The organism is Kitasatospora sp. NPDC018058, from assembly GCF_044327205.1.
Lineage (GTDB): Bacteria > Actinomycetota > Actinomycetes > Streptomycetales > Streptomycetaceae > Kitasatospora.
This window is the reverse complement of record NZ_JBIRFA010000057.1, coordinates 1-40,981: the sequence shown is the minus strand read 5'-3', so window position 1 is coordinate 40,981 and position 40,981 is coordinate 1. Positions and strand designations below refer to the sequence as shown.

General features: G+C 73.1%; 38 protein-coding genes. 15 read left to right on the top strand and 23 right to left on the bottom strand.

The window, feature by feature from the left end:
* Positions 1-275, top strand: a 275-nt coding sequence (locus ACH4E7_RS40645) for a hypothetical protein (RefSeq protein ID WP_396254244.1), incomplete at its 5' end; no start/stop codon positions are given.
* A gap of 167 nt (positions 276-442) precedes the next feature.
* Here the strand turns inward: ACH4E7_RS40645 and ACH4E7_RS40640 are convergent.
* Positions 443-1,447 carry a stage II sporulation protein M gene (locus tag ACH4E7_RS40640; RefSeq protein WP_396254243.1) on the bottom strand — a complete coding sequence of 335 codons (1,005 nt, stop codon included), beginning with the start codon at positions 1,445-1,447 and terminating at the stop codon, positions 443-445.
* A gap of 243 nt (positions 1,448-1,690) precedes the next feature.
* On the opposite strand from ACH4E7_RS40640, the gene ACH4E7_RS40635 reads away from it, so the two are divergent.
* Entirely contained in the window at positions 1,691-2,668 is a 978-nt protein-coding gene (locus tag ACH4E7_RS40635; protein ID WP_396254242.1) for an RDD family protein, read from the top strand.
* Between the two features lie 14 nt (positions 2,669-2,682).
* Here ACH4E7_RS40635 and ACH4E7_RS40630 read toward each other — a convergent pair whose 3' ends face one another.
* Positions 2,683-3,321, bottom strand: coding sequence for a hypothetical protein (locus ACH4E7_RS40630; protein ID WP_396254241.1), 639 nt, complete (start codon positions 3,319-3,321; stop codon positions 2,683-2,685).
* A 106-nt stretch (positions 3,322-3,427) separates the two neighbouring features.
* Between ACH4E7_RS40630 and ACH4E7_RS40625 the strand changes: the two genes are divergently transcribed.
* Together ACH4E7_RS40625 and ACH4E7_RS40620 are read left to right on the top strand one after the other, a co-directional pair.
* Entirely contained in the window at positions 3,428-3,940 is a 513-nt protein-coding gene (locus ACH4E7_RS40625) for a SigE family RNA polymerase sigma factor (protein WP_396254240.1), read from the top strand.
* Complete coding sequence (locus tag ACH4E7_RS40620) at positions 3,937-4,974, top strand: hypothetical protein (RefSeq protein WP_396254239.1); 1,038 nt, start codon at positions 3,937-3,939, stop codon at positions 4,972-4,974. Before ACH4E7_RS40625 ends, ACH4E7_RS40620 begins: the two co-directional genes overlap by 4 nt.
* Positions 4,975-5,061: 87 nt before the next feature.
* Here the strand turns inward: ACH4E7_RS40620 and ahcY are convergent, their stop codons facing one another.
* The 6 genes from ahcY to ACH4E7_RS40590 form a co-directional block, all read right to left on the bottom strand.
* Entirely contained in the window at positions 5,062-6,510 is a 1,449-nt protein-coding gene (gene ahcY / locus ACH4E7_RS40615) for an adenosylhomocysteinase (RefSeq protein ID WP_355675866.1), read from the bottom strand.
* Between the two features lie 335 nt (positions 6,511-6,845).
* On the bottom strand, positions 6,846-7,823 hold the full coding sequence (locus ACH4E7_RS40610) for a cation diffusion facilitator family transporter (RefSeq protein WP_396254238.1): 978 nt from the start codon (positions 7,821-7,823) through the stop codon (positions 6,846-6,848).
* Positions 7,824-7,924: 101 nt separating this feature from the next.
* On the bottom strand, positions 7,925-9,169 hold the full coding sequence (locus tag ACH4E7_RS40605) for an SIS domain-containing protein (protein ID WP_396254237.1): 1,245 nt from the start codon (positions 9,167-9,169) through the stop codon (positions 7,925-7,927).
* A gap of 59 nt (positions 9,170-9,228) precedes the next feature.
* On the bottom strand, positions 9,229-9,411 hold the full coding sequence (locus tag ACH4E7_RS40600) for a Trm112 family protein (protein ID WP_097237660.1): 183 nt from the start codon (positions 9,409-9,411) through the stop codon (positions 9,229-9,231).
* Positions 9,412-9,522: 111 nt separating this feature from the next.
* A complete protein-coding gene (locus ACH4E7_RS40595) occupies positions 9,523-10,908 on the bottom strand; it encodes a phosphomannomutase/phosphoglucomutase (RefSeq protein WP_396254236.1) in 1,386 nt (461 codons plus the stop codon).
* A 128-nt stretch (positions 10,909-11,036) separates the two neighbouring features.
* Entirely contained in the window at positions 11,037-11,489 is a 453-nt protein-coding gene (locus ACH4E7_RS40590; RefSeq protein WP_396254245.1) for a DUF3499 domain-containing protein, read from the bottom strand.
* A 75-nt stretch (positions 11,490-11,564) separates the two neighbouring features.
* On the opposite strand from ACH4E7_RS40590, the gene ACH4E7_RS40585 reads away from it, so the two are divergent.
* Entirely contained in the window at positions 11,565-12,017 is a 453-nt protein-coding gene (locus ACH4E7_RS40585; RefSeq protein WP_396254235.1) for a metallopeptidase family protein, read from the top strand.
* 87 nt (positions 12,018-12,104) lie between these two features.
* On the opposite strand, the gene ACH4E7_RS40580 is transcribed toward ACH4E7_RS40585, so the two are convergent.
* From ACH4E7_RS40580 to ACH4E7_RS40570, 3 genes are all read right to left on the bottom strand, one after another.
* The gene (locus ACH4E7_RS40580) at positions 12,105-13,838 is read right to left on the bottom strand and encodes a DUF5719 family protein (protein WP_396254234.1); all 1,734 of its coding nucleotides are present in this window, start codon (positions 13,836-13,838) and stop codon (positions 12,105-12,107) included.
* Between the two features lie 6 nt (positions 13,839-13,844).
* Complete coding sequence (locus tag ACH4E7_RS40575) at positions 13,845-17,693, bottom strand: glycosyltransferase (protein WP_396254233.1); 3,849 nt, start codon at positions 17,691-17,693, stop codon at positions 13,845-13,847.
* Positions 17,694-17,933: 240 nt separating this feature from the next.
* Positions 17,934-18,206: a WhiB family transcriptional regulator gene (locus tag ACH4E7_RS40570; protein WP_030062195.1), complete on the bottom strand. Its 273-nt coding sequence runs from the start codon at positions 18,204-18,206 to the stop codon at positions 17,934-17,936.
* A 623-nt stretch (positions 18,207-18,829) separates the two neighbouring features.
* Here ACH4E7_RS40570 and ACH4E7_RS40565 point away from each other — a divergent pair.
* Genes ACH4E7_RS40565 through ACH4E7_RS40555 form a run of 3 tightly spaced genes read left to right on the top strand, consistent with a single transcriptional unit; the run spans position 18,830 to position 21,872 of the window.
* Complete coding sequence (locus tag ACH4E7_RS40565; protein WP_396254232.1) at positions 18,830-19,525, top strand: cysteine dioxygenase; 696 nt, start codon at positions 18,830-18,832, stop codon at positions 19,523-19,525.
* Between the two features lie 41 nt (positions 19,526-19,566).
* A complete protein-coding gene (gene cofD / locus ACH4E7_RS40560; RefSeq protein WP_396254231.1) occupies positions 19,567-20,577 on the top strand; it encodes a 2-phospho-L-lactate transferase in 1,011 nt (336 codons plus the stop codon).
* The gene (locus ACH4E7_RS40555) at positions 20,574-21,872 is read left to right on the top strand and encodes a coenzyme F420-0:L-glutamate ligase (protein WP_396254230.1); all 1,299 of its coding nucleotides are present in this window, start codon (positions 20,574-20,576) and stop codon (positions 21,870-21,872) included. The genes cofD and ACH4E7_RS40555 overlap by 4 nt, the downstream gene beginning before the upstream one ends.
* A 15-nt stretch (positions 21,873-21,887) precedes the next feature.
* Here ACH4E7_RS40555 and ACH4E7_RS40550 read toward each other — a convergent pair whose 3' ends face one another.
* Together ACH4E7_RS40550 and ACH4E7_RS40545 are read right to left on the bottom strand one after the other, a co-directional pair.
* Positions 21,888-22,808, bottom strand: coding sequence for a DNA-3-methyladenine glycosylase family protein (locus ACH4E7_RS40550; protein WP_396254229.1), 921 nt, complete (start codon positions 22,806-22,808; stop codon positions 21,888-21,890).
* Between the two features lie 165 nt (positions 22,809-22,973).
* Complete coding sequence (locus ACH4E7_RS40545; protein ID WP_396254228.1) at positions 22,974-24,170, bottom strand: peptidoglycan recognition protein; 1,197 nt, start codon at positions 24,168-24,170, stop codon at positions 22,974-22,976.
* Between the two features lie 104 nt (positions 24,171-24,274).
* Here ACH4E7_RS40545 and ACH4E7_RS40540 point away from each other — a divergent pair, with 104 nt between their 5' ends.
* From ACH4E7_RS40540 to ACH4E7_RS40530, 3 genes are all read left to right on the top strand, one after another.
* Complete coding sequence (locus ACH4E7_RS40540) at positions 24,275-25,066, top strand: TIGR03089 family protein (RefSeq protein WP_396254227.1); 792 nt, start codon at positions 24,275-24,277, stop codon at positions 25,064-25,066.
* Positions 25,067-25,102: 36 nt separating this feature from the next.
* Positions 25,103-26,353 carry an LCP family protein gene (locus ACH4E7_RS40535; protein ID WP_396254226.1) on the top strand — a complete coding sequence of 417 codons (1,251 nt, stop codon included), beginning with the start codon at positions 25,103-25,105 and terminating at the stop codon, positions 26,351-26,353.
* A gap of 208 nt (positions 26,354-26,561) precedes the next feature.
* The gene (locus ACH4E7_RS40530) at positions 26,562-28,130 is read left to right on the top strand and encodes an LCP family protein (protein WP_396254225.1); all 1,569 of its coding nucleotides are present in this window, start codon (positions 26,562-26,564) and stop codon (positions 28,128-28,130) included.
* A gap of 110 nt (positions 28,131-28,240) precedes the next feature.
* Here ACH4E7_RS40530 and ACH4E7_RS40525 read toward each other — a convergent pair whose 3' ends face one another.
* From ACH4E7_RS40525 to ssuE, 4 genes are all read right to left on the bottom strand, one after another.
* Entirely contained in the window at positions 28,241-29,281 is a 1,041-nt protein-coding gene (locus ACH4E7_RS40525; protein WP_396254224.1) for a glycosyltransferase family 2 protein, read from the bottom strand.
* A gap of 420 nt (positions 29,282-29,701) precedes the next feature.
* The gene (locus tag ACH4E7_RS40520; RefSeq protein WP_396254223.1) at positions 29,702-32,269 is read right to left on the bottom strand and encodes an ABC transporter permease; all 2,568 of its coding nucleotides are present in this window, start codon (positions 32,267-32,269) and stop codon (positions 29,702-29,704) included.
* 19 nt (positions 32,270-32,288) lie between these two features.
* Positions 32,289-33,074 carry an ABC transporter ATP-binding protein gene (locus ACH4E7_RS40515; RefSeq protein ID WP_396254222.1) on the bottom strand — a complete coding sequence of 262 codons (786 nt, stop codon included), beginning with the start codon at positions 33,072-33,074 and terminating at the stop codon, positions 32,289-32,291.
* A 256-nt stretch (positions 33,075-33,330) separates the two neighbouring features.
* The gene (ssuE, locus tag ACH4E7_RS40510) at positions 33,331-33,885 is read right to left on the bottom strand and encodes an NADPH-dependent FMN reductase (RefSeq protein ID WP_396254221.1); all 555 of its coding nucleotides are present in this window, start codon (positions 33,883-33,885) and stop codon (positions 33,331-33,333) included.
* A 370-nt stretch (positions 33,886-34,255) separates the two neighbouring features.
* Between ssuE and ACH4E7_RS40505 the strand changes: the two genes are divergently transcribed.
* Entirely contained in the window at positions 34,256-35,542 is a 1,287-nt protein-coding gene (locus ACH4E7_RS40505; protein ID WP_396254220.1) for an LCP family protein, read from the top strand.
* 38 nt (positions 35,543-35,580) lie between these two features.
* On the top strand, positions 35,581-36,045 hold the full coding sequence (locus ACH4E7_RS40500; protein ID WP_396254219.1) for a hypothetical protein: 465 nt from the start codon (positions 35,581-35,583) through the stop codon (positions 36,043-36,045).
* A 50-nt stretch (positions 36,046-36,095) separates the two neighbouring features.
* Here ACH4E7_RS40500 and ACH4E7_RS40495 read toward each other — a convergent pair whose 3' ends face one another.
* Positions 36,096-36,899 carry an arylamine N-acetyltransferase gene (locus ACH4E7_RS40495; RefSeq protein WP_396254218.1) on the bottom strand — a complete coding sequence of 268 codons (804 nt, stop codon included), beginning with the start codon at positions 36,897-36,899 and terminating at the stop codon, positions 36,096-36,098.
* Positions 36,900-37,052: 153 nt separating this feature from the next.
* A complete protein-coding gene (locus ACH4E7_RS40490) occupies positions 37,053-37,547 on the bottom strand; it encodes a peptidylprolyl isomerase (protein WP_355675841.1) in 495 nt (164 codons plus the stop codon).
* Between the two features lie 116 nt (positions 37,548-37,663).
* On the opposite strand from ACH4E7_RS40490, the gene ACH4E7_RS40485 reads away from it, so the two are divergent.
* Positions 37,664-38,047 carry a MerR family transcriptional regulator gene (locus ACH4E7_RS40485; RefSeq protein ID WP_396254217.1) on the top strand — a complete coding sequence of 128 codons (384 nt, stop codon included), beginning with the start codon at positions 37,664-37,666 and terminating at the stop codon, positions 38,045-38,047.
* 49 nt (positions 38,048-38,096) lie between these two features.
* Here the strand turns inward: ACH4E7_RS40485 and ACH4E7_RS40480 are convergent, their stop codons facing one another.
* The gene (locus tag ACH4E7_RS40480; RefSeq protein WP_396254216.1) at positions 38,097-38,546 is read right to left on the bottom strand and encodes a MarR family winged helix-turn-helix transcriptional regulator; all 450 of its coding nucleotides are present in this window, start codon (positions 38,544-38,546) and stop codon (positions 38,097-38,099) included.
* Positions 38,547-38,727: 181 nt separating this feature from the next.
* On the opposite strand from ACH4E7_RS40480, the gene ACH4E7_RS40475 reads away from it, so the two are divergent.
* Positions 38,728-39,324, top strand: coding sequence for an NAD(P)H-dependent oxidoreductase (locus ACH4E7_RS40475; protein ID WP_396254215.1), 597 nt, complete (start codon positions 38,728-38,730; stop codon positions 39,322-39,324).
* A 15-nt stretch (positions 39,325-39,339) separates the two neighbouring features.
* Here ACH4E7_RS40475 and ACH4E7_RS40470 read toward each other — a convergent pair whose 3' ends face one another.
* From ACH4E7_RS40470 to ACH4E7_RS40460, 3 genes are all read right to left on the bottom strand, one after another.
* A complete protein-coding gene (locus ACH4E7_RS40470) occupies positions 39,340-39,807 on the bottom strand; it encodes a GNAT family N-acetyltransferase (protein ID WP_396254214.1) in 468 nt (155 codons plus the stop codon).
* A gap of 69 nt (positions 39,808-39,876) precedes the next feature.
* On the bottom strand, positions 39,877-40,734 hold the full coding sequence (locus tag ACH4E7_RS40465) for an oxidoreductase (protein ID WP_396254213.1): 858 nt from the start codon (positions 40,732-40,734) through the stop codon (positions 39,877-39,879).
* Between the two features lie 154 nt (positions 40,735-40,888).
* Positions 40,889-40,981, bottom strand: a 93-nt coding sequence (locus tag ACH4E7_RS40460; RefSeq protein ID WP_132919430.1) for an acyl-CoA dehydrogenase family protein, incomplete at its 5' end; no start/stop codon positions are given.

Genomic DNA, 40,981 nt, shown 5'->3' with positions numbered 1-40,981 from the left:
CCGGGGATGTCAACATATCTGGCGTTGACTTTTGGCACGCTGTTGAGTTCTCAAGGAACGGACGCTTCCTTCGGACCGCCTTCCAGCGGGCCCTCTGGGCGCTTCGTTCTTTCGTGTTTCCAGCTTATCAGATCTTCTCGGCCGTTCTTACCGGCTTCGTTTTCTCTGAATTCCCGCTGGCGGGATTTCCTTCAAACTTCGCTCCGAAGCTTATCAAAGCTTTCAGTGTGCTCAGTCCGCAGGATTTGCTTCGTCGGAGGGCGCGCATTTCGTGAAACGCGCTCGCCTCGATTTCGGCGGTGTCGTGGACACTAACGCCCGAGCCTGACCGTTGTCCAGCCAGTCCCAACCGTTCAAATCTACTAGCCCATCCTCACCACGTCAATGGTTTGGCCGGGATGCGAGAAGAGTAGCAGGTCAGGAGCCTGTCGATCACATCGGCTCAGGCCGCGACAGGCTGAAGGTCCGCCCGGTCGGCCTCGTCCACGTCACCGGACTCTCCGCCCTCGGCGGCCCTGCGGCCCAACACCAGGGCGTACAGGAGGAAGGCCACCTCGGCCAGCACGCCGATCGAAATCCGCGCCCAGGTCGGCAGGCCGGACGGGGTCACGAAGGCTTCGAGGACACCGGAGACCGCCAACACGGTCGCCAGGCCCATCGACATCCCGATGATCGAGCGGCCCTGTTCCGCCAGCGCGACGCCCCGGGTGCGCGGGCCGGGGTCGATGACGGTCCAGCCGAGGCGCAGACCGAGGCCGCCGGCCACGAAGACTGCGGTCAGCTCCAGCAGGCCGTGCGGAATGAGCAGACCGAGGAAGACGTCGAGCCGGCCCGCCGAGGCCATCAGTCCGACACCGATGCCGAGGTTGACCACATTGGTCCACATCACCCACAGGACCGGAATGCCCAGCGCGATTCCGTACAACAGGCACTGCACCGCGATCCAGGCGTTGTTCGTCCAGACCTGCGCCGCGAAGGAACTGGCCGGCCGATCCGAGTAGTACGCCTCGTACTGACCTCCGGGGCGGGTCATCTCCCGCAGCTCGTCGGGGGTGATGAGGCTGTTGCGGACCTCCGGGTGGGTCGCCATCCACCAGGCGAGCAGCGCGGTGGCGATCATCGACACGACCGCCACCGGCACCCACCAGCGGCGGGCGCGGTACAGCGCGGCCGGGAAGCTCACCGTGTAGTAGCGGGCGACGTCCTGCCAACCGTTGGTGCGGGCGCCGGTCACCGCGCTGCGGGCCCGCGAGACCAGGCCGGTCAGTCGGCTGACCAGGGCCGGGTCCGGCGCGGCCGCCTGGACTTTGGCCAGGTGGCCGGTGGCGCGCTGGTAGAGGGTGACGAGTTCGTCGGCCTCCTCACCGTTGAGGCGGCGCCTGCGGGCGAGGGCGTCCAGCCGGGCCCACTCCCCCTGGTGGGTGGCGACGAAGACGTCCAGGTCCATTCGGCGGCTCCATGGTCGGCGGTGGGCGCGTGGCGCGCGTGCGCGGTCGGGCAGGTACGTACGGACACGTTCGGCCCAGCATGCCAGGAACCCTTGCCGCCGCAGCCGTCGGGATCTCACTTCCCGTGCGCCCACCGGGCGCCGTATGTTTGCGGCTGCGGATCGGACTGCGGAGAGCGGGTCGTGGGGGGCCGATCCATGCGAACTCCCCCCTCCCCGCGTGAGCGTGAACGGACAGGTGTCTTGAGCGACCTGGTGACGGGTGAGGCAGTCGTCCTCGACCTGCAGACGGCGAAGCTTCCGAGCAGGGCGCTGGCGATCGTGCTCGACCTGCTCGTCGAGTTCGCCGCCCTGTTCATCGTCTCGCTGGTGCTGAGCGTCGCCCTGATCGACCTCGACGGCGCGGCGGCGGCGGCGACGCTGCTCGGCCTGATGGTGTTCTTCCTGGTCGCCGTGCCGGTGATGGTCGAGACCCTCAGCCACGGCCGCTCGCTCGGCAAGGCCGCGCTCGGCCTGCGGGTGGTCCGCACCGACGGCGGCCCGGTCCGGTTCCGGCACTCGTTGGTGCGCGGGCTGGTCGGCTTCATCGAGCTGATCGCGGTGACCGGTTCCGCGGCCGTGATCACCTCGGCGGTGAACTCGGACGGCAAGCGGCTCGGCGACATCTTCGCCGGGACGGTGGTCGTCCGCGAACGCACCCCGGGCGCGGGCGGATCGATCACCCCGCTGCCGCCGGTGCACCCTCAGCTGCTCCACGACATGGGCCGCGAGCTGGTCGCGATGGATCTGTCCGCGGTGCCCGAGCCGCTCTGGCTCGCGGTCCGCCGACTGCTCAGCCGGATAAGTCAGTTGGAGCCGTCGGTGGCGTTCCGGATGGCCGTCGGCCTGGCCGAGGACCTGTCCGCCCGGATCGGTCACCCGACACCGCCGGGGCTGCACCCGGCCGCCTACCTGGGCGCGGTGCTCACGGAACGCCAGCGCCGGGAGTGGATGCGCGCCCAGCAGCGGTTCGCGGCGCAGGCGGCCGTCCAGATGACCGCCCCGACGGCCCCCGCGGCTCCGGTGGGACCGGTCGACGGGCGGCCCCACCGTGTCCTCGGGATGCCCGCGCCCGCGGCGCCCCTCGCGCCCGCGCCGGTCCCCGCGGCCCCGATGCCCCCGGCGGCCCCCTCGCTCGACAAGCCCGCCGTCACCGAAACCGGCTTCGCCCCGCCCGCCTGAGCCCGTTCGCCCGGCTACTCCCCCACGTCCCCCACCGGCCAGGCGTTCGGCGGCGACTCCAGCTCCTCCAGCTCGATCCCCTCCGCCGCCAGCACCACGTCCCCCGCCAGGTGCACGACCTGCTGCTCCCCCGTCTCCAGGTCCGCCACCTGGTACCGCTCGACCAGCAGCGGCCCCGAGTCCGTCTCGTGGGTGTCGACGCCCTCCAGCAGCCACCCCTGGTCGAAGGTGCGCGGCGCCAGCACCGGCTCGGTGAACGCCACCAGCCGCACCCGCGCGCTCGCCCCCTCCCGCAACCGCAGCATCCGGGCGGTGGCGACCAGGAAGCCCGGCGAGCGCCCGGTGAAGCCGTGCGCCCGGTCGTGCCCCTCCACCGCCGACGCGCCGCCCGGGTCCGCCGCGTCGGTACGGACCCAGGCCACCCCGTCCACCGCGCCGCCGCGCACCTGCCAGCCGCCGGCCCGCAGCTCCATCCGCAGCGGCCGGGCCCGCGAGTCCAGCGTGAGGTCGACGCTGCCGATCACCCGGCCGTCCGGCGCGTAGGTCTTGGAGACGTACCGCCACCCGGCCGCCCCGGGCGCGCAGCTGAAGCGCTCCTCGCCGAGCAGCACGTGGTCATGGGTGTCGTGGAGCGAGTACCGGCCATTGGGCATGCCCGAAGCCTACGTGCGCGCCCGCATGCAACGTTCCGGGCCGGTGCCCGCATTAGAGGGGCGGACGGCGCGGGAGGCGCTGTCGAGACGACGAGAGGGGGTGCGGATGGCGAAGCAGACGCGCGACGCGGAGTTCACGGAGTACGTGGCCTCCAGGAGCGGCTGGCTGCGGAAGGTCGCCTATCTGCTCTGCGGGGACTGGCACCGGGCCGACGACCTGGTGCAGGAGACCATCACCAAGCTGTACGTGCACTGGGCGAAGGCGAGCCGCGCGAAGAACGTGGACGGCTACGCCCGCCGGACGCTGGTCAACACGTTCCTCGCCGAACAGCGCACCTCCTGGTGGCGCCGGACGGTACGGGCCGGCGCCGAGCCGGACATCGCGGCCGAGAGCATCGACCTGGACGTCTCGCTCGACCTGCGCCAGGCCCTGGCTGCGCTCCCGCCGCGCCAGCGCGCGACGGTCGTGCTCCGGTACTACTGCGATCTGTCGATCGATCAGGCGGCCGAGGCTCTGAACTGCTCCTCCGGCAACGTGAAGAGCCAGAGCGCGCGCGCTCTGGACACCCTCCGTCGCAGTCTCGTTCTCGTCCCGGATGTCGCAGAGAGGACGTCATGACCACCACCGACCACCACGAGCTGACCGCCGCCCTGTCGGCCCTGGCCGACGAGCCGGCCCCGCCCGCCGCCTTCGACGTCACCACCTCCATCACCTGCGGCCGGGCCCGCCTGCACCGCCGGTACCGGGCCACCATCGGCACGGTGGCCCTCCTGACGGTGGCGACGGTCACGGGCGGGCTGCTGCTGGAGTCCCGTGGCGGCGGTGCGCCCGCCGGACCCGCCGCGCCCCCGGCCACGTCGGCCACAACCGGAGCCCCGACCGCCACGGGCCACACCCCCCTGACCACGGAGGTCAAGTTCGGCTGGCTGCCCGACTGGGCGGACGGCGAGCGCGGCGTCAGCTACGCGTCCGGCACCGATGGTGCCGACGTCCGGGCCGGCGAAGGGGGGTTGAGCGGGCGGAGCATCACCCTTGACCTCCTTCCCGCCGGGGTCGAGCCGACCCTCAGCACCTCGCCGGGTCAGGCACAGGCGAAGGTTCCGGCCCCCGACGTCAACGGCCGCACCGCCTACTGGGTGGTCCACCCGACCGCCAAGACCTTCGACAACAGCAGCCGGGCCCTGAACTTCCTGACGCCTTCCGGCCGGTGGGCGCGGATCATCGGGTGGCGCGGCGGCTCCGACATCTCCGACGACGTGCTCCTGCGGGTGGCCGCCGGCGTCCAGACCGGCAAGTGGGACGTCCCGCTGCCGTTCTGGCTGACCGGACTGCCGGACTCCTTCAAGCTGACCTCGGCCTCGCTGCGCCGCCGGGTGACCGCGCTGCCCTGGGTCGGGGGTGCCACGTTCTCGGTCGGCGGCGCGAAGGTCAGCCTCATCGTGGCGCCCGACCTCCAGCCCAAGCCGGGGGAGATCCCGCCCTGGTCGCCCACCGCGAAGTGCCGGGTCGACCAGGGGTTCAAGGTCTGCGCGGAGATGTCGGCCGGAGGGCCGACCGAGCTCGCACAACCCGGAGGCCTGGCGGGCCTGCTGGACCGGGTGCACGTCACCGGCGCCGACGAGAGCACCTGGACCACCGAGTTCCTCCGCTGACGACCGGACGACTGACGACTCACAGTGAAAGCACTGCGGCCGGTACCCCGCACGGGGGTACCGGCCGCAGTCAGTCGGACAAGCAGATCAGTAGCGGTACTGCTCCGGCTTGTACGGGCCCTCGACCGGAACGCCGATGTAGTCGGCCTGCTCCTGGGTCAGGGTGGTCAGCTTCACGCCCAGCGCGTCCAGGTGCAGGCGGGCGACCTTCTCGTCCAGGTGCTTCGGCAGCACGTAGACGCCGATCGGGTACTGCTCGGTCTTCGTGAACAGCTCGATCTGGGCGATCGTCTGGTTCGCGAAGGAGTTGGACATCACGAAGGACGGGTGGCCGGTCGCGTTGCCCAGGTTCAGCAGGCGGCCCTCGGAGAGGACGATGATGGTGCGGCCGTCGGCCTTGCGCCACTCGTGGACCTGCGGCTTGATCTCGGTCTTCACGACACCGTCGAGCTTGGCCAGGCCGGCCATGTCGATCTCGTTGTCGAAGTGGCCGATGTTGCCCACGATGGCCTGGTGCTTCATCCGGGCCATGTGGGAGGCCATGATGATGTCCTTGTTGCCCGTGGTGGTGATGAAGATGTCGGCGATCTCGACGACGTCGTCCAGGGTGGCGACCTGGTAGCCGTCCATCGCCGCCTGGAGCGCGCAGATCGGGTCGATCTCGGTGACGATGACGCGGGCGCCCTGGCCGCGCAGCGACTCGGCGCAGCCCTTGCCGACGTCGCCGTAGCCGCAGACGACCGCGACCTTGCCGCCGATCAGGACGTCGGTGGCGCGGTTGATGCCGTCGATGAGCGAGTGGCGGCAGCCGTACTTGTTGTCGAACTTCGACTTGGTGACCGAGTCGTTGACGTTGATCGCCGGGAACAGCAGCTGGCCGTCACGGTGCATCTCGTACAGGCGGTGGACACCGGTGGTGGTCTCCTCGGTCACGCCCTTGATGGTGGCGGCGACCTCGGTCCACTTGTTCGGGGTGTCCTTGAGGGTGCGGTTGAGCAGCTCGAGGATGATCCGGAACTCGTCGTTGTCCGCGGTGGACGGGTCCGGAGCGGCACCGGCCTTCTCGAACTCGACACCCTTGTGGATCAGCAGGGTGGCGTCGCCGCCGTCGTCCAGGATCATGTTCGGGGTCTTGCCGTCAGGCCAGGTCAGCGCCTGCTCGGTGCACCACCAGTACTCGTCCAGGGTCTCGCCCTTCCAGGCGAAGACCGGCACGCCCTGCGGGTTCTCCGGGGTGCCCTCCGGGCCGACGGCGATGGCGGCGGCCGCGTGGTCCTGGGTGGAGAAGATGTTGCAGGAGCACCAGCGGACCTCGGCGCCGAGCGCCGTCAGGGTCTCGATCAGCACGGCGGTCTGGATGGTCATGTGCAGCGAGCCGGTGATCCGGGCGCCGGCCAGCGGCTGCGACTCGGCGAACTCGGCGCGGATCGCCATCAGGCCGGGCATCTCGTGCTCGGCCAGCTGGATCTCCTTGCGGCCGAACGGCGCCAGGGAAAGGTCGGCGACCTTGAAGTCACCGGTGATGTCGGTCGACATGCGTCTGCTCCTCGCTGATGGGGTGGGGCACGGCCAAGGTCCGGATGTGTCGCGCATGGCGGGCCGTACGGACGCACGGCTACGCCGGGACTGCCGGATCCCGCGGTGGCGGACCGACTCCCTGTTGCGCAGCACAAACCGTCGGAGGACCTCTCTCCCTCGACCGGCGCACACCCCACGGGTGCGGACCGCCGATCGACCGCCATCAGCAGCGACGTTCTGGCTCTGGTGACGAATCTACACCGGCGGCCCCACCGGTCGTCCGCCGATGACCGATTTCGGTCCCGGATCCGACCGCCGCTCGACCCGGACACCAGCCGGGCGAGGACGGTCCGTCAGTGCGCCGCGCCGGGGCCGGGACCGCCCGGGGTGGCGGCCGGGTCCTCGCCCGCGGCGGCCTTCTCGGCGCTGTAGACGTCCGGCTCCAGGTAGATCGCCCGGGCGATCGGGACGGCGGCGCGGACCCGCTCCTCGGCCGCGTCGATCGCCTGCGCCACCCGGGCGGCGCTGTCCTCCGCGTTGACGGAGATCTTGGCGGCGACCAGCAGCTCCTCCGGGCCGAGGTGCAGTGTACGCATGTGGATCACCCCGGTGACCGCCTCGCCGTCCACCAGCGCGGCGCGGATCCGCCCCACCGACTCCTTGTCGGCGGACTCGCCGAGCAGCAGCGACTTGGTCTCCAGGGCGAGCACCACGGCGATCACCACCAGCAGGACGCCGATGCACAGGGTGCCGACGCCGTCCCAGACGCCGTTGCCGGTGATCACGGTGAGCGAGACCCCGAACAGCGCGAGCACCAGGCCGATCAGCGCCCCGGTGTCCTCCAGCAGCACCACCGGCAGCTCCGGCGCCTTGGCAGTGCGGATGAACTGCACCCAGCCCTGCCCGCCCTTGGCCTTGGCGGACTCCCGCATCGCGGTGAGGAAGGACCAGCCCTCCATCCCGAGGGCGAAGACCAGCACGCCGACCGCCCAGCCCCAGGAGTCCAGCGTCTCCGGGTGGCTGACCTTGTGCCAGCCCTCGTAGATCGCGAACAGGCCACCGACGCTGAACAGCACGATGGCCACCAGGAAGCCGTAGATGTAGCGCTCGCGGCCGTACCCGAACGGGTGCTCCTCGTCCGCCGCCCGGCGCGCCCGCTTGCCGCCGACCAGCAGCAGCACCTGGTTGCCGGAGTCGGCCACCGAGTGCACGCCCTCGGCCAGCATCGAGGAGGAGCCGGTGAAGCCGAAGGCGGCGAACTTGGCCGCCGCGATCGCCAGGTTCGCGGACAGCGCCGCCACCAGTGCCTTCGTCCCGCCCTCTGTACTCATGCGCCCACCTCGCTGCGCTCGGCAGGGGCATTCGCCCGTACGCACCTGTCGATGGTTCGCTCACTTCGCTCGCTCACGCGCCGAGAGTAGCGGCAGCCGGATCAGGACTGCGCAGCGGCGAGCCCCAGGTAGACGGCGGCGAAATCGGTCAGCGCGATCAGGTCGGCCAACGCCTGCAGCGGGTCCGCCAGGGTGCTCGCGTACTCGGTCAGCCGGACGTCGTGGGCGGCTGCCAGCCGGTGGGCGCGGCCGACGCCGAAGCTGCGCGGGCGCTCGTCGCCCTCCGGCACCTCGGCCGGGCCGTCCTGCTCCTCCGCCGAGCCGGTGCCCGGGACGTGCCGCAGCAGCAGGACCTGCAGATGCAGCGGGTCGGGCTCCTCGACCCGGTCGCGGAAGAAGTCGTCCGGGTCCGCGCCGGCGCCCAACTGGCCGGTGAACATGCCGCGGTGGGCAGTGAGCACCTGCGGCAGCGGCCCGGCCAGCGCCGGGCGGCCGGCCCGGTCGGCCAGCTGGGCGGCGAACCTGACGGCGGCCGCCCCGGCGATCGGGCCCTCGGCCCACAGCAGCGGGACGGTCCCGGCCAGCTGCGCGGCCAGCCCCTTCGCCGGGTTGGTGTACGCGGCGGCGTCCGGCCGGCAGCGCACCGCGGCGGCGTCCAGCAGGTCGGCGACGGCCGGCAGCGCGTCGTACGGCAGCTGGGTGAGGCCGAGCTTCTGGGCGAGCGCCAGCATCGGGGTCAGGTGGGACCAGAGCGCGGCCGGGTCCTCGGGCGGCAGGTCCGGCTCGGCGGCCGGTACGACGGGCAGGCCCTCGTCGGGCAGCACCGAGGCCGTGTACGGCAGCGGCAGCGCGCGCACCTGGAGCGCGGCCTCGGCCAGCGGGCTGCCGGCGGGGGCGGTGACGACGATGGCGCAGCCGCGCGCGTACGCCTGCTCGGCGAGGCTGATCAGGCCCTGTTCGCCGCCGTCGGCGGAGCTGATCACCAGCAGGTCGAGCGGGCCGGCCCAGCCGGGCAGCTGCCAGCCGAGCCCGGCGGTGAAGGCGGGCCGCGCGCCGGCCCGGTCGCTGCGCGGGGCGACGGCCTCGGTCGGCGGCAGCGGGATGACCAGGCTGGCGGTCCCGGCCAGCGCGGCCAGGATCTCGCCCGCGGTCAGGGCGCTGCCGTGCCCGGCGACCACGACGGCTCGCGGGCGGCCGTCCGGGCGCAGCCGGTCGAGGCCGGCCGCCTCGGCCTGCCGCAGCGCCGTGCGGACCCGGGCGCCGGCGCCGGCCAGGGCCAGCAGGGCGCGGTCGCGGTCGGCGCGCTGGAGGGCGGCCGGGTCGTCGAGCAGGGTGTCGTCGAGCATGCGGCGGGCCTCCGGCTGTCCTGTGGGCGGCGGGCGCGGGTGGGGCTTCGCCCCCAGGATCAGGCCGGGCGGCGAGCCTCGTCCACCAGGAGGACCGGAATGCCGTCCCGGACCGGGTACGCGAGGCCGCAGTCCGCGCCGGTGCAGACCAGCTCGGGCTGCTCCTCGGTGCCGCCCTCGGCGAGCGCGGCCCGGCACTGCGGGCAGACCAGGATCTCCAGCAGGAAGGATTCGAGCTTCATGGGGCTCTCCAAAGTTCGGGGGTGGCACGGAGGTGCCCCGGCCGATAGGCAACCCTACCGGCCGGGGCACTGCGGCCCGTTGTCAGGCGCGCTTCGCTCGGATGCGCTCGCTCAGGCGCGGACGACGGCGAGCACGCCGTCGCGCAGCTCGGCCATCTTCGCCGGGTCCTTGGCCTCGACGTTGAGGCGCAGCAGCGGCTCGGTGTTGGAGGCGCGCAGGTTGAACCACCAGTCCGGGCCGGCCACGGTGAGGCCGTCCAGCTCGTCCACGGTGGTGCCCTCCAGGCCGGCGTAGGCGGCGCGGACGGCGGCGGTGCTGGCGGCCTGGTCGGCGACGGTGCTGTTGATCTCGCCGGAGGCGGCGTAGCGGTCGTACTCGGCGGTCAGCGCGGAGAGCGTGCCCTCCTGGCCGCCGAGCGCGGCCAGCACGTGCAGCGCGGCCAGCATGCCGGTGTCGGCGCGCCAGAAGTCGCGGAAGTAGTAGTGCGCGGAGTGCTCACCGCCGAAGACGGCGTCGGTGACGGCCATCTCCTGCTTGATGAAGGAGTGGCCGACCCGGGTGCGCACCGGGGTGGCGCCGAGCTCGCGGACCACCTCGGGGACGGTCCAGGAGGTGATCAGATTGTGGATGACGGTCGGCTCGGCCTCGCCGGCGGCCTTGGCGCGGGCGATCTCGCGGACGGCGACCAGGGCGGTGATCGCGGACGGGGAGACCGGCTCGCCGCGCTCGTCCACGACGAAGCAGCGGTCGGCGTCGCCGTCGAAGGCCAGGCCCACGTCGGCGCCGACCTCGCGGACCTTGGCCTGCAGGTCGACCAGGTTCTTCGGGTCGAGCGGGTTGGCCTCGTGGTTGGGGAAGGTCCCGTCCAGCTCGAAGTACATCGGGACGAGCTCGATCGGCAGACCGTCGAAGACGGTCGGCACGGTGTGGCCGCCCATGCCGTTGCCGGCGTCCACCGCGACCTTGAGCGGGCGGATGCCGGTCAGGTCGACCAGGCCCAGCAGGTGGTCGGCGTAGCCGCGCAGGGTCTCCTGCTCGGAGAGCGCGCCGGGCTTGACGTCCTTGGCCGGGACGGTGACGGCGTCGTCCTCGCCGGTCCAGGACTCGACCAGCTCGCGGATCTCGGACAGACCGGTGTCCTGGCCGACCGGGGCGGCGCCGGCCCGGCAGAGCTTGATGCCGTTGTACTGGGCCGGGTTGTGGCTGGCGGTGAACATCGCGCCGGGCAGGTCGAGCTTCCCGCTGGCGTAGTAGAGCTGGTCGGTCGAGCAGAGGCCGATCTCGACGACGTCGGCGCCGTAGGCCGCGGCGCCCTCGGCGAAGGCCCGGCTGAGCGACGGGGAGGAGGGGCGCATGTCGTGGCCGACCACGATCGCGGTCGCGCCGGTGACCTGTACGAAGGCGGCACCGAAGGCCCGGGACAGGCCCTCGTCCCACTGGTCCGGGACGACACCTCGGACGTCGTACGCCTTCACGAGCTGCTTGAGGTCGCGCACTGCGGCTCCACCCTGTGTCTTTGCTGATCGATACGTCGGGCCACCGGCCCCGGTCGGTCGACGGGTCGCGATGACGTCAGACGGGCAGCGTACCCGGGCCGGGCGAACGCTCCGTGCCGGGTGAGGCGTCAGTTGTCGGGCGAGCGGAGGACCCGGAGGTGGCCGCGGCGGCTGCCCTCGGTGGAATCACCCTCGGGGACGCGGCCCTGACGGGGGGTCTGCGGGCGGGCGGCCTCGCGGACGGCGTTGGCGAGGGCCTCCAGGTCGTCGCTGCTGCGGCGCAGCGGCCCGGCCTCGGCGGCGAGCCGGACGACCTCCCAGCCGCGCGGGGCGGTGAGCCGCTCGGCGTGCTCGGCGCACAGGTCGTAGCAGTGGGGCTCGGCGTAGGTGGCGAGCGGGCCCAGTACGGCGGTGGAGTCCGCGTAGACGTACGTCAGCGTCGCGACGGCCGGTCGGCCGCACGCGGTCCGCGAACAACGACGTACAGAGCTCACGAGGGTGGACGGTACCGCACTCCCCGCCGGGGAGCGAAGACCGCCTGCCTGGAGGCGGTGCCGTGTCGCCCGGCGCGCACTCGTCAGTGCGCCGATCCCCCGGGCGTTTCCCCGCCGGAGTGGTCCACTTCCGACCGTCCAAGGACTACCCTCGGCAGTGATATGGACAGCTCCGCACCGCAGTCATCGACAGAGCCCTCGCGCCGCCCCCGGCACCGCGACCGGCACGGCAGAGGGCTGCGCGGCCCGCTGGCGCCGCCCCAGGTGCCGATCTCGCTCACCCGCTCCGAACTGTTCGACGACTACGTGCGCGAGTCGGTGGAGCGGCTGGAGCGGCGTTGGCCGCAGCTGATCGAGGTGGAGTTCGCCGTCCAGGAGGTGCCGCTGCACGAGGCGGGCGGCGCCGACACCGAGGACGGTGTGCCGCTGGGCCGGGTGTCGCCGGGCGAGAAGGGCCGCAAGAGCCAGATCGTGGTGTACCGGCGGCCGGTGGAAATCCGGGCGAAGACCCGGGAGGACCGGGCGGCGCTGGTGCACGAGATCCTGATCGAGCAGGTGGCCGAGCTGCTGGGGCTGTCGCCGGACGCGATCGACCCGCGCTACGACGAGGACTGACCCCGCGGGAGAGGGGCGGATCGGGAGCGCCCGGAGGCGAGCGGGGAGTAGCAGCCCCGGGAGCCCGAAGGCCCCCGGGACGCCCGGTCAGCGCAGGACGACGCCCGGGTCCTGGGCGGCCTGCGGGACCTTGACGGTGCTGTGGTCGTCACGCAGCGCCTGGACGGTGAACATCGGCACGTCCTTGGTGGGGATGGCGAGCATCCGGGCGGCGACCACCGGGCCGCCGGACTCGGTCTCCACGGTGACCGCGAAGACGCCGTTCAGCCCGGCGGGCTCGGGCGCCGGGATGGCGACCGTGCCGCCGGCCGGGACCTGGACCTCCTTGGTCGCCGGGGTGCCGCCGCCGCTGCCGGCCGAGCCGGTGACCTTGACGGTGGCGGCGTCGCCGGTGGAGGTCAGGAACAGCGTGGAGTTGCCGGCCCGGTTGTCGGCGACGGTGGCGCGGGCGCCGATCGGGTTGCTGCCGGTGAGCCAGGCCGCGTCGCTCTTGCCGTTGTTCCCCGTGCGGTCGACCCGCAGGCCGGCCACGATCGCGGTGGGGTGCTTGTCGTCGCTGGGTGACAGCCGCAGTCCGGCGACCTCGTCGCGGGTGATCTTGCCGAGGTCGACGGCGGCCACCATGCCCGCCTTGACGTGGATCGACTCGTTTCCGGCCGGGGTGAACCAGCCGTTCTTGCCGGAGAGCTGGATCTTCAGGTCGGCGTCGTCCTCCGGCGGCGCCCAGACCACCAGGCGGGCGGCGGAGGTGTCGGCGGGCAGGCCGGGCAGCACCTGGGTGGCGGCCGGCCCGGCGGAGGCGGGGATCCAGTCGGCGCCCTTGTTGCCGTCGGCGGCGTGCAGCGCGGCGCCGACCCGCCCGGAGCGGACCACCACGTGCACGGCGAGGTCGGTGACGGTGCCCTTGCTGATGGTGGACAGCAGCACGGACTGCGAGCTGCCGGGGGCGACGGTGATGCCGTTGGCGGCGTCGTTGTCGATCAGGCCCTTGTCGCCGTACAGCTTGATGTCGACCACCGCGGCGGAGGACTCGGAGTTGACCAGGCTGAGGTAGTCGACCCGGTCGCCGACCGTACTGGCCCCGGCGAACCAGAAGTCGGTGCCGGCCGGGGTGCAGGTGAGGCCGGACAGGCCCAGGCCGCGCTGCTCGGTGACCACGGTGGTCTGGCCGACGGTGAAGCCGGGGGCGAGCGCGCCGGTGGCGACGGCTCCGGTGCCGGGCGCGGCGTCGCCGTTGGTGGCCGGGCCGGTGGCCGGGGTACCGGGCTTGGTGACGGTCAGTTTGGCGTCGGCGGGCGCGGCGTTCTTGTCCGGGGCCGCAGCGGCCGGGGCGCCCGAGCCGCTCGGGGCCGGGGTCGCGGAGCCCGTCGGCGTCGGGGTGGCCGAGGGCGCGGCGGTCGGCGGGGTGGCGGGGGCGGCCTGGTCGGAGAGCCAGCCGACGCCGCCGGTGGCCGAGCCGGTCCCGGGCGGGGTGTAGGCGGTGAGCGTGGTCGAGCCGGTCAGACCCTGCAGCGGCTGCGGGCAGACCGCCGAGGTCCGCTCGACCTGCGCGGTGCTCGGGGCGACGCCGTCGGCCGCCTTGGCCTGGCCGGCCGGCTGGCGGACCTGGGCGATCCCGAACACCGCCGCGAGCACCACGGCCGCGGCCAGCAGGGACTGGGTGGTCTTCCCCGCGGACCGGCCGGGGGCCTTGCCCTCCGGGCGGGCGGTCGCGGCGGACTCCGCCGGCTCGGCGGACCCCGTCGGCTCGAAGGCCTCGGCGGGCTCGAGGGCGTCCTCGGCCTGGCCGCCGGACTTCTTCCTGAAAGCGGGCTTCTTCATCGCGGGTCAGCTCCCCGATCCGTGCTGGTGCGGGTACCGGCCGGTGCCGCCTGGGTCGTTCGGGTCGTAGTAGGGCTCGCCGTGCTGCTGCCCCGGCAGCCACGGCTGCTGGTGCTGCTCGGGCTGCTGGTACGGGTCGTAGCCGTACTGCTCCTGCTGGTACGGCTGCTCGTAGCCCTGCTGCGGGTAGCCCTGCTGGCCGCCGTCGTACCCGTGGGTGTCGTACCCCTGGCCGCCGTACGGCGCGGCCACCGGCTGCTGGGTCGCGTACTGGTCGTAGCTGTACGGGTCGGCCTGCTGGTAGGTCTGGTACGGGTCGGTGTACGGCTCGGCCTCCTGGACGGCGGCGGCCGCCTGGACCGCCTCGGTCACCGGTTCGCCGGCCGGCTGGGCCGAGACCGTGCCCGGCCGGCCCTCGTACACCCCGGGCTCCTCGGCGCCGGGCTCGCCGCCCTCGCCGCGCTCGGCCATCCGGCGGGCCCGGCGGCTGCCGGGGGCCGGGGCCTGCGCCTGGGCGGCGGCCAGCGCGGCGGCGGCCACCACCTCCTCGGGCAGGTCGTCGTCCTTGTGGCTGCGGCGGCCGGGCAGGGCCAGCACCAGGATGGTGAGGCCGAGCAGCACCTGGGCCCAGATCCACCCGGTGTGGGCGAGGCTGCCCTCACGGGTGACGGCCAGCTTGCCGCCGGCGGCCGGGAGCTTGAAGCCCTGCGCCCAGCCGTCCACCGTGGTGGGCTCCAGGGCGGTGCCGTCCACGGTGGCCTTCCACTCGGGGGCGGCGGACTCGGCCAGGCGCAGCACCCGGCCGTCCGGACCGGCCGGGACGGTGGTGTCGAGGTCGCGGACACCGGCCGGGACGACCACCGGGTTCGCGCCCGGGGCGGTGATCACCGCGCGGACGGCCGGGGCGCCGTTGACCTGCCAGAGCGCGGCGTCGCCGTCCTGGTTGGCCTTGACCAGGCCGGGCGTGGTGTCCAGGACGTTCTTGAAGGCGTCGATCACCGGGCGCTGGACCAGCACGTAGGCGATGCCGTAGCCGGAGAGGGCGTTCGCCTGGTCGGCGCCGGAGCCGGCCAGCAGGCTGCCGACCATCTTGTTCAGGCCGTCCTGCGTGCCGGTGGCCGGGTCGACGGTGGACTCGGCCTGGCCGAGCGTCAGGCCCGCGCCGCGCACCACGGTGTAGCGCACGGCGCCCTTCTCCCCGGTGACGACGAGGGTGCGGGCCCGGTCGGTGGTGCCGGCCTCCTCGGCGATGAAGGCGGGCACCTGGCCGGCGTCGGCGCGGTGCAGCGGGCCGCCGGCGCCGGTCAGCGCCCACCACAGGCCGGTGCCCAGCGGGGCCAGCACCGCGGCGGCCACCACCAGGGCGGCGACCGGCTGGCGCCAGCCGAAGGCGATCCCGGCGACGCGGGCGTTGGCGCCGTCGGCGCCGATCGCGGCGGCGGAGAGCAGGGCGATCCCGGCGATCAGGGTGGCCGGGCCGGCCCAGGCGGGCACCGCCGGGCCGCCGGAGGCCGGGGTGACGGAGGTGCCCGCCACCGCGACCGCGAAGACCAGGCCGGCACCGGCCGCGCCCCAGGCGGCGAGCACCGCGCGGCGGCGGTCGGCGCGCAGCAGCGCGGCGAGCGCGGCGAGCACAACACCGACGGAGAGCCAGACCGGCGGCACCCCGGCGCCGCCCGGGTTGACCAGCAGCAGGCCGGCCGCGCTCGCCCCGGCGCCGTGCAGGCCGGGCAGGCCGGCCTCCAGCAGCAGCCACTGCGGGTGCGACAACACCTTCAGCGACCAGGGGGCCAACACGCCGACCGGCACCGCGAGGATCACCAGCACGCGCAGGCCGAGCAGCCGCAGCGCCGTACCGCCGGAGCCGAGGGCGCCGCCGCGCAGCACCGCGACGACCAGCATGGCCAGGCACAGCGGAACGGCGAGCGCCCAGGTCAGCGGGACGAAGGCGGTGGTCAGGGTGAGCAGCAGGACGGTCATCCAGACCGGCCGCCAGCCGGGGCGGGCGCCCTTGGCGGCGCTCTCCTCGCGGATGCCGAGGCCCGCCGCGATCGCGGCGGCGCGGGCCAGCGGGGGGAGCAGCACGGCCAGGACGGCGGTGCCGATCCGGCCCTGGGCGAGCGCGCCGGTGGCGGCGGGCAGCAGCGCGTAGGTGGCGCTGGCCCAGGCGCGGACCAGCTTGGAGTCCAGCAGCGGCCGGGACACCAGGTAGGCGCTGACCGCGGAGAGCGGGACGGTGAGCACGACCAGCACGGTGAGCGCGAGGTCGGCGTGGCCGAACAGCATCCAGGAGAACACCGCGAGCACGCCGAGGTACGGCGGTGCGGCGGCGGTGGAGCCGGTGCCGATCGGGTGCCAGGCGTCCGCGTACATCGACCAGAGGCCGCTCGCGCCGTCGGAGGCGGGCAGCAGGGCGCCGCCGAACAGCGCGCCGCCGCCGAGCAGGCTGCGGCAGGCGATCAGGGCGAACACCAGCAGCGCGGCGAAGAGCACCGGCGCGGGGCGTCGGGCCAGCTTCTTGACCAGCGCGAACTGCTCGACGACCAGGTCCTCGGAGTCCTCGTCGCCGCCGGCCTCGACCGTGCCGTGCCGGCTGCCGGAGTCGTCGCCGCCCCCTATCCCGAGCGAGCCGATGACGCCCTCGACGGCCAGCCGGGCGGTGGCACCGGGGGCCGGGAAGAGCGTGCGGTCGTCCAGGGCGTCCGCCGCCCTGGTCCGGGAGCGGCGTGCGCGCGCGGCCAAGAGCCGCGGGAAGCGGATGAGTTCGTGGCCGAGGCCCGCCAGTTCGTCGACGGCCTGGCGCGGGTCCTTGCCGAGCAGGTTGGTGACCGCCCGCAGCAGGGTGCCGAGCACCAGGCGCAGCAGCACGTACGGGAAGAGCACGCCCTTGCAGTTGGCGAGCAGGGTGTAGACGGATCCGGCCTTGTCCACCCGGTGCGGGTGGGAGGGGCCGCAGTCGATGGCGCGGCGCTCACGGCTGGCCGCCTCGGCGTGCCGCAGCACGGCGTCGGGGGCGACCACCACGCGGTGGCCGGCGGCGTTGACCCGCCAGCAGAAGTCGGTGTCGTCCCGCATCAGCGGGAGGGCCTTGTCGAAGCCGCCGAGTTCCTCGAAGACGTCCCGGCGCACCAGCATGCCGGCGCTGGAGACGGCGAGCACCGGGCGGACCTGGTCGTGCTGGCCCTGGTCCTGCTCGCGGCGGTCGAGGCCGGTCCAGCGGCGGCCGGAGCGGGCGATGGTGACGCCGACCTCCAGCAGCTGGCGGCGGTCGTACCAGCTGCGCAGCTTGGGGCCGACCACGCCGGCGCTCGGGGTGGAGTCGGCGACCTGGAGGAGGCGGCGCAGCGCGTCGGTCTGCGGCTCGCAGTCGTCGTGCAGCAGCCAGAGCCACTCGACCGGCTGGGTCTCACGGGGGCCGCCGCGGCCGAGGTCGTCCTCCTGGGCGAGCGGGTCGCCGAAGTCGTCCCAGCCGCCGGTGACCGGGTCGTAGCCGGAGGGGTCGAGCCGGTACGGCAGGTCCTCCGGGCGCAGCGGCGGGCTGTTGAAGACGGCCTCGGCGACGGCTGTGCCGAAGCCGGCCCGACGACCGAGGATCAGCGGGCCGCTCTCGGGCATCCCGTCGGCGAGGCCGAAGTCGTCGAGCGCCCTGGCGAGCAGTTCCGGGGAGTTGTCGGTGGATCCGGTGTCGACCGCGAGGATCCGCTGGACCTGGCGGTCCTGGCCGAGCAGGCCGGCCAGGGCCTGCGGCAGCCAGCGGGCGCCGTCGTGCGAGACGATCACCGCGGTGACCAGGTGACGCGGGTAGGCGGGCGGCCTGGAAGCGGTGAAGCCGCTCTGGTGGCTGTAGACGGTCATCGAGTGCGCGGGCCCCAGTTCTCGGTGGACACAGCCGGTGAACGGCAACCGGATGGCGCACCACACTAACGGCTCCGGATGGCCGCCTGGTGCGCGGTGCCGGTGCGGAGGCGGTGAAGTAAGGAGGGCGTGAAGGGCCCGAGGACACGAAAGCGCCCCACCACCGCGGTGAGGCGCTCGTACAGCTGTGTGGTTGTCCGTCGATGCCGGAGGGTCAGTGGGGGCCAGGGGCCACTCCGGTCAGACCGCGCTCTTCTTGAGCCGACGGCGCTCGCGCTCGGACAGGCCGCCCCAGATGCCGAAGCGCTCGTCATTGGCGAGGGCGTACTCCAGGCACTCCGAGCGGACCTCGCAGGCGAGGCAGACCTTCTTGGCCTCGCGGGTCGAGCCGCCCTTCTCGGGGAAGAAGGACTCGGGGTCGGTCTGGGCGCACAACGCGCGCTCCTGCCAACCGAGTTCCTCCTCGTCCTCCGCGATGCCGTCCCCGATCAACAGCTCAAAGAGCTCGCTCATGTGGCGCGCCTCCTCTGCCCCTACTTGGCGTCCCCGTGGTTGCCGTTGCCTCGTGCGGCTGACGACACGAGTGAAATTACAGTTGCGTCACTCTGGCCCAGTCAAGCCGGGCTCTGGTATTGGGGCCGGGATTCACTCCCTGGCACCAAGCCGTTACGAATAGTGTACATATTCGGACACATCAGACTTTCAGTCTGAAAGCTCCAGGCGGCATCGAACTGTCCGCAACCATCCGCGGAATGACGCCCGGTCACCGTCACAGGTCGGCCATCGGGTCGCCTTCCCGGCGATCTTCTCATCGAAACATAGAGAGTGATGAATCACCCCATCAGGGCAAGATCCAGACCTAATCCACTCGAATGCCACATCCTTCGGTTTGACACCGACCCCGCGCATGCGGTGTCCTTGCCCCTATGTCAGAGTTCGCCAGCCCCCGGAGCGGTTCCACCCTCCGCCGTGCCGTGAACTCTTGTTGTCGCCTCTGTTCCTGCTGTATCTAGGCGCCCGCGTCCCACCGCGCGCCGCCCCCAGGAAACACAGAGGCCGCCCGCGATTCCCGCCCCAGGACATCCCGGATCCGGCTGATCCCGACGAACCAGCCGACTCCTCCGAGGACGACTCCCGTGCGCATGATCCGCATCCGCAGGCGGAACCGCGATCGCAACAAGCTCGCCCGCCTTGGCCCCACCCCCGCCCGCTCCCCCCGTCCGACGGACGGGCACCGCTGGGCGGACGGGCTCAGCGACGTCTCCATCGCCGGCGACCCGCTCGCCTTCCCGCACCTCGCCCGCACCGACCTGCCCGGACACCCCACCACCGTCGCCGAACACGCCCGGCTGGTGCGCGAGATCGCCGCCGACCGCGCCCGCTGGGAGCCGCTGGTCCGCTACGACGCGCTCACCCGCTGGTACGCCCGGCTGGAGACCGGCCCCGGCTACGAGGTCTGGCTGCTCAGCTGGCTGCCCGGCCAGAGCACCGGCTTCCACGACCACGGCGAGTCCTCCGGCGTGATGACCGTCGTCCGGGGCGAGCTGATCGAGCGTTCCCTCACCCTCCCCCAGCCTTCGGCCGGGGGTACCCCCGGCGGCGCGATCGCCCGCACCCTGCGGCCCGGCGGTCAGCGGGTGTTCTCCTCCGGATACCTGCACGAGGTGGTCAACGGCGCGCTCGAACCCGCCGTCTCCATCCACCTCTACACGCCGGGCCTGACCGCGATGAACCAGTACGGCGCCGCCACCGCCGTCCCGGAGCAGCACCCGGACCACCACCCGGAGCGGCACGCGGAGCCGCACCGGCGGGCGCAGGCCGAGAGGCATTGAGCGCGGACTGACGAAACGTCCGACCGTGGCAGGATGACCCCATGCGCATCGTGGCACTGGCAGGCGGAATCGGCGGGGCGCGCTTCCTGCGCGGACTCCTCGCGGCGGTCGGACCGCAGGACGAGATCACCGTCATCGGCAACACCGGCGACGACATCCACCTCTACGGCCTCAAGGTCTGTCCCGACCTCGACACCGTGATGTACACCCTCGGCGGCGGCATCCACGAGGAGCAGGGCTGGGGCCGGACCGACGAGACCTGGTCGATCAAGGCCGAGATGAAGGAGTACGGCGTCGGCCCCGAGTGGTTCGGGCTCGGCGACCGGGATTTCGCCACCCACCTCGTCCGCAGCCAGATGCTCACCGCCGGGTACAGCCTCAGCCAGGTCACCGAGGCACTGTGCGTGCGCTGGAAGCCGGGCGTGCGACTGCTGCCGATGAGCGACGACCGGGTCGAGACCCACGTGCGGATCACCGACGAGCAGGGCACCCGGGCGGTCCACTTCCAGGAGTACTGGGTCAAGCTGCACGCCGCCGTCGACGCCGAGGCGATCATCCCGGTCGGCGCGGACACCGCCAAGCCCGCGCCCGGCGTGCTGGAGGCGATCGCCGAGGCCGACGTCATCCTCTTCCCGCCGTCCAACCCGGTCGTCTCGATCGGCAGCATCCTGGCCGTCCCCGGCATCCGGGAGGCCGTCGCGGCCGCCCCGGCCCCGGTGGTCGGGCTCTCCCCGATCATCGGCGGGGCGCCGGTGCGGGGCATGGCCGACAAGGTGCTCGCCGCCGTCGGCGTCGAGGCCACCGCCGAGGCGGTCGCGCTCGACTACGGCAGCAGGGCAGCGCTGCGAAGCGGTTCGAGCGAGGGTGGTGGCGGGCGGGGGGCAGGCCTGATCGACGGCTGGCTGGTGGACACCGCCGACGAGGGCGCCGTCGCCGCCGTGGAGGCCGCCGGGATCGCCTGCCGGGCCGTCCCGCTGCTGATGACCGACGTCGAGGCCACCGCCGAGATGGCCAGGGCGGCACTGGCGCTGGCGGAGCAGGTGCGCACGTGACGGCCCCGCTGGAGGTCCTCGGCGTCCAGGGCATCCCCGAGATCGACGCGGGGACGGACCTCGCCGGGCTGATCGCCAAGGCCGGGACGTACCGGGACGGCGACATCCTGCTGGTCACCTCGAAGATCGTCAGCAAGGCCGAGGGCCGGCTGCTGCACGCCGCCGACCGCGAGGCCGCGATCGACGCCGAGACCGTCCGGGTGGTCGCCCGGCGCGGACCGGCCCGGATCGTCGAGAACCGCAACGGCTTCGTCATGGCCGCCGCCGGGGTCGACGCCTCCAACACCGCCCCCGGCACCGTGCTGCTGCTGCCCGAGGACCCGGACGCCTCGGCCCGCGCGCTGCGCGCCCGGCTCCAGCAGCTCACCGGCCGCCGCCTCGCCGTCATCGTCACCGACACCTTCGGACGGCCCTGGCGCAACGGGCTCACCGACGTCGCGATCGGCGCCGCGGGACTGTCAGTCCTGGAGGACCACCGGGGCCGCGCCGACAGCCACGGCAACGAGCTGGCGCTCACCGTCACCGCCACCGCCGACGAACTCGCCGCCGCCGCCGACCTGGTGAAGGGCAAGGCCAGCGGCGTCCCGGTCGCGATCGTGCGCGGGCTCGGACACCTGGTCACCGTCGAGGACGGCGCCGGCACCCGGCCGCTGGTGCGGCCCGCCGTGGACGACATGTTCCGGCTCGGCACCTCCGAGGCGCTGCGCCAGGCCGTCACCCTGCGGCGCACCGTCCGCTCCTTCACCGCCGACCCGGTCGACCCGGCCGCCGTCCGGCGCGCCGTCGCCGCCGCCGTCACCGCGCCCGCCCCGCACCACACCACCCCGTGGCGGTTCGTCCTGCTGGAGTCCGCCGGGACCCGCACCCGGCTGCTCGACGCGATGCTCGCCGCCTGGCAGCGCGACCTGCGCGAACTCGACGGCTGGGACGACGCCAAGATCGCCCGCCGCACCGCCCGCGGCAACGTCCTGCGCGACGCGCCGTACCTGGTGGTCCCCTGCCTGGTGATGGACGGCTCCCACGCCTACCCCGACCGGCGCCGGGCCACCGCCGAACGGGAGATGTTCACCGTCGCCGCCGGCGCGGCCGTGCAGAACCTGCTGGTCGCGCTGACCGGCGAGGGCTACGGCTCCGCCTGGGTGTCGTCCACGATGTTCTGCCGCGACACCGTCCGGGCCGCGCTGGACCTCCCGGACAGCTGGGACCCGATGGGCGCCGTCGCCGTCGGCCGCCCGGCCGAGCCGCCGCGCGAACGGCCGGAGCGCGGCGCGGACGCCTTCATCGAGGTGCGGTAGCGACCGCACGGGCGGTCAGCGGTGGCGGTGGTCGTTCGGGGTGAGCCGGGGGCCGTAACGGGGCGCCCGGGCGCCGGTGGCCATCAGGAGACGGCAGACCCGGTAGCGGTGGGGGCGGTAGGGCTCCAGGAGGGTGAGCATCTGGGCGTCGTCGCTGCGGGGACGCCCGGCCAGGGCCCAGCCGACCAGGTTGGGGAGGTGGAAGTCGCCGACCGACACCGCGTCCGGGTCGCCGTTGCTGCGCTGCAGGGTCTCGGCGGCCGTCCAGACGCCGATGCCCGGAACGGCCGTCAGCCGGGCGAAGGACTCCTCGTGGCCCATCGCCGAGGCCTCCTCCAGTCGGGGCGCCAGCCGGACCGCGCGCATCACCGTCGCCGAGCGCTTGGGGTCCACACCCGCCCGGTGCCACTCCCAGCTCGGGACCATCGCCCACTCCCGGGCCGACGGCGCCACCCGCATGCCCTCGGCCGGGCCCGGCGCCGGAGTGCCGAAGTCCCGCAACAGGGTGCGCCAGGCGCGGTAGGCCTCGTCGGTGGTGACCTTCTGCTCCAGGATCGCCGGGACCAGCGACTCCATGACCAGCCCGGTACGGGCCAGCCGCACCCCGGCGGTACGGCGCTGGGCGTCCCGCAGCGGGCCGGGCGGCAGCACCAGCGTCTCCGGATGGTCCTCCGCGCCGAGCAGTGCGGGCAGCCGGTCGAGCAGCCACTGCGCGCCCGGGCCCCAGGCGTTCGCCTCGACCTCGCCCGCGGCCGGATGCGGCAGCACCCGGAGGGTGCCGACACCGGCCGGGGTGCGGGAGGCACGCCAGACGGCGCCGTCGCCGGTGGTGCGGTAGGAGGGGTCGGCGGGGCCCCGGCGCAGGGGCAGCAGCGTCCGGGCCGTATCGAGCGGGAAGCCCGGCCGCCAGCGCCGTACCGCCTCGCCGCCCGTCACTGCTGTCGCCTCCTGTGCTGCCTGGGGCTATGAACGATACGCGGCGGTTTGGAGCGCTTCTCCGAGGCCGGATCACCCGGCCGCCCAAGTGCCCTTTCACTGCGCACGGTTGGAGACGGGCAAGCGGGGCCGAGGGGCCGGGAGCGGCCCGGCGGGCGGCCCCCGTCACTGCGTCTGCAACCACGCCGCGGCCGCCCGGAGCTCGGGGAGGCGGGCGTAGAGCGCGGCGCCGGGGCATTCGGTGGCGAAGGCGTCGCGGTGGCCGGAGATGGTGTCGAAGTCGACCACCGTGCCCTCGGGGTAGCGGCTGGCGTCGGAGGTGGAGGTGAGTTCGGTGTGGTCGTCGGCGGCTTGGCCGGTGAGGCCGAGTTTCCAGGCGGCGAGGGCGGCGAGGCCGTCGAGGAGGGGTTGGGGCGGGGTGTCGCCGACGTAGGTGCCGATGGCGGCGACGCCGGCAGAGTCGGTGTTGAACCCGAGGGTGTGGGCACCGTGGACAGGCCGGTCGACGCCACCGGCGCGGCCCTCGTAGACCGTCCCGCAGCGGTCGACCAGGAAGTTGTAGCCGATGTCCCGCCAGCCACTGGTCTTGACGTGGTACTGGTGGATCGACCTGATCAGCCGGGGGGCGTCGGAGCAGGCGTAGTCGGTGGCGGTCGCGGTGTGGTGGACGAAGACCGCACGGACCGGGCCGGTGTACTCGGAGCCCGGGTCGCGCAGCGACTCGTCGGCGCCCCAGCCGGCCCTGGTGACGATGGCCGGGCGCGGGGCCCGGCCCCCGTCGGCGGGGGCCGCGGGCAGGGTACGGGTCTCGGTCGCGGCGCCGGTGCCTATACCGGCGCCGGAGCCGGGGTCCACCAGGTCGAGCCGCAGTCCGGGCGGCGGGCCGGCCGGGCCCGGTACGACCTCGGCCGCGACGCCGTCGCTGCGGCCGGTCCACAGCGGGGCGGTGGCACCGCGCGGGGCGCGGTCGGGGCCGTCCTCGGTGTCGGCCTCCAGGGCGTGCCAGTCGCCCCAGCGGCCGGTGGCGGCGTCCCGGGTGCGGACCCGGACGGTGGCGCCGGCCATCGCCGCCGCCGGGCCGTCCCAGGCGACGCCGAGCAGTTCGAACGGTCGGGTGACGCGCGGCGCGAGCCGGTGGCCGGAGTCGGCCAGCGGCAACGAGACGGTGCTGCCGCCGCCTGGGAAGTCACGACGCTCGGCGGCGGGGGCAAGAGGCGAGGCGGAGGCGGTGGAAGCGGGCTGAAGCAGCAGCGCGGCGGTGCATCCGGCGAGCAGCGCCGCCGGGAGCGAGCGGCGCGCGGCCCGGATCGGGCGGCGCGCAGCCCGGGTTGAGAGGCGTGCAGCCTTGCTTGAAAGGCACATAAAGGGGATCGTCGCTGCAAACCGGACGACCCGCCACGCCGCCCCGCGCCCACTCGGCCGCCCCTCCCTGCCTCCCACGCGAAGGCCGTAGGCTGGGGCGCACCATGACTGCGCCATTCGCTGCCGATGCCCGCACCCCCGTCGAGCTGCTGCACGCATACCTGCGCGGCGGCACCCCTTCGGTCGATCCCGCGGCCCCGCTGGTCACCTTCTACGACGACGCCACCGGCGAACGGGTGGAACTGTCCGCCCGGACCTTCGACAACTGGGTCGCCAAGACCGCCAACCTCCTCCAGGACGAGCTGAACGCCGGTCCGGGCGACCGTGCCGCGCTCCTCCTGCCCGCCCACTGGCAGAGCGCCGTCTGGCTGCTGGCCTGCTGGTCGGTCGGGGTGACGGCGGTGCCGGGCGGCGACCCGGCCGCCGCCGACCTGGTGGTGAGCGGCCCGGAAGGCCTGGAGGCCGCCCAGGCTTGCGAGGGCGAGCGCGTCGCCCTCGCGCTGCGCCCGCTCGGCGGCCGTTTCCCGCAGCGCCCGGACGGCTTCCTCGACTACGCCGCAGAGGTGCCCGGCCAGGGCGACCGCTTCGCGCCGTACTCCCCCGTGCCCCCGGACGGGCAGTCGCTGGAGACCTCGGTGGAAGGGCTGCCGCTCAAGCTGACCGGCGAGCAGACCGTCGCGCTGGCCCGGGAGGGCGCCGTCCGTCTCGGGCTGGAGCCCGGGGCGCGGGTGCTGTCCACGTTCTCCTACGACGACTGGGCGGGCCTGGAGGCCGGTCTGCTGGCCCCGCTGGCGGCCGGTGCCTCGGTGGTGCTGTGCCGCAACTCCGAGGGCCTGAGCGCCGAGCAGTGGGAGAAGCGGGTCGAATCCGAACGGGTGACACTGCGCCTCGGCTGACCCCCAGCGAAGGCCCGGCGGGTAGGGATCCCTGCCATGGCCGAGGATGACACCGCGCACCCCCCGACCGACGACACTCCCCCGACGAACGCTCCCCCGGGTGGACCCGGACGCCCGCGCAGGCGCCGGCGGTGGCTGATGATCACCGCCGGCGTCGTCGCGTTCCTCATGGCCGCCACCGGGGTGCTGATCTGGATCGCCTACCGGAAGCTGGACGGCAACATCCAGACCGACTCGGTCACCGACAGACTGCTGGCCGAGCTGGAGGCCGAACGCCCGAGCCGGTCGGCCGGCGCCAAGGGCGCCGAGAACATCCTGCTGATCGGCAGCGACGACCGCTCCGGTGCCAACTCCTCCTACGGCGGCGAGCCGGGCACCCAGCGCTCGGACACCACGATCCTGCTGCACCTGGCCGCCGACCGGCGGCGCGCGACGGCGGTCTCCATCCCCCGCGACGTCATGGTCACCGTCCCCGCGTGCGAGAAGCCGGACGGCACCCGCAGCAAGCCGGGACTGATGCAGTTCAACTGGGCCTTCGAACTGGGCGGCCCGGCCTGCTCGATCCGCACCGTCGAGCAGCTCAGCGGCATCCGGCTCGACCACTACGTGATCCTCGACTTCAACGGCTTCAAGACGATGGTGAACGCGATCGGCGGGGTGGAGGTCTGCGTGCCCCAGCCGATCCACGACAAGGACGCCAAGCTGGACCTGCAGGCCGGCCGCCAGGTGCTGCACGGCGAGCAGGCGCTCGGCTACGTCCGGGCCCGGGAGAGCCTGGGCGACGGCAGCGACACCCAGCGGATGGGCCGTCAGCAGCAGTTCCTGGCCTCGCTGATCCGCAAGGTGCAGTCGCAGGGGGTGCTGCTGAACCCGGCGCGGCTCTGGCCGGTGCTGGACGCGGCCACCTCCTCGATCAAGGCGGACGGCGCCCTGTCCTCGCTCGGCGCGCTGTACGACCTCACCCAGGACCTGCGCGGCATCCCCTCGCCGGACATGGCGCTGCTGACCGTGCCGCGCCGCCCGTACCGCTACGACTCGGACCGGGACGAGTTCGTGCAGCCGCAGACCACCCAGCTGTTCACGGTGCTGCGGGACGACCGGCCGGTCGCCGTCCGCGCGCCCGGTTCGGCACCCACGGCGGACGTCGGCACCGGCCCGACGGCGGCCGCCGGGGCGGGGACGGCCGCCGGGGCGGGGGCGAACCAGGCGACGGCGTCACCCTCGGCGAACGCCTCGCCGACGTTCGAGGGACGCACGGCCGACGTGGACCCCTGCGCTCCGCACTGACCGGGGCGACGCCGCAGGCCGGCACGGCCGGGGCGGGTACCGCCCCGGAAATGCGGGGCCCGTTCGGCGACTTTGCCGATCCCTTGCCTTCACATGACGCAAGTCACACCCGGATCGATTCCCCCGTTCGGCTCGTTTAGTGTGTCCGGATCGGCCCGTTGGTACGGGTGGGCCGGAGCCGCGACCGGTCCGAAGATAGGGAAACCCCGTGTACGAGGAGCAACCGGAAACCGGTCAGTACCGGATGGACCCGGCCACCGGCGTCCCCCGGCAGCGCCGCCGGAGAGCCGAGGCGGCACCGGCCGGGGAGGGCCGCCGGGACAGCCGACGGCGGGCGGCCGCGACGGCCAAGCGGAACCGGCGCCGACGAATACTCAAGTGGACGGCCGGCACCGGCGCGCTGGTGATGGTCGCGGGCTGCGGCGGGGCGTACTACCTGTACCAGCACTTCAACGACAACCTGACCTCGGTCAAGGTCCAGTTGGGCGACGAGGCCGAGCGGCCCCAGGCCGCCGGGGACGCGCTGAACATCCTGGTGATCGGCACGGACAGCCGGGAGGGCCTCGGGCGCGAGTACGGCGACGAGGGCAGCACCGGGCACGCCGACACGACGCTGCTGTTCCACATCGCCAAGGACCGCTCCAACGCGACCGTGGTCAGCATCCCGCGCGACCTGATGGTGCCGATCCCGGAGTGCCAGACCGACAAGGGGAAGAAGATCCCCGGCCTGGCGCGGGAGATGTTCAACAGGAGCCTCGGCCAGGACGGGCGCGACGCCGGCTGCACCTGGAAGACCGTCGAGAAGATGACCGGGATCCGGGTCGACCACTTCGTGCAGGTCAACTTCGAAGCGGTGAAGACCCTGTCCACCGCCGTCGGCGGAGTGGAGGTCTGCGCGGGCAAGGACATCGACGACAAGGACTCGCACCTGAAGATGTCCAAGGGCCGCCACACGGTCCAGGGCGAGGAGGCGCTGGCCTTCGTCCGCACCCGGCACGCGGTCGGCTTCGGCGGCGACCTCACCCGGATCCCGCTCCAGCAGCAGTTCATCAGCTCGATGATCCGCAAGATCAAGAGCGACGACACCCTGACCAGTCCCGCCAAGCTCTACAAGCTCGCGGACGCCGCCACCAAGGCGCTCACCGTGGACTCCGGCATCGGCAGCGTCGACAAGCTCAAGGACCTGGCGCAGGACATCAGCAAGGTGGACACCAAGAACATCACCTTCACCACCGTGCCGGTCCTGGACGACCCCAAGGACAACGACCGGCTCATCCTCAAGCAGCCCGACGCCGGGCAGGTGTTCTCGATGATCGCGGGCGACCGCTCACTGACCGGGACGACCGCCCCGCCGGCCGCCGGGACCCCTGCCCCGGCCACCCCCTCCGCCGCCGCCCCGTCCACCCCGGCGGTGGACGCCAAGGACGTCCGGGTGACGGTGCGCAACGGCAGCGGGACGCGCGGGCAGTCCGGTCCGACGGTGGAGAAACTGAAGGCCAAGGGCTTCGCCAGGGCCGCGGTCGCCTCCGACGCGGCGGTCACGGCGACCACCACCGTGTCGTATCCGGCCGGCCAGGAGGCCGAGGCCACCGCCCTGGCCACCGCCCTCGGGCTGCCCGCCGACGCCGTACGGCCGGACCCGAAGGCGGACCCGAAGGGCGCACTGGTGCTGGTGCTCGGCAAGGACGCCCTCGCGACCCCCACCCAGGCGCCGACGGAGGCGCCGAAGGACCTCCAGCGGGTGCAGGCGGACGACACCGACATCTGCGCCAAGTAGCCAAGTAGCGGACAGGGGCGGGGGTTCCGGCGTCACCGGTGAGGACGGAGGCCGGGCTCGGCCCGCCCTCAATCGTCCTCGCACCCACCGACGGTGGCGGGTGCCGCCGATCAACGCGCCCGGGAGAGCACGTCCTTCGAGGACGGGCTGACGCTCCTTATCACCCGGCGGGCCAGTGAGCGGGGCGACGTGATGAAGCCGAAGCCCCAGCTGAGGTGCATGGTCGCGAACGCCACCGGCAGCAGCGACCTGGCCTTGAAGGACAGACCGCGGCCCTCGACCACCGCGCCGCCCAGGATGCCCAGCAGGTAGGCGCCGGGCACCGCGAGGAAGGCCGGGTGGACGGCGACCCCGAGCACCAGGCCGAGCACGACCGCGAGCAGCGCGGACGGCGGGGCGAGGTAGCGCAGGTTGACCGAGCCGCGGTGGTAACGGGTGACCACCCGGCGCCAGCGGCCGTAGTCCTTGTACTGCTTGGCCAGCGCCCGGACCGACGGCCGGGGCCGGTAGGTCACCTTGAGCTGCGGGGTGAACCAGACCAGCCCGCCGTCCTGGCGGATCCGGTAGTTCAGCTCCCAGTCCTGGGCGCGGATGAACTCCTCGTTGTAGCCGCCGAGCCTCTCCAGCACCTCCCGCCGGAACACCCCGAGGTAGACGGTGTCCGCCGGGCCGGCCAGGCCGCCGGTGTGGAAGGCCGCGTTGCCGACACCGAGCTTGGAGGTCATCGCGGCCGCGACCGCGTTCTCCCACTCGGTCTCGCCCTCGGCGTGCATGATGCCGCCGACGTTGGCCGCGTCCATCTCGCCGAGCAGCCGGACCGCCGTGGTGATGTAGCCGGGGGTGAGCAGGCCGTGGCCGTCCACGCGCACCACTATCGGGTACTGCGAGCCCCGGATGGCGGCGTTCAGCCCCGCGGGGGTCCGGCCGGTGGGGTTCTCCACCGTGCGCACCCGCGGATCCTCGGCCACCAGCTCGGCCGCGATCTCGGCGGTGCGGTCGGTGGAGGGGCCGAGGGCGATCACCACTTCCATCGGCCCGGGGTAATCCTGGTCCAGGATGCGCCGGACCGCCGTGCGCAGGTGTCGTTCCTCGTTGAGCACCGGCATGATCACGGAAACAGCCGGCAGCTCCTCAGCAGCCTTGGTGTTCATCGGGGCCAACCGTACCGGTGCCGACGCGTCTCCGTCTTGTCCCGGTCTGGGCGGCTCCGGGCACCCCGAAGGGCGGTACCGGCGCTGTGATCACGCCCACCGTACCGCCCCGCTCCCCAGGACCCGAATCGGAGTGGGAACGGTGCAGGTTCGGGGCAGGTTCAAAGCCAGTGGTGAACGACGGTGAACAGCGTGAAACCGGCTGGCGAGAGGGAGGTCACCAGGTGCTGGGGGCGGGGGCGTCCGGGGGCGGCATTCGGCGATCCCCTCAGCATCGGACGATCAGCCCAGCCGTCCGATGGCCGTCCATGGCGCAGGGGCCGGGTGCTGTGCGCACCCGGCCCCTGACCCCCGTACCCCCCGGTTTCCCCCGTTCCCCCGGTTTCCCCCCGGGGTGACCCGACGTCCCCCGTCGCCGGGTCAGTCCGTCGCGATGGCCGCGAGGACGTTCATGCGTCCGGCCCGGAAGGCCGGGACGAGGGCGGCGACCAGACCGATCACCACCGAGGAGACCAGCGTCACCGCGATCGTGGTGGTCGGGATGGAGAGCGTCCCGAGGCCCTGGTCCCGCAGCACCCGCTGGGCGGTGATGCCCCAGGCCAGGCCCAGCCCGGTGCCGAGGACGGCGCCGAACACCGCGATCACCACGGACTCCAGCCGGATCATCCGGCGCAGCTGGCGGCGGGAGAGCCCGATCGCCCGCAGCAGGCCGATCTCGCGGGTCCGCTCGACCACCGACAGCGCCAGGGTGTTGACCACGCCGAGCACCGCGACGGTGATCGACAGGCCGACCAGTCCGTAGATCAGGTAGAGCAGGGTGTTGATCTGGGACTGCACCAGCTCCTTGTAGCCGGCCTGGTCCTTGACGGTCAGCTGCGGGTACTTCTTGAGCGCGTCCTCCAGGGCGGTCAGCGTCTTGGCGACGTCGGCTCCGGAGGAGGCCTTGGCGTAGAACACCCGGTCGGCGGGCTGGTCGGCGGCCGGGACGGCCTTGGCCATGGTGGCGAAGTCGACGAAGGAGGCGCCCCCGTAGAGCGAGCCCTTCTCGAACACGACGCCCACCGGCAGCACCTGGATGTGGCCCCCGGCATAGCGGACGGTGATGCTGTCGCCGACCTTGAGGTTGTGGTCGGTGGCGAACTTCTCGCCGATGCCCAGCGAGCCGCGCCCGATCGACTCCACCGTGCCGGACTTGACCGGCAGCCGGAAGTCGGTGCTGAAGAAGCTCTGCGGCACGGCGGCGACCCCGGCCCGCTTGGTCTGCCCGTCGGGCAGCTGGAACTTGGCGTCGAGGTCCTTCTCGGTGGTGACGTGGTCGATGCCCTGGGTCCGCTTCACCGCGTCGATCATCTCGGTGGTGACGCCCGTCTGGCCGCCGCGGATGATGTAGTCCACGCCCACCGACTTGTCGATCTGCGCGCTGGCCGAGCTGACCGCCGAGGAGCTGAAGACCGAGGAACCGATCACCAGCGCCAGGCCGATCATCAGCGCGGCGGCGGTGGCGCCGGTGCGGCGTGGGTTGCGCATCGCGTTGCGCTGGGCGAGCTTGCCGGAGGGACCGAACAGGGCCGGGAGCAGGACCCCGAGCACCTTGATGACGACGGTGGCCAGCAGCGGGCCGAGCACCACGAAGCCGATCAGGGTGAGCACCAGGCCCAGGCCGAGGTACTGGCCGCCGGTGGAGGCCTTCTCGGCGGTGCCGGCGAGCACCAGCAGGCCGGCGCCGCCTGCGGTCAGCAGCAGGCCGATGATCGTCCGGACGATGTTGGAGCGGGCCTCGGCCGGGGTGCCGTGGTCGCGCAGGGCGGCCATCGGCGCGATCTTGCTGGCCCGGCGGGCCGGGATCCAGGCGGCGATGACGGTGATCAGGATGCCCACCGCGTAGCCGGCCACGAACACGTCCGGCCCGATCTCCAGGTCGCCCGCGTCGAGGTCCATGCCGATCGCGTTCATCAGCTTGATCAGGCCGACCGCGACGCCCAGGCCGACCGCCACCCCGAGGGTCGAGCCGAGCACGCCCAGGATCAGCGCCTCGACCAGCACCGAGCCGTTCACCTGTCGACGGCTGCCGCCGATGGCGCGCAGCAGGCCGATCTCGCGGGTGCGCTGGGCGACCAGCATCGAGAAGGTGTTGATGATCAGGAAGCCGCCGACGATCAGCGAGATGCCGGCGAAGCCGAGCATCGCGTACTTCATGAAGTTGAGCCCGCTGCCGATCGCCTTGGTGTTCTCGTCCTTCTGCTCGGCCGCGGTCTTGACCTGGTAGCCGGCGCCGACCTTGGCGAGGGCGTCGGCCTTGAGCTGGTCGTCGCTGCGGCTGCCGTCGCCGAAGGCCTCGACGGAGGTGTAGGCCTGCTCGCCGAGCAGCACCTGCTGGGCGGTCGGGGTGTCGAGGAAGGCCAGGGCCGCGCCCGGGTTGGTGGTGACGAAGGTGGCGATGCCGACGATCGTGTACTCGTGCCGGCCCCCGGCGTTGTCGACCCGGATCCTGTCGCCGACGCCGAGCTTGGCCTTCTTGGCGGTGTCCGCGTCCAGCACCAGTTCGCCGGAGTTCTGCGGGACGTGCCCGGAGGTGATCTTCACCGGGTTGCGCGGGGTGTCGGTCCAGTTGCCGAGCAGGGTGGGCGCGCCGGTGGTCGGGCCGACCAGCTTGTCGGTGGCCGGGTTGACCAGGACAGCGTTGCCGACCATGACCTGGCCGACGGCCGTCTTCACGCCGGGCACCGCGGCGACCTGCTGGGCCAGCGAGACCGGGACCGTCGACGGCTTGTCGGCGGCCGGCTGGTCGTCGTCGTCGGCCGGCTTGGGCGGCTGGACCGAGATGTCCGAGGCGGTCGCGGCGAAGAGCTTGGAGAAGGTGCTGGTGGCGGTGTTGGAGAACACCAGGGTGCCGGACACGAAGGCGACCGACAGCACGACGGCGATGAGCGAGAGCGCCATCCGGCCCTTGTGGGCGAAGAAGCTCCGCAGTGAGGTCTTGAGCAGCATGGTGAGGTCGTCCCGTCGCTCAGCTGGTGCGCTTGCCGTCGAAACGGCGCATGCGTTCGAGGACGGAGTCGGCGGTGGGCGAGTGCATCTCGTCGACGATCACGCCGTCGGCGAGGAAGAGCACGCGGTCCGCGTAGCCGGCGGCGACCGGGTCGTGGGTGACCATGACCATGGTCTGGCCCAGCTCGTCCACCGAGCGGCGCAGGAAGGTCAGCACCTCGGCGCCGGCCCGGGAGTCCAGGTTGCCGGTGGGCTCGTCGCCGAAGATGATCTCGGGTCGGGCGGCCAGGGCCCGGGCCACCGCGACGCGCTGCTGCTGGCCGCCGGAGAGCTGGGTGGGGCGGTGCTTGAGCCGGCCGGCCAGGCCGACGGTCTCCACCACCTGGTCCAGCCAGGCCGGGTCGGGCTTGCGGCCGGCGATGTCCATCGGGAGCGTGATGTTCTCCAGCGCGTTCAGGGTCGGCAGCAGGTTGAACGCCTGGAAGATGAAGCCGATCTTGTCGCGGCGCAGCCTGGTGAGCTGCTTGTCCTTGAGACCGGTGATCTCCGTGTCGCCGATCCAGATCCGACCGCTGCTGACCGTGTCCAGGCCGGCCAGGCAGTGCATCAGGGTCGACTTGCCGGAGCCGGAGGGGCCCATGATCGCGGTGAACCGACCGCGCTGGATGTCCACGTCGACCGCGTCGAGGGCGGTCACCTTGGTCTCGCCCGAGCCGTACGCCTTGGTGACCTGACGGGCCGACGCGGCGACGGCGGACGGTCCGCCGGGAAGCTGGGGGTCGTACACGGCTGCTGCCGTCGTCACTGGAGTCTCCTAAGAAGTGGGCCCACCCGTTGGCCCCCACCCTGCCGACGCGGTCGGCCGCGGACCCGACGGAATCGGGCCGCGTTCGGGCGGGCGGGGACGTGGGATCCACGGTAGGAGTCGGGCGCGGGCCGCTCGTCCTCCGTCGGAATGAAGCGCTGCAACCAAGGTTCTACGGGGTACGGCGCCCCCTCCCCTAGGGGGCGCCGCGGGCCTTCTCGGGGTCGCCCCGTACGGGGGCCGCGCCGACCGTCGCTCAGCCGGTCAGCGCGGGTACGGCCAGCCGCTCCAGGGCCTCGGCGAAGCCCGCCACGACGGGGGTCAGCAGGGTGTCGGTCTCGCGCTCGACCAGGGTGGTGCCGTCCTCCCCGGCGGTGATGTGGCGGTCGAGCACGAACCAGCCCTGGGTGATGTGGCCGGCGCCCATCGAGCTGAGCACCGGGCGCAGCGCGTAGTCCACCGCGAGGACGTGCGCGGGCGAGCCGCCGGTGGCCAGCGGCAGGACGGCCTTGCCGGCCAGGGCGTACTGCGGGAGCACGTCCAGCAGGGCCTTCAGCAGGCCCGAGTAGGCGGCCTTGTAGACGGGGGTGCCGATGACCACGCCGTCGGCGCGGGCGAACAGCTCGGTGACGGCGACGATCTCGGGGTGGTCGAAGTCGCCGGACAGCAGCGCGTGCGCGGGCAGGCTGCGGGCCTCGAAGGGGATGACGCGGTGGCCGCGGTCGACGAGACGGGCGTCGACGTGGCGCAGCAGGCGGGTGGTGCGGGAGGTGACGGACGGGGAGCCGGAAACGGACAGGACGGTGGCCATGGTTCACCTCTGGCTGGAAGCGGGGGCGGCTCTGCGAAACGGCGCCGCAGCGGGCGGGGCGCTGCGGTTCGGTGCTCGGAAGGGGGCGTCTCGACGGGCGCGAGGCGCGGGCGTCAGCCGCGACAGAGCGAGCAGGCCACCCCACGCCGCAGGTCGACGTACCGCCGACGCGTGAGTGCCCAACGCTGATCCATGCCTGAAATGCAAACACGCTGTGTTCGAGGCGGTCAAGAATCGTTTCGGCCGCTGGAACACGGGTGACGGGACGTTTCGGCGGAACGATCCGGTACGTGCATCAAAACTGCTACAAGAGGCCTGGTGGGCCCCCCGGGGGGAGTCAGCGCGACCGGGGTCGGGCATCCTCGACGGCATGAACACGTGGCAGGAGGGCCGCCCGGGCGGCGGTGGGAACCCGTACGGCGGCAACGGCGGAGGCGGGGCGGCAGCCGAGCCGCCGCTGCCGGCCTCGCTGAACCCGCGTGGGCCGGGGGCGCCCGCGCCGCGGCAGCCCGAGCCCTCCCGGTACGGAGGCGTCCCTGCGCAGGGCTCGCCCGGCGGCCCGGGTGGCCCCGGCGGCCCGGGTGGTCCCGGCGGCCCCACTCGCCCCGGCGGCCCGGGTGGTCCCGGCGGCCCGGCCGGTGTGCGGCCGGCCGGTGCGCAGGCCAAGCGCTGGCCGCGGCGCCGGATCGTCAAGTGGTCGGTCTTCGGCCTGCTGATCGCCGTCATGGTGACCGCCGTGTCCACCTACTTCTGGGCGGACTCCAAGCTCAACCACGAGAACGTGCTGGCCGACTACCCGGGCCGCCCGGCGGCGGGCAAGGGCACCAACTGGCTGATCGTCGGCTCGGACAGCCGCGAGGGCCTCAGCGAGGCCCAGCAGGACGAGATGCACACCGGCCACGACGTCGAGGGCAAGCGCAGCGACTCGATGATGATCCTGCACATCGGGGACCACGGGAACACCCTGATGAGCATCCCGCGCGACTCCTGGGTGCCGATCCCCGAGTTCAAGACGAGCAGCGGGAAGACCGTCAAGGCCACCACCTCGAAGATCAACTCGGCGTTCGCCAACGGCAACGGCCGGCTCCTGGTGCAGACCGTCGAGATGAACACCGGCATCCGCATCGACCACTACGCCGAGATCGGCTTCGCCGGGTTCGCCGGCATCGTCGACTCGATCGGTGGCGTCGAGATGCACATCGACCAGGACATCAAGGACCGGGACTCCGGCCTCGACCTCAAGGCCGGCGACCAGACCCTCAACGGCGCCCAGGCCCTCGCCTTCGTCCGCCAGCGCCACCAGATGGCCGACCAGGACCTCGGCCGGATGCGCAACCAGCAGAAGTTCCTCGGCGCCCTCGCCCACCAGGCCGCCTCCCCGGGTACCGTGCTCAACCCGTTCACCTTCTACCCGCTGGTCGACTCGGCGCTCGGCACCCTGATCGTCGACGATGACTGCGGGCTGACCGACCTGGGCTCGCTCTTCCTCGCCATGAAGGACGTCAACGGCGGCGGCGGCAAGACCATGACCGTCCCGATCGGCAACGCGGACTTCCACACCAAGACCGGCGAGTCCGCGGTGCAGTGGGACGCCAACAAGTCCAAGCAGGTCTTCGACGCCTTCAAGAACGACAGCGCGGTGCCGGACTTCAAGTAACCGGCGACTTCGAGTGATCGGTCCGTCACCATGGGTGGATGTCACTCGTCACCGCACTCGTCTACCGCCGACGCCACCGCCTCCTGGGCCGCCTGGTCCAGGAGGCGCTCGCGCTCTACGGCATGGAGGTGCCGGCCGCCTGCGAGATCGGCCCCGGACTCACCGTGTTCCACCGCGGCTTCGGCACCGTGCTGCACCCGTACACCACGCTCGGCGCGAACGTGACGCTCTACAACGGCGTGACCGTCGGCCGCGCCGATCCGTGGGTGCCCCAGGAGCGCAGCGCGATGCGGCGGGTGGTGGTCGAGGACGGCGCGGTGCTGTGCGCGGGCGCCAAGGTGGTGTGCAAGGAGGGCGTGCTGACCGTCGGCGCGGGGACCGTCGTCGGCGCCAACGCCGTACTCACCCGCTCGACCGGGCCGGGCGAGATCTGGGCCGGGGCACCCGCCCGCAAGGTCGGGATGCGGGAGGGCACTTGGGTACCCGCCGCGGCTCGTGCCTGACGGGCGGGCGCCCGACGAGGCCCGCCCGACGGACGCCCCCCGCCCCGGACTCAGGCCGACGGGGCGGCCGGCAGCCGGTCCAGCGCGATGCCGAAGTGCTCGCGGTACGCGGACAATGCCCCGGCATCGGTGAGTTGCTCCTCGGTGCGGGCGCCGTCGGAGCCGGTCCGGATCAGTCGGGTGCCGCTGAGGGTGGTCCGGCCGCCGTCCGGGGCGAGGAGCGAGCAGGTGGCCGACCGGGTGAAGTGGGACTGCGGCGAGGTGGCCTGCCACCAGCAGGTCGGCCCGAAGTCGGCCAGCCGGTACGGGCGCGGGTCGAGCCGGTACTGCGGCGCGCCGTCCAGCCGCACGTCCAGCTCGCCGTGGTCGCCGTACGGGCTGATCACGACCGTGCCGTGCGGGTCGGACTGCGGGCCGCGCTCGTCCAGGCGCAGCGGGAACAGGCTGAAGCGGCCGAAACCCACGTCGACCAGCCACGGTTCGTCCAGGTCGACCCGCAGCGCCAGGTGGTCGAACGGCGGCCCGGGGCGCTCCCCGTCGAAGACCCGGGCGGCCAGCAGGCTCACCCGGTAGCCCAGTGAGCGCAGCAACTCGGCGAAGGCGCCGTTGAGTTCGTAGCAGAAGCCGCCGCGTCGCCGGTCCACCAGCTTCGCCACCAGCGCCGTCGGCTCCAGCACCACGGGCTCGCCGAGGTGGATGCTCAGGTTCTCGAACGGCACCGCGCGCAGGTGGGCCCGCTGCAGCCGCGCCAGGCCCTCCGCCGACGGCGGCCCGGGTTCGGCCAGCCCGATCCGCTCCAGGTACGCCGCCCGTACGGCCGGTGCCAGCCCCTCGTACGCCTTCTCGTGATCCACCCGCCCATTCCACCCCGGTCGTGGGCGTTCGGCCATCGGTCCTTCGGCCTAGGACGCCGTCCGGCGGGAACACCACCGCCCCGGAGCGGGAGGTCGGCAGGTCCGACTTCCCGCTCCGGGGCGGTGGGCGTCACCGGTCCCGGAGGGCGGTGATTACTCGACCACGCCGGACTTGGCGATGGTGATCTTGGCCGAGGTGCGGCCGCTCTGCGAGCCGAGGCCCTCGATCTTCTTCACCAGGTCCATGCCCTCGACGACCTCGCCGAAGACGACGTGCTTGCCGTCCAGCCAGTCGGTGACGATGGTGGTGATGAAGAACTGCGAACCGTTGGTGTTGCGGCCGGCGTTGGCCATCGACAGCAGGCCCGGGCGGTCGTGCTTGAGCTTGAAGTTCTCGTCCTCGAACTTCGCACCGTAGATGCTCTTGCCGCCGGTGCCGTTGTGGTTGGTGAAGTCACCGCCCTGCAGCATGAAGGCCGGGATCACGCGGTGGAAGCCGGAGCCCTCGTAGCCGAAGCCGTTCTGGCCGGTGGCCAGCTCACGGAAGTTGCGGGCGGTCTTCGGGACGTCCTCGTCAAAGAGCTTGAAGACGATGCGGCCCGCCGGCTCGTCGTTGATGGTGATGTCGAAGAAAACGTTGGAACCCATGCAGGGATCATGGCACGAGCGGCCGGACGTCGCTCGCCACCCCCGGAGGGCGCGAGGTCACAGTGGCGTGTTATCCGGCCGGCGTCGGGCAGTCGGTGTACCCCTCGGATCCGCCGGTGCACATCAGCCCGTCCCGGACGGGGTTGAGCGCGGCGCCGGTGCGCAGGCGCTCGACCGGACCGGGGTCGACGGGGCCGTCACCAGCCGGTCGGGCAGGCGCGGCGGGCCGAGGTGGCGGGCTGGAAGAGGCGGCGGTGGACCGGGTGGTCCACATCCAGGAGCTGTTCGCGGCCGGACTGCACAGCCGCACCGTCCACAAGGTCCTCCCTTGCATGCGGGACTCGGACGGCGGCCCGAACGAGATCGCCACGCCCAAGCTGGTCGAAGAGCTCACCTCGGAGCGCGACCGGATCGACCGGATGATCACCGATCTGCTGCGCTCGCGCGAGGTGCTGGACGAGGTGATCGTCGCCGCCGCCGGGAAGCCCGAGGCGACCTAGGCCGGGGCCTGGGTTTGGTCTTGGGCCTTCACGCCTCCGGCTTGGGCCTTCACGCCTTCAGCTTGCGCCAGACCGTCTCCAGGGCGGCGACGTCCGCCTCGTCCAGCCGGTCGGTGAAGACCGGCGCGAGGACGGCCCGCCGGGTGGCGTCGGCCTCGGCGAAGGCGGCCCGGCCCTGCTCGGTCAGCTCGATCCGCACCGAGCGGGCGTCCGAGGCCGAGGACGTCCGGGAGACCAGCCCGCGAGCGGCCAGGGCGTCCACCACCCGGGAGACCTGGCTGCGGCTGAGCATGGTCTTCGCGCCGAGGTCGGAGGCGGCGACCGGCTCCGACTGGCCGTTCAGCCAGAGCATCACCTCGAACCAGGACAGCGGCAGCCCGTGCACCCGGGCGAGTTCACGGTCCACCCGCGCGGCGAGGGTGGTGCCGGCCCAGACCAGGCCGTAGAAGACGTGGTCCTGCTCCGACAGCGGGCCCAGGGTGAGATCGGCACGGTCCATGGCGTTCATCGTACCGAGGTTGCGTGTGCGTACACACAGAGGCGCCGTGTGTGGGCGCACGCGCAACCGCCCTTCGCCCCGGTCCCCTCCGAGGAGGCGCCGGCGCACTGCGCGGCCGCCCGGCCGTAACCGCGCCGGCACCAGTAGCATCGGCCTCCAACCACCATGAGGGGGGCTGGACATGAACCGGATCGGGGTCTATCTGGCGCATCCGCGGCCGGGCAGCTTCAACCACGCGCTGTACGAGGCCGTGGTGGACGAACTGCGCGGGCGCGGCTGCGAGGTACGGGCGCACGACCTGTACGCCGACGGGTTCGCGCCGCTGCTCACCGCCGAGGAGACCGGCACGGTGGCCGACGCCGGGGCCGCCGCCGACCCCCGACTCGCCGCGCACCGTGCCGAGGTGGTCACCCTGGACGCGCTGGTGCTGATCCATCCCAACTGGTGGGGCATGCCGCCCGCCGTGCTGACCGGCTGGGTCCAGCGGGTGCTGGCCCCCGGCGTCGCGTACAAGCTCGGCACCGCCGACGGCGAGCCCGCCGGACTGCTGCGGGCCGGGCGGGCCCTGGTGCTGAACACCTCGGACACCCCCGAGGCCCGGGAGCGCGAGGAGTTCGGCGATCCGCTGGAGCGGATCTGGGCGGCCTGTGTGCTGCCGTACGTCGGCGTCACCGAGGTCCGGCGGACGGTCTTCCGGACGGTCACCGACTCCCCCGCCGCCGAGCGGGCCGGGTGGCTGCGGCAGGCACGGGAGCAGGCGGCCGCGCTGCTCGACTGAGCGGTCGGGCGAGCCCTACAGGTCCAGTTCGGCGACGGCCTGTCCGCCGCTCAGCTCGCCGGTCGGGCGGAAGCCCAGCCTGGCGTAGAAGCCGGCCGGGCCGGCCGGGCCGGGCTCGTAGGTGACGGTCGCACGGGTGCCGCCGCGGCGGCGGATCTCCGCGCAGACCTGCTCGACGGCGAAACGCCCGTAGCCGCCGCCCTGCCGCTCGGCGTCGATCAGCAGGCGCCACAGGCCGGAGCGGGGGCGGTCCTCGGGCCGCTCGGGGTGGAAGGTCACGCCGAAGAAGGCCATCACGAAGCCGACCGGCCGCCCACCGTCCAGGATCAGCCGGGGCCAGGCCGTCTCCCCGTGTACGTACGCCTCGGCCAGCGACTTCGCCACCGGCGCGACCAGGCCCTCCTGGTCGGGGCGGACCCGCAGGGCCAGGGCGGCGTCGATGTTGTCGGGGGTGAGGGCGGCCAGGCTGAGCGTGTCGGACATGGCGGGCAGCCTAGGGAACCAGGCTGCCCGCCGTCGCCCGGTTTCCCGGGAGTGCGACCAGGAGGGCGCTCAGGCGCCGGCCGGGTAGTCGGTGCCGCGGCCGACCGACTCCCAGGTCTCGGCCTCGCTGCGGGCGCCGTCCAGGTGGCCGAGGACCGCGTCCACGGCGTCGCTGCCGAGGGCGAGCCGCAGCGGGGTCCGCTCGGCGTCCAGGGCGGCCAGGATCGCCCCGGCGGCCTTCACCGGGTCACCGGGCTGCTTGCCGTCGGAGTCCGGCAGGCCGGTGCGGACCGGGCCGACCAGCGGGTCGTACGCGGCGATCGGGGCGGAGTGGGCGAGCGCGTCGCCGCCCGCGAAGCCGGTCCGGAACGCGCCCGGCTCGACGATCAGCACCTTGATCCCGAAGCCGGCCACCTCCTGCGCCAGCGCCTCGGACAGGCCCTCCAGCGCGAACTTGGTGGCCGAGTAGGCGCCCACGCCGGGGAAGGAGAGCCGGCCACCCATGCTGCTCATCTGCACCACGGCGCCGCTGCCCCGGGCCCGCATGTGCGGCAGCACGGCCCGGGTGAGCGCGGCCGGGCCGAAGAAGTGCAGGTCCATGAGGTCCCGCAGTTCGCGGTCGGTGGACTCCTCGACGGCGCCGATCAGGCCGCGCCCGGCGTTGTTCACCAGGACGTCGATCCGGCCGAGCCGGGACAGGGCCTCCTCGGCGGCGGCGGAGATCTGGTCGTGGTCGGTGACGTCCAGCCGGACCGGGACGACCCGGCCGGGGTGGGCGGCCTCCAGCTCGGCCAGCGTCTCGGGCCGGCGGGCGGCGGCGACCACGGTGTCGCCGGCGGCGATGGCGGCCTCGGCGATGGCCTGGCCGAAGCCGGAGTTGGCGCCGGTGATCAGCCAGACCTTGCCGGTGGTCTCGTGGGCGGTCATCTGTCTTCCTCCGTACTCGGGTGCACTGCAGGAAAGTTGACGATCATTTATACGACACCGCCGTAGCCGGCGATCAGAGCCGTCCGGGAACGCCGGAGCCCCCGGCCGATCGGAATCGGCCGGGGGCTCCGGGACGTGAGCGGTCAGCTCGCCGTTACGGCAGGTTGCGGGCCATGACGATGCGCTGGACCTGGTTGGTGCCCTCGTAGATCTGGGTGATCTTCGCGTCGCGCATCATCCGCTCCAC

Excerpts from the sequence above, each read along its gene's own strand:
- ACH4E7_RS40640 (WP_396254243.1), bottom strand. The coding sequence starts at position 1,447 with ATGGACCTGGACGTCTTCGTCGCCACCCACCAGGGGGAGTGGGCCCGG.
- ACH4E7_RS40630 (WP_396254241.1), bottom strand. The coding sequence starts at position 3,321 with ATGCCCAATGGCCGGTACTCGCTCCACGACACCCATGACCACGTGCTG.
- ACH4E7_RS40625 (WP_396254240.1), top strand. The coding sequence starts at position 3,428 with ATGGCGAAGCAGACGCGCGACGCGGAGTTCACGGAGTACGTGGCCTCC.
- ACH4E7_RS40620 (WP_396254239.1), top strand. The coding sequence starts at position 3,937 with ATGACCACCACCGACCACCACGAGCTGACCGCCGCCCTGTCGGCCCTG.
- ahcY (WP_355675866.1), bottom strand. The coding sequence starts at position 6,510 with ATGTCGACCGACATCACCGGTGACTTCAAGGTCGCCGACCTTTCCCTG.
- ACH4E7_RS40610 (WP_396254238.1), bottom strand. The coding sequence starts at position 7,823 with ATGAGTACAGAGGGCGGGACGAAGGCACTGGTGGCGGCGCTGTCCGCG.
- ACH4E7_RS40605 (WP_396254237.1), bottom strand. The coding sequence starts at position 9,169 with ATGCTCGACGACACCCTGCTCGACGACCCGGCCGCCCTCCAGCGCGCC.
- ACH4E7_RS40600 (WP_097237660.1), bottom strand. The coding sequence starts at position 9,411 with ATGAAGCTCGAATCCTTCCTGCTGGAGATCCTGGTCTGCCCGCAGTGC.
- ACH4E7_RS40585 (WP_396254235.1), top strand. The coding sequence starts at position 11,565 with ATGGACAGCTCCGCACCGCAGTCATCGACAGAGCCCTCGCGCCGCCCC.
- ACH4E7_RS40580 (WP_396254234.1), bottom strand. The coding sequence starts at position 13,838 with ATGAAGAAGCCCGCTTTCAGGAAGAAGTCCGGCGGCCAGGCCGAGGAC.
- ACH4E7_RS40575 (WP_396254233.1), bottom strand. The coding sequence starts at position 17,693 with ATGACCGTCTACAGCCACCAGAGCGGCTTCACCGCTTCCAGGCCGCCC.
- ACH4E7_RS40570 (WP_030062195.1), bottom strand. The coding sequence starts at position 18,206 with ATGAGCGAGCTCTTTGAGCTGTTGATCGGGGACGGCATCGCGGAGGAC.
- cofD (WP_396254231.1), top strand. The coding sequence starts at position 19,567 with ATGCGCATCGTGGCACTGGCAGGCGGAATCGGCGGGGCGCGCTTCCTG.
- ACH4E7_RS40545 (WP_396254228.1), bottom strand. The coding sequence starts at position 24,170 with ATGTGCCTTTCAAGCAAGGCTGCACGCCTCTCAACCCGGGCTGCGCGC.
- ACH4E7_RS40540 (WP_396254227.1), top strand. The coding sequence starts at position 24,275 with ATGACTGCGCCATTCGCTGCCGATGCCCGCACCCCCGTCGAGCTGCTG.
- ACH4E7_RS40535 (WP_396254226.1), top strand. The coding sequence starts at position 25,103 with ATGGCCGAGGATGACACCGCGCACCCCCCGACCGACGACACTCCCCCG.
- ACH4E7_RS40525 (WP_396254224.1), bottom strand. The coding sequence starts at position 29,281 with ATGAACACCAAGGCTGCTGAGGAGCTGCCGGCTGTTTCCGTGATCATG.
- ACH4E7_RS40520 (WP_396254223.1), bottom strand. The coding sequence starts at position 32,269 with ATGCTGCTCAAGACCTCACTGCGGAGCTTCTTCGCCCACAAGGGCCGG.
- ssuE (WP_396254221.1), bottom strand. The coding sequence starts at position 33,885 with ATGGCCACCGTCCTGTCCGTTTCCGGCTCCCCGTCCGTCACCTCCCGC.
- ACH4E7_RS40505 (WP_396254220.1), top strand. The coding sequence starts at position 34,256 with ATGAACACGTGGCAGGAGGGCCGCCCGGGCGGCGGTGGGAACCCGTAC.
- ACH4E7_RS40500 (WP_396254219.1), top strand. The coding sequence starts at position 35,581 with ATGTCACTCGTCACCGCACTCGTCTACCGCCGACGCCACCGCCTCCTG.
- ACH4E7_RS40490 (WP_355675841.1), bottom strand. The coding sequence starts at position 37,547 with ATGGGTTCCAACGTTTTCTTCGACATCACCATCAACGACGAGCCGGCG.
- ACH4E7_RS40480 (WP_396254216.1), bottom strand. The coding sequence starts at position 38,546 with ATGGACCGTGCCGATCTCACCCTGGGCCCGCTGTCGGAGCAGGACCAC.
- ACH4E7_RS40475 (WP_396254215.1), top strand. The coding sequence starts at position 38,728 with ATGAACCGGATCGGGGTCTATCTGGCGCATCCGCGGCCGGGCAGCTTC.
- ACH4E7_RS40470 (WP_396254214.1), bottom strand. The coding sequence starts at position 39,807 with ATGTCCGACACGCTCAGCCTGGCCGCCCTCACCCCCGACAACATCGAC.
- ACH4E7_RS40465 (WP_396254213.1), bottom strand. The coding sequence starts at position 40,734 with ATGACCGCCCACGAGACCACCGGCAAGGTCTGGCTGATCACCGGCGCC.